The organism is Flavobacterium plurextorum, assembly GCF_002217395.1.
GTDB lineage: Bacteria > Bacteroidota > Bacteroidia > Flavobacteriales > Flavobacteriaceae > Flavobacterium > Flavobacterium plurextorum.
This window is the reverse complement of sequence record NZ_MUHD01000001.1, coordinates 1-57,671: the sequence shown is the minus strand read 5'-3', so window position 1 is coordinate 57,671 and position 57,671 is coordinate 1. Positions and strand designations below refer to the sequence as shown.

Sequence of the window (57,671 nt, the reverse complement as noted above, 5' to 3'; positions counted from 1 at the left end):
TATTTTTAGTATTTTAAATCGGTAAAATAAATAAGAGCATGATTATAAATGTAAAGCGTTTACTGTCTTATTCGTTGTTGTTTCTGATAGTATTGTTAAAACCAAATACTGGAACAGCCCAGTTGTTAGGTACGAGCAAAGCAGCAACTGAAGAACCAGCGAAAATTCCAGAAGATTCACTTGGAAGAAGGACGCCGCAAGGAACTGTTAACGGATTTATTAAGGCTCTTGGTGATCAAAATTATTTACGTGCCAGTCAATATTTGGTGCTAAGTAAACGTTCCTATCGCAAAACTGCCGAAAGAATACGTATAGCAAAAACTTTCCAGCAGTTGTTAGATCAGGGTGGAACTTTCTCGCCATCTTCAATCATCAGCAGTAAAGAAATTGGACGTATAGACGATGATTTGGCAACTGGTGTTGATCTCGTGGGAAGTATATCTACAGACAGAACAGCAATACAGCTTTATTTAGAAAACCAATCCGATGACAGTCAGCCGTCATTATGGCTTTTTTCTGCAGAAACGGTTGAAGCAATTGCTTCAGCTGATATTTCTGGAGAAAAAACTTTTTTAGACAGGGTATTACCTGATGTTTTAAAAGAGCGAAAACTAGGAAATGTTCCCGTTGGTCATTGGGCGGTTGTGGTAATCATGACTTTAGTATGTTATTTGCTTGCCAGGCTGCTGGTTTTTGTAATTGGTTTTCTAGTGCAAAAATTTTGGAAAAAAGCTGCAAGCGAGAAGGGCGACGCCGTTATAGAAGCTTTTTCACTGCCAATACATATGTATCTTACGGTGATTTTATTTGTCGCATTTACACAGCGCATGGGAATTTCTATAGTAGTTCGTCAGCGCTTTAGTATTATTATATTGACAATTGGAATTCTAGCTTTCTTGATTTTGCTTTGGAGAATGACTGACTTTGTGAGTATGTATACACGCAGCAGAATGAATAGAAGCGGTCGTATTTCTGCCGTTTCTGCTGTTTTGTTTTTAAGTCGTACCACAAAAGTAGCCATCGTTATAATTGGTATTATTGCAATACTTGGTATTATTGGCGTAGATGTTACCGCTGGACTTGCAGCATTAGGAATTGGAGGTATCGCGTTGGCATTAGGAGCGCAAAAAACAATAGAAAATTTTGTAGGCAGTGTCAGCCTTATTGCAGATCAGCCATTGAGAGTTGGAGATTATTGCCGAGTTGATGATATTAAAGGCACTGTAGAATCAATCGGAATGCGTTCGACTACGCTTCGTACTTCTGCACGTACAATTGTAACGATTCCAAACGGGCAGTTATCAGCGAGTAAAATAGAAAATTATGCTCATCGTGATCGTTTTATCTTCAATCCGATATTTACTTTTAGAATGGAAACAACGCCTGATCAAATGCGATATTTATTGGTAGAACTTAGATCTTTATTGTATGCTCATCCTGCGGTGCTAAATTCTCCGCCTATCGTACGCTTTACAGGTATTACTGCTGACGCTTTGAAAGTTGAGATTACCGCATACATAGAAGCCGTAACTTTTGAAATATCGCAGGAAGTGCAGGAAGATATATTATTACGAATGATGGATATAATAGAACAAAGCGGAACATCTTTGGCTTATCCATCGCAAACACTTTATATGGCTCGCGATACACCGATGTCAAGCGAAAAGGCTGCAGCAATTTCGGAAACCGTTAAAAAATGGAAAGAGAATAATGAATTACAGCTGCCTAAATTTGATCCTAAACGTGTCGAAGAAATAAAAGACAGTCTCAAATATCCAGACGATGGCAGTTTTAGGCCAAAAGAAGAATAAAAATACTATTATAATAATCTTAAATAAAATAAAACGTAAGATTATTGTTCTAATTGATTAAATGGGTTGATTATCAGTATGTAGTAGTTTGATTGTTAAAGAAAAAGAGGGATTAATTGGTGATAAAAAAAAGTTAAAAGCATTCTATATTTTAAAATGGCACAATTCATGCCTGCAGAAAAAACATGAATAATCAGAATGCATAATCAGTATTCTAAAAATTAAAACAATGAAAAGATTAAAAAGTATGTATGTTTTTGTGGTAGTATTATTATCAACATTTACATATGGTCAGGAAAGTTTAAAAATGTTTGTGAAAGAAAGTAAAGTGCCATGTCAAGGTGTTGGTCCTATGGAATGTCTTCAGGTAAGATATGACAATGATAAAGAATGGCAGCTTTTTTATAATCATATTGAAGGTTTTAATTTTGAAAAAGGAAATCGATATGAGTTATTGGTAAAAAGAACAAAAAGGCAAGAACCTATTCCTGCTGATGCTTCTTCATACCTTTATAAATTAGAAAAGATTATTTCGAAAACTCCTGTAAACAAGGAAAAAGGAATTTATGATACCAAAATGATTTTAACGCAGTTGAATGGTAAAAAGATAAACAACGGAAAAGCATTTATTACCATCAATAATGAAACTGGTACAATCAGCGGTAAAAATGGATGTAATAACTTCAATGTAAAGTATACAAAGCTTTCTTCAAAAAATCAGATCAAAACAGCTGCTCCTGTTGGAACTTTAATGGCTTGTGATCCTGAAAGCATGAAATTAGAACAAGATTTTAGTGCGGCGATAACAAATAAAAAGTTCAAAATTGTAAAGAAAAACAATAAAGTACAGTTCAAAAATTCAAAGAATAAGATTGTTATGGAATTTTCTATTCCAACTCAAAACGAACTTTGGAGTTTTATTGGTAAAAACAATTGGAAACTAATCGCACTTGAAAATGTTGGACAGGATTACGGTAAAGCTTCTATTAAATTTAATCCAGCTGAAAAGAAAGTAAGTGGAAATACAGGCTGTAATAATTTCGCTGGAACTTATGAAAGTAATGACGATCGTATTTCTTTTAATAATGTTGCCGTTACAGCAATGGCTTGTATTGGTGAAGAAGGCAATAAAACAGAACAAAAAATACTATCTTACCTAAACAGTAAAGACCTGCGTTTTGATGTAGCAGATCAAACTTTGAACTTTTATCTTAATGATAGATTAGTTATGATGTTTGGAATTACAAAATAAACTAATGCAGCAAAATCATCTTAAAATAGATTAAAGATTTACAAAGAATATTTAGAAAACCAGTGAAGTTAATTTACTGGTTTTTTTATTGATAATTTATTAATTTTATAGTAAATCTTTTTACTATGAAAGTTATTCAACACGTGTACTCTCTTGATACCAAATGGATTGATGTAGTAGCAGAAGCCATGGGAGGAACTGTTCATGGGGACTTTATAAAAGGAGATAATGAAACCTATACCGGTACACATTTCGTTTTAATATTAGAGGAAAGAATTTCGGCAATGCTCATTGATACTACATATAAGGAACAGGTATTAGTAAAGTATAAAAATGATTTAAAAAGATTTGTAGGCTTGAATTTTTATATGACTAATTATAATATCGATTTTATTGCAGATGATGAAACTTCTGTAGTAGGTAAATTTGATTATAATTTGGCGATAATGGATAGTTCTTTAGAAACAGATTATGTGGTAAACGAGGGAACGAGAACATATGTTATCTGTGTTTTTATCGATAAAACGGCATTAAAAGAATATATGGATAAGATGCCAAAACTTAGATTGGTAACTAAAGATATTTTTAATACCAAAAAAAATACAATTATCAGTATGGGAAGAATGAGTACTGAGAGTTCTATTTTATTAAATGATTTTAGAAAAATACCCTATGACAACTTCTTATTTGAGTTTTATTTTAGAGGACTTGTTTATAATTTAATTGGCGATTATCTAGAGCAATTATTAGAGAAAAAAATCATTATTAGTAAAGTAATAGGCGATGACATAAAGGGCATTATTGCTTCAAAAGCTTTATTGCTAAAGATTATTGAAGAAATTTTTCCTGGTATAGAATTTTTGGCTGAGCAAGTACATATGTCACCATCTAAATATAAAAAGCTGTTTACAAAAATTACTGGATTCAGTCCGGGAACTTTTTTTTCGGACAGTAAGTTAGAACGTGCCAAAGAGTTATTAGAAACGGGACAATATACTGTAAGTGAAGTTTCTGATAAATTGAATTATGCTAATATTTCCTATTTTGCCAAACGATTTAATAGCAAGTATGGCGTTTTCCCAAAAGAGTATCAAAGTTTATTGTAAAAAAAGGTTATGAGCGAAGTACTTCCAGAATTTAAGCATACGTATTACTTAACTCCTGAATGGCGGCAAAAATTTGTTGATGATTTAGGATGTACAATTGTTAATGAAAACATGTATTTCCCAGAAGAAGTTGCAAGCGGTTCAAGCTGTTTCTTAGAAATTAACCCAAATTTTTCAGTGGTTATTGTCGATTCAATTATGAATACACCACTTCGATTTACACGTATACCTTCTGAGGATGATTTCTGGATCGTTTATTATGATTTGAGCGACAGTGTTAGTAAGCATGTAATAGACGATGTAAATCATAAAATAGGATATAAATCCAAATTAAGTTTCGCGATTGTAGATAATAAAATCAAAAGTAGTTATCTCTCAACAGTGGGAGAACGATTCTATACCTTAAGATTGTTTATTAGAAAATCTTATTTAAAAACATTTTTTAAAGATACCGAATTTGAAAAGGATTTTAAAGATGTTTTTGATGATAAAAAAAAGAAAATGTTCTTTTACGGTCACATAGACAGCAGAAGCAAAGTAGTATTAAATGCTTTAAAACAGCGGGAAATTGATAATCCTAATTATGAATTTTTGCTAAAAGGAGCTGCATACAATTTACTTGGATATTTAATAGAAAGATTAAACACTAAAATGCCCGGTATGGCAACTCATTTAGAGAAAGATATTGAAGCAGTTATGTTAAGTCAGCAGCATTTATTATCCAATCTTTTAATTCCGTTTCCAGGGATCGAATTCCTAGCCAATATTGCCAATATGTCGCCCACAAAATATAGAGCTTTATACAACAGTATATTTGGAATGAGTCCGCCGTTATTTTTTAAGATTGAAAAACTGCTCCTCGCAAAAGAACTATTAGAAAGCGGCAGTTTTAAATTAATCAGCGATGTTGCTTATGAGTTAGGATATAATAAAACCACTTATTTCTCTTCTATTTATAGAGATTACTTTGGAGTGCTGCCTAATACAGTGCGTAAATAGAGCCATAAAACTAGATATTTTAAACCTTACTTTTTCCCGATTACAGGCTGTAATCGGGATTTTTTTTGCTTTAAAAACAGCAAAGAATATAGTATATGTAGCTTATAATGTTGATTTTATAATTATGTGTGGTAGTTCAAAAAGCTGAGGTCACATTATTTTTGCCATCTATTTTCAGTAGAACTGTTACTTAACAATTTTAAGAAAGTGCTGTTTTTATAAAGAGTTATGATAAAAGCTGTGCTGCTTTTTAAATCTAAAAGATGAGCGTAAAAATAATACCACTTACAGATCATAAACAATACATGGTTAATGGACATTTGGTTTACAAGGATGTATTAGAAAACTGGACTTGTCACGATGATTTGTCTGCAAAAGAGCATGAAGCTTTTGGGGTTTATGAAACACTGTTTATCAAGGATTCTGTTTTAAAGAAAAACAGAAGTTACGTACTTGAATGTTCGAATCTGGAATTTACTTTTAAGTATAAAGAGGATAAATCAGCAGCATTTGAAAACATTTAAAGTCTCGTTTTTATTTTGAAAACAATTACACATCATTACAGTACATCGCAAAGTTGGATAGAAGTTCTTGCGAAAGCAATGGGAGGTTCTATAGAAGGAAATTTCATTAAAGGAAACAATGAAATTTACCAAGGAACACATTTTATTCTGCCTATAGAAGAAGGTATTAAAGCAATGCTGGTCGATACAACTTATAAAGAAACTACGCGATTAAAATATCGTAATAAAAACACCAATTTTATAGGGCTGTATTTTTACCTTACTGATGCAGATGTTGATTTTATGCTTAATGAAGAAGCAGCTTCGATTGGAAAATTAAAGCATAATTTATCTATTATTGACTCTAAAGTTGATACTGATTATACGGTCCAAAAAGGAACCCGAATATATGTGATTTGTATTTTGTTTGATAAAGATAATATAAAGGAGTATTTCTCTAAAATAAGTAAAGCAGCATCGACGGTGATTGACAACATTCTTGATAATAAAAGAAATGCAACATTTCGTTTAGATCGAATGAATACAGAAAGTTTAATTTTAATTAATGATTTTAGAAAAATTGCCTACGACAATTCTTTGTATGAAATATATTTTAAAGGACTTGTGTACGGATTAACCGCTAGTTATTTAAAACAGCTTCAAACTAAAAAGAGCATTATTGAAAAAACATTTAATGTTGATGTAAAGAATATTATTGCTTCTAAAGCATTGATGCAAAATAATATCGACGGACCTTTTCCGGGGATTAATTTTCTGGCAGAGCAAATAGGAATGTCTCCCTCAAAATATAAAAAGCTGTTTGTGAAAATCTCGGGTGTAAATCCTGGAACCTATTTCTATAATAATAAATTGAATAAAGCCAAAGAACTATTAGAAACAGGAAAGTTTACCGTTAATGAAGTGGCGCATAAATTAAATTATGCAAATGTTTCTTATTTGTCAAAACGATTTCATCAGATGTATGGAGTTTTTCCAAAAGAATATCAAAGTTTACTGTAATAGAAATTATGGATTTAACAATACCAGAATTTAAACATACCGCATCGTTAACATTAAAAGGCAAGCAAGATTTTATTGACGGTTTAGGATGTAAAATAATCGACAATAAAATAATTCATTTTCCGAAGAAAAAGGTAAATGGTTTTGGGTATTTCATTGAACTTTCTACAGATGTTTCTGTACTTATTGTTGATTTAACATTAAACGAGCCGATGCGTTTGACAAGAATGCCTTCTGAGGAAGATTTTTGGATTGTTTATTATGATATGAGCGACAATTTGAATAAACATTTTATAGATAATGTTAAACATAATACAGGATATAAATCAAAATTGGGTTTTGCTATTATTGACAGTCATCTTCAAAGTTCTTATGTCTCAGAAGTTGGAGAAAGAGCGTATTCATTACGATTGTATATTCGAAAAACATATATTAAAAATTATTTTCACGGTGCAGTTTTAGAAAAAGATTTCAAGAACATTTTTGATAACAAAAAAAGAGAAATGTTTTACTACGGACATATAGACAGCCGAAGTAAAGTAGAACTTCATAATTTAAAGCAGCAAAGCATGAGTGATTCAAATTATGAATTTTTGCTAAAAAGTACTGCGTTTAAACTTTTTGGTTATTTTCTAGAACGGTTAAAAATTGATATGTCTAATACTGGATTGTTTTTAGAAAAAGATTTAAAAGCAATAATGAAAACACAAGATTTTTTAATGTCCAATCTTTTATCACCTTTTCCTGGAGTAAAGATTCTTTCGGAGATTGCTAATATGTCTATTTCAAAATACAGAATCTTATATGAAAATGTATTTGGCATGAGTGCCGTATCTTTTTTCAAGAAAGAAAAATTAGTGCTTGCAAATAAATTATTAAAAAGCGGCGAGTTTAAAACGATTAGTGATATCGCTTTTGAACTTGGCTATCATAAAACAGCATACTTTTCATCACTTTATAAAAAACACTATGGAGACATACCCAGCTCTGTTTTTAAAAGTAAAACATGGTAATATATTTGATTGCTTTTTTTTTAGATTTCCCGATTGCGTAAAGTGATCGGGTTTTTTATTTTAAAATAAACAGTCACTTAGATTTTAGAATAAAAACGAACCCAATAGAAACTTCCATTTCGTTTTGATGTGTCTGGTTTATAATTGTTTATGCGGTAAACCTTTTCATGATGATTTTATGAATTTATGTGGCAGTACCAAAAAACTATGTTGCTATAATTTTGCCCATATTTCTAAAAATAAGAGTAAAATGAAAAAAATAAATTTATTTATAGTAACTATATTATGTTGTTATTCGAGCCTTATGTTTGGGCAGCAAGACGCTCAATATACCCAATATATGTACAACACTATTAATATCAATCCTGCTTATGCAGGTTCAAGAGGTACAATAAGTGTTTTTGGATTGCATAGAACACAATGGGCGGGATTGGAAGGCGCTCCAGTTACTAATACACTATCTGTTAATTCACCTATTAATGAGAATATGGGATTGGGATTATCAGTAATCAATGATCGAATTGGGCCAATGACAGAAAACAACATCTCAGTAGATCTTTCCTATTCTATAGATACCTCACCCTTTTATAAATTATCATTTGGATTAAAAGGAACAGCAAACTTATTAGATGTTGATTTTACAAAATTGAATATTTACGATCCTTCAGACCCAAGATTTCAGAATAACGTCGATAATAAATTCTCTCCCAATGTTGGAGTAGGAGTGTATTTTCATTCAGACAGATCATACATAGGACTTTCAATTCCTAATATGTTAGAAAACAGTCATTACGATAAATCTGCTAAAAACGAATCGCAGAGTTTTGTTGTAAAAGAGCGTATGCATTATTATTTAATGGCAGGATACGTTTTTGATTTAGATTATAATCTAAAATTTAAGCCATCCTTATTAACTAAAGCGGTGCAAGGAGCTCCATTACAAACAGATATTTCTGCGAACTTTTTATTCAATGAAAAATTTACGGCAGGACTTGCTTATCGTTGGAGTGCATCATTAAGTGCACTAGCAGGATTCCAGATTTCAGATTCTTGGTTTATAGGATATTCCTATGATGCCGAAACAACCAAATTGGCAAATTATAATTCAGGATCACATGAAATCTTTTTAAGATTTGAAGTATTAGGCGGCTCAAAATCTAGAATGATGTCGCCAAGATTTTTCTAACCAAAACTAATTAAAATTAATTATGAGAATAAAAATACATAAAGTATTTGTGTTGCTTTTTTGTTTGAGTAATACAGTTTGTTTTTCGCAGAAACAGCAAACGCAAGATAAAAAGCTAGCAAAAGCAAATGCAGAATACGAAAATTTTTCATTTGTAAAAGCAGGAAAACTATACGAGCAATTAGTGAGTAAAGGATATGATTCTAAAGAAATATATGCTCGTTTAGGAGATACCTATTTTTTTAATGCAGATTATTACAATGCATTGCAATGGTACACCAAAATGATGGAAGATGTTGCATCTGCTCCGCCAGAATATTATTATAGATATTCTGTATGTTTGAGAGCAAATGAGCAGCATAAAGAAGGATTGGCGGTAATGAATGCCTATTATAAGAAAGCAGGAAAAGAAGATGAAGCAAAAAAATGGGATCCAGCTATTTATTTAAAAGCCATTGCAGCACAATCAGATCGATACGATAATTTGAGCGAAGCAGGAATAAATTCGCCATTTTCAGACTTTGGAGCGGCATTAATTCCAAATGAAGAAGCAATTAAACAAAACCTTGAAATTGTTCAAGCAGAAAAGTCTGATAAAGATAGAATAATTAGAGAAAATGCTGAAAAAAGACGAAGTGACGATGGTAATAAACTTGGAGCCAAAGGAGAGTTTTTAATTCAGGAGAAAAAGAAAGAAAACCAAGGAAAATTCATTGTAAATAGTAAGGAAAGTGATTCTAAGAATACTGATCTTCTAATCATATCTTCAGAAAAACTGCCAAAGTATAAAGAAGTGATTTATGCTACTGCCAAAGATTCTGGTATTTTTAAACGCAAACACAATTGGAGCGAAAAAGCTTTTCTTAAATTATATGCAGCGCAAATCGACGAAGACGGAAATTTGCATAATGCTAAGAAGTTGTCAGGAGATGTTAATTCGAAATACCATCAAAGTACACCAGTAATTACAAATGATGGTTTAACGATGTATTTTACCCGCTTGGTAGTTTATGACAAAATAAAAAACAAAGCAAAAAATAAGAAAGCAATTTCTAACCTGAAAATCTTTCAAGCTCAAAAAATAAACAATAAATGGGGCGATGTTAAGGAACTTCCTTATCCGATAAATGTCGAAGGAACCTCTTCGGCACATCCTGCTTTGAGCGCGAATAATGATGACTTGTATTTTGTGTCGAACAGAAAAAAGAAAACAAACGACACTGATTTATATGTCGTAAGCAGAAAAAAAGGCGGCGGTTTTGCGAATAAAGCAGAACCTTTAGGAGAAGAAATAAATACCTACGGTCGAGAAACTTTTCCTTTTGTAGATAACAGCGGTGTATTGTACTTCTCATCAGATGGGCATCCTGGTTTAGGAGGCTTAGATATTTTTGCGGCCGTAAAAGATAAAGATGATAAGTATGTAGTTGCAAATGTTGGCGAGCCTGTAAATTCTACAAGTGATGATTTTGCATACAGCATCGACAGTGATTCGAAAAAAGGGTTTTTCTCTTCTAATAGAAAAGGTGGAACCGGTGATGATGATTTGTACACATTTTTAGAAACAAAATCAATAATATTTCCTTTTAAATTGAACCCAGTTTATTCTGGAACCATAAAAGACAGTATATCTGGTAAAGCATTACGTGAAGTTGAGGTAACTATTTTTAATGATTTAAAAGAGAAAATAAAAACAATATACAGCGATGAATCAGGAAAGTTTTCCGTTGATCTCGAGCCGCTTAAAAATTACACTTTCGAGTTTAAAAAGAAAGGTTATACAGCTGAAAAAATAGCTGCGAAGGGAATTAAAATTGGTGAAAAGAAAGAAATACAAGCTGTATTATTTAATGAACTGGAAGTTGTTGTCGACAATCAAGTATTGATTCTTAAAGAAGGTGATAATCTGACAGAGAAATTAAAATTAAGACCTATTTACTTTGATTATGGAGGATATACACTTCGAAAATCATCAAAATTAGAATTAGATAAAGTTATCAATGTATTAAAAACTCGTCCAAGTATTTCTATTCTCGTAAAATCGCATACAGACAGCAGAGGAAAAGATGACTACAATATGAGACTTTCTAAAAACAGAGCAAAAACAACAGTGGATTATATTGTTTTGGAAGGCGGAATTGCACAAGATAGAGTATGGGGAGATGGATATGGAGAATCGCAGTTGATTAATAAATGCAGTAATGATGTACAATGTTCAGAAGCAGAACATGAGCTTAACAGACGTTCGGAATTTATTATTGTAATAAAAGAATAGAACGTATAAATTTAGATTTGGTAGTTTGTAAGTTGGTAAGAAAAAGAGTTTGACTTTTAAGTAAGTTCAAGCTCTTTTTTGTTGGATATATTTTCGTTTTTATGGGAGGTTTTAGAGGTTTTTTGTGGTGATAACTATTTGAAGTGTAATTATTTATGATGTTTTGGTGATTTGTAACTTTTTGTATTGATTTTAAAAGTTTATGTGGTAGTTCTGAAAAATACTTAGGACATAATTTTGCCCCGAATTTAAAATTTAACAGTTAGAGAAAAAGTCAGCTGGTTTAAATTTTAGAATAAAGGTTACAAATAAAAAGATAACTCATAATTATTAAATCTTATGAAGAATAAATTACTTCCATTATTTTTTATCCTAGCTAGTTATTCAGCTTATTCCCAGGTGGGTATTGGAACTACGATGCCAAATCCTTCTACTCAATTAGAAGTTGTGGCAAATGATAAAGGTATATTGATTCCTAGAATTCCACTAAAGAATTCAACAGATGCTAGTACAATTGCAAATGGCAATGTAAATAGTTTATTAGTATTTAATACTGCCACAGCTGCAGATATTAAACCAGGATATTACTATTGGTATGATAACAAATGGAATAGAATTGTTATTGCCGGTGAAGTTGAATCTAACAAAGGAACTGTTATTTATAATGCAGTAACAAAAGAGTTTGTGTTTGTAGATGATTCAGGCGCTAATCAACCGTTGGATTTTGGAAGTTCCGTAAAAAAACACGAAACAATTACAACTTTAACCAACAATAATGATGGTACATATACTTACCTAAATGAGACAGGAGAAAATCCAGTAACCATTAATGTAGTAGGCGATGTTGCAAGTAATTTTGAAACAATCATAAACAATCCTGCGGTAACGAATGTTTTGAACACTTTTGTTACTAAGTCTGAAGGTACAGTATCGTTTAATTCTACAACTAACGAATTTACATTTACAGATGCATCAGGAGTTACACAAACAGTGAACATCAGTGAAATTGTAAAAGGAAACGAAACGATTACAACATTAGTAAAAAATGCGGCTAATGACGGAAAGTATGTTTATAAAAATGAAGATAGTGCAGAGACAGCAATCGATGTTGTAGCCGATGTAATCAATAACTCTAGCACAATCTTAAGCGATCCTAAGTTTGTAACTGAGCTGACTCAATTTGTAGATGCAAAAGAAACTGTTACTACAATAACAAACAATAATAACGGAAGCTATACTTATGCAAATGAGGCAGGAGACAATGTTACTATTAATGTAGTAGGTGATGTTGCAAGTAATTTTGAAACCATCATAAACAATCCGGCAGTAACGAATGTTCTAAACAATTTTGTTACTAAGTCTGAAGGTACAGTGTCGTTCAATTCTACGACTAACGAATTTACGTATACAGATGCATCAGGAGTTACACAAACAGTGAACATCAGTGAAATCGTAAAAGGAAACGAAACGATTACAACATTAGTAAAAAATGCTGCTAATGATGGAAAGTATGTTTATAAAAATGAAGATAGTGCAGAGACAGCAATCGATGTTGTAGCCGATGTAATCAATAACTCTAGCACAATCTTAAGCGATCCTAAGTTTGTAACTGAGCTGACTCAATTTGTAGATGCAAAAGAAACTGTTACTACAATAACAAACAATAATAACGGAAGCTATACTTATGCAAATGAGGCAGGAGACAATGTTACTATTAATGTACTAGGTGATGTTGCAAGTAATTTTGAAACCATCATAAACAATCCAGCAGTAACGAATGTTTTGAACAATTTTGTTACTAAGTCTGAAGGTACAGTGTCGTTTAATTCTACAACCAACGAATTTACATATACAGATGCATCAGGAGTTACACAAACAGTGAACATCAGTGAAATTGTAAAAGGAAACGAAACGATTACAACATTAGTAAAAAATGCTGCTAATGACGGAAAGTATGTTTATAAAAATGAAGATAGTGCAGAGACAGCAATTGATGTTGTAGCGGATGTAATCAACAATGCAAGCACAATCTTAAGCGATCCTAAATTTGTAACTGAGCTGACTCAATTTGTAGATGCAAAAGAAACTGTTACTACAATAACAAATAATAATAACGGAAGTTATACTTATGCAAATGAGGCAGGAGACAATGTTACTATTAATGTACTAGGTGATGTTGCAAGTAATTTTGAAACCATCATAAACAATCCGGCAGTAACGAATGTTCTAAACAATTTTGTTACTAAGTCAGAAGGTACAGTATCGTTCAATTCTACAACTAATGAATTTACATATACAGATGGATCAGGAGTTACACAAACAGTGAACATCAGTGAAATTGTAAAAGGAAACGAAACTTTGACATCACTTGCTTATGATGCTACAGGAAAAACATTAACCTATCAGCCGGAAAGCGGAGCTGCAACAGTAATTAAACTTGTTGATATGGTTGGAGATGCAGAAACGCTAACAACATTAGATAAAAATGCTGCAAACGACGGAAAGTATGTTTATAAGAGCGAAAATGATACACAAACTACAATTGATGTAGTAGCAGATGTAATCAACAATGCAAGTACAATCTTAAGCGATCCTAAGTTTGTAACTGAGCTGACTCAATTTGTAGATGCAAAAGAAACTGTTACTACAATAACAAACAATAATAACGGAAGTTATACTTATGCAAATGAGGCAGGTGACAATGTTACTATTAATGTAGTAGGTGATGTTGCAAGTAATTTTGAAACCATCATAAACAATCCAGCAGTAACGAATGTTTTGAACAATTTTGTTACTAAGTCTGAAGGTACAGTATCGTTTAATTCTACAACCAACGAATTTACATATACAGATGCATCAGGAGTTACACAAACAGTGAACATCAGTGAAATTGTAAAAGGAAACGAAACGATTACAACATTAGTAAAAAATGCTGCTAATGACGGAAAGTATGTTTATAAAAATGAAGATAGTGCAGAGACAGCAATCGATGTTGTAGCAGATGTAATCAATAACTCAAGCACAATCTTAAGCGATCCTAAGTTTGTAACTGAGCTGACTCAATTTGTAGATGCAAAAGAAACTGTTACTACAATAACAAACAATAATAACGGAAGTTATACTTATGCAAATGAGGCAGGAGACAATGTTACTATTAATGTAGTAGGCGATGTTGCAAGTAATTTTGAAACCATCATAAACAATCCAGCAGTAACGAATGTTCTAAATAATTTTGTTACTAAGTCAGAAGGTACAGTATCGTTTAATTCTACAACTAACGAATTTACATATGCAGATGCATCGGGAGTTACACAAACAGTGAACATCAGTGAAATTGTAAAAGGAAACGAAACATTGACATCACTTGCTTATGATGCGACAGGAAAAACATTAACCTATCAGCCGGAAAGCGGAGCTGCAACCGTAATTAAACTTGTTGATATGGTTGGAGATGCAGAAACGCTGACAACATTAGATAAAAATGCTGCCAACGACGGTAAATATGTTTATAAGAGTGAAAATGATACACAAACTACAATCGATGTTGTAGCAGATGTAATCAACAATGCAAGCACAATTATAAACGATTCTAAGTTCGCAACAGAACTTACACAATTCGTAGGTTCAAACGAAACATTGACATCACTTGCGTATGATGCAACAGGAAAAACATTAACCTATCAGCCGGAAAGCGGAGCTGCAACAGTGATTAAACTTGTTGATTTAGTAGGAGATGCAGAAACGCTGACAACATTAGATAAAAATGCTGCCAACGACGGTAAATATGTTTATAAGAGTGAAAATGATACACAAACTACAATCGATGTTGTAGCGGATGTAATCAACAATGCAAGCACAATTATAAACGATTCTAAGTTCGCAACAGAACTTACACAATTTGTAGGTTCAAACGAAACATTGACATCACTTGCTTATGATGCAACAGGAAAAACATTAACCTTTCAGCCAGAAAGCGGAGCTGCAACCGTAATTAAACTTGTTGATATGGTTGGAGATGCAGAAACACTGACAACATTAGATAAAAATGCTGCCAACGACGGTAAATATGTTTATAAGAGTGAAAATGATACACAAACTACAATCGATGTTGTAGCGGATGTAATCAACAATGCAAGCACAATTATAAACGATTCTAAGTTCGCAACAGAACTTACACAATTCGTAGGATCAAACGAAACATTGACATCACTTGCTTATGATGCTGCAGGAAAAAAATTAAGCTACCAAGCCGAAAGTGGTCCAGCAACAGTAATTAATCTTGTTGATATGGTAGGAGATGCGCAAACTCTGACGTCACTTGCTGTAAATGGTACAACTGGTACATTAGATTATAAAGATGAGAATAATTTTGTAACATCAGTTAATTTGAGCGCTGCCGTAAAAGAGCCTTGGTTTAGTTCAACTACAAAAGCGGGAGCAACTACAAATACAGAGAATATTTATACACAAGGCTGGGTAGGTATCGGGTTTGATACTCCATCTGGTAAAGCGGGTGAAAAACTGAGAATAAATGGTTCTATTACAACAGTTAATAGTACATATGCCGATTACGTTTTTGAAGATTACTTCCAAGGATACTCTGATATTAAAGCAGATTATAAATTTAAAGGATTAGCAGAAATCGAGCAGTATATTAAAACTCATAAGCACCTTCCTGGGATTACGCCGATCAACGAATTGGAAAGAACTTCTGAAGGATATTCATTCAATATGTCTGAATTATCAATCCAATTATTGGAAAAAACAGAAGAGATCTACTTGCATATAATTGAGCAAAACAATGCAATTATTGCAAAAGACAAAGAGATTGCAAAAATGAACGAGCGTTTGGAAAGATTAGAAAAATTAATCGAAGAAAACACAACTTCAAGCAATCCAGCTCCTGTGAGTTCAAACTAAAACAAAGAATAAACACCTCTTTTATGAATAGAATAACTGAGGTGTTTTATATCGTTTTTAGTATAATTTGTCACATTTAAGATTAACACTTTAAATTAAAAAGTATGACCAAAGTTATTTTTAAAATAGCTGCTACAGTATTATTTTTTATTATTGGTAAACTTAGCGCACAAACCACAAATATAGGAGAAATGTCAATTTTGCCGGGAACTGAGCTTGCTACAGTGGCAGATTTTGATAACAAACCAACAGGAGATTTTATCAATGATGGACAATTTACGATTTATTCAAGCTATAATAATGACGGATTAGTAACCTTTAATCCAAAAGAAACTTCTGGATTAACTTATTTTAAAGGTTCGGCTGGAGCTCAGGTCATTTCGGGCAGTGAGTTAAGTGAATTCAATAATGTTAGGTTTGAAAATCGAATGGTTCAGCCTGCGTTTTTATTGTCGACAGAAATTAGTATTCATGGCGTTTCTGATTTTTACAAAGGAGTAGTTTCTAATAAAGATTCTGGAGGGATAGTCATTTTTGAAGCAAATGCAGTTCATAAAAACACAAATGATGATAGTTATGTTGATGGTTATGTGGACTATATTGGGAAAAATGAATTTCAATTTCCCATAGGAGATGGAGGTTATTTCAGGCCATCTGCTTTCAGTCAAAACAGCATTTCCAAAGACTTCTTTAAAAGTAAATATGTTTTCGAAAATTCAAACGAATTGCGTCCTCGTATGCAAAAAGAGGAGTTGATAACTTTGATTAATCCCAATGAATATTGGAAGGTTGAAAGTAATCAAGCTGTAATAGATTTAGCTTTAACATTAAAATGGAGCAATAATACAACACCAAACGAATTAACCAGAGAAGATTCTGGATATACGCTGGCTATTGTAAACTGGGATGAAGCACAAGCAAAATGGGTGCACTATACATCTGCCGTTGATAATCAAAACGAAACTGTTACCGCAGCCATAAATAAAACAGGAATTTTTACACTTGGAAAAGTAAAAACCACAGTTGCAACAACTGATGTAATTGTTTATAACGCAATATCGCCTAATGGAGACGGAAAAAATGATTATTTCAACATTGAAGGACTGGAAAATTTCCCTGATAACTCTGTACAAATCTTTAATCGTTATGGAGTAAAAGTATTCGAAACTACAAATTACGGCGCCAATGGCAATTGGTTTAGAGGAATATCTGAAGGAAGAGTTACCACAGCTAAAAATGAAGGGCTGCCAACAGGAACTTATTTTTATGTCCTTAAATATAAAACCAACAATGGTGACTACAAAGACAAAGCAGGATATTTATATATCAACAACAATTAATCATTGTTGGTTTTAATACTTTAAAAATATAAATACGCCTTTGATTTATAAAGGGTTGTGTCTTTATGTATTGATTTTATGATTTTAAATGGCAGTTTCAAAGAACACAGCCACAGTAAATTTGCCCATATTTAAATCCGTATTAAGCTAGAGAACTATAAGATAATTCTAGATAGGATTAAATAGAATGAGCAAAGTATGAATTATTTAAATATTTTTATATGATACAAAATGTTAACAAAAGCAATGCAATTGGATTTTGTTTTTTTATACTCTTTACTCTTTTGTTATCGTTTCCTGCAAAGATTACAGCTCAGGAACAGCAAATGGCACGTATAACAAGTGATTTAACAATGCAGGCTGAAAACAGTGTATTTGTGCCATTAGTTGGAGGTACGAAAGTAGTTGCTGTTAATGCTGATGAAGGTGTGAGTACAGCATTGCCTATAGGTTTTACGTTCAATACTGGTCGTGAGGATCATACAACCTTTTATGCTAGTTCAAACGGTCATATTACGTTTAAGGCTGGTGTTACAAAGGCATTTACCGTTGCACCAACAGGAAATGCGCTTGTTTTAGCTCCCTTAGCAGCGGATTTAAGCGGGGTGGGAGGAACTTTTTCCTATCAAACGAGTGGTGCTGCACCTAATCGAGTGCTTACGGCAGAATGGAAAAGCTGGAAATGGAGTTACAATAGTAACCCTAATGTAATAAGCTTTCAAGTAAAATTGTACGAAGGGACTAATAATATTGAGTATATATATGAGCAAGGTGCAAATCTTCCTAATCTTCCTGTTGCTGCTATTGGACTTTATTTTGGTAAAGAAGATATATATGGCGAAACAGCGGCACAATTATGGCTCACAGATCCGGGAACAAATCCAGGAACATCACAAACCTTTGTAAAGCCTATTATTTCTCGTCCAGCAAGCGGACAGTTGTATCGTTTTATAAATAAAAGTACCATTATAGGTTATTATGGACAAACAGTTATTAATGCTCCTGGAGGCAAAAATGCCAGCGATGGTATTAGACTTAATATTTCTGGAGCAGGGAATATGCAGATCATGAGAAAGAATACTTACCAAATTTATAGTTCTGCTAAAAGTTTAATAGAAGGTACAACAAAACCATTTGATATACCTGGAAGTACACATGGTTTGGCGCTTTCTATTGGCAGGGATATTTTCAAAAGTGGTACTTTGAGTCCTACAGGATCTGTAGGGGATAAAAGCCTTGTTCCTATTACAAGTACACAGCAGTCGCTTATAGAATCACCTCCCGGACATTTTGAGAATACCATTAAAATGAAGGCAGAAAAAAATGGATTGACCTATTTACTGGATGTAAAATATACTTATAATTATCCTGAACCATCTGTTACTATTGATTACATAGTTACCATACCACCTGGTAACACTGATAAAGTGCAATTGGCGCACGGATGGGATACCTATTTAAGTGGTGGAGATAATGGGCCAGGATTTGTTAGAGGAACGGCTCCGAATTATGTAATGGGTGTGTTTAAACAAGCATCGTCTTCGTATGAAGCCTTTCAATACAAAAGCGGTGTAGCATGGTCAGGATATTTTTCCGCAGCTTATACTCTTCTTAATGGCAATTTGAATAGATCGACAGCTGCTTATATGGCTTTTGGTAATTTGATTAATCCTGCTGCTGGTACTGATAATGGTATTGGTATTTCGATAGATTTTGGTACAACTCCTGGTACTTTTAATAGTGAAAATGCTCTAATTTTTGCCTGTGAAGCAGGGGACGATGCACCAGTTTTGAGCACTGCAACCGCTAAACCCTGTTTAGGAACTACATTTGATTTAAACAGTTATTTAACTTCGCAGCCTCCTTTGGGCGTAGAGATACAATGGAAAAATGGGTCAGGAGTATTAGTTGCAGATCCTACAAATGTGAGTACAGCGGGATTATATACAGTATCATTTTATTCAGAGCTTTACGGTTGTTCTTCTCCAAGTGCAAGTCTTACCGTTTCGTTTGATGCATCTTGCGCCGTTTGTTATAAACCTGCCGTTACTACAGGAACAGTACTTCCTATTAAAACAATTATATCAACATTGGACAGAGTTGATACGCCTCGTAATTATGCCGATTCAAGAACAGGAAGTTTAATATTAGAATCAAAAGAAAAAGGTTTAGTATTAACGAGAATAGCCTCTCCAGAAACTGCAATTACATCTCCTGTAGAAGGAATGATTGTTTACGATACCGTAAACAAAGTTATTAAACTATACAATGGCACATCTTGGAAAGCAATGTCACAACAAACTTGTCCAGATTAAAAAATAGATTTTGATTCTTAAGAATAATAAAGAAAAATAATTATGAAAAAAATCAAGTATATAATCGGTGCGTTTTTGATAGGATTAACCGTAAATGCGCAGGCCGTTATTGGAAAAACAACGCCGCAAGGTTCAGGAATAGTTGATTTCAATGTGGGCGATAAAGCAGGTATTGTATTGCCATGGGTAACAACATTACCAACTGGTAAAGCCTTAACAGGCGGTGTAATGTTGTTTGATGCCAACCTAAAAAAAGTCGTTTATTATAATGATACAGCATGGGTTGATTTATCAAAACGCGCAGGAGCAGTCGATTTGTCTATACAAGCGTCAGTGCCCGAAGCAGCAACAAAAGGAACCGTTATTGGAGCAGAAAGCAGCAGTGTTGACGGAGTTCTAGTTTTAGAATCGGCAGATAAAGCTTTGATTCTGCCTAGAATAGTTTCGCCGCATCTTAATATTGTAAAACCAATGACGGGCACTATTTGTTATGATACCGTAAAAAAGATGGTTTGCATCTATAATGGAACCGAATGGACATTCTGGAAATAGAAAAGAATAAAATTATATAGCACTTGTTGTAATTTTTGCACTATAATTTTATCCATAAAAAAGTCAATTTAAATAGTAAAAATTCCCCTAATCTTAGGGGAATTTTTTGTTATATGAATTCTGAATATACAAGTGAATTTCAGTAATTTAATGAAGATTAAAGCACAATCTTCTTTTTTGTTTTATCTAAAGTAACCTAATACAGTATTGTCTTGTAAGACAATACTTTTTTTTTGGAAAAATGCGGCATCTTTATATTTTCCATTTCTTCATCAACTAACATTTAGAATATCAAATGTTAATACAATGTTTTATAATCAGGTTGTTTTATTAATATAACCGTAACCTTGTCGACCTACCCTCGTTTCTAATTTTACAGACATATTATAAAACAAAATACTGTAGTATATGTCATTTTTAAAAATTGGAATACTTCTCCAAAAAACAATTCAGTTTAGCGTCTGTAGAAACCATTTTTATTTGGCTGATAATGCAAAAACGAATGGTTATGTATAAAAAGTTTACTGATGAAGAACTTGTTGATTTATTGAAACAAGGAAAAGACAAAGCGTTTGATGAATTGTATTTTCGATATCGCGATTTACTGGTTCGGTTTGTTTATATCAGAATGAAATCAATCCCTATTTCAGAAGAAATCGTTCAAGAAGTTTTTACCACTATTTGGGAGCGTCGCAAAACCTTATTGATTCAAAAGAAATTTGCAGCATATATCTATACTTCAGTTCGATACATGACTTTAGATTATATAAAATCGCATACTATAACAGATCAATATATAAAAGAAGTTGTAGACAGCAGTGCCAATTTGTACAACAGTAACAATACAACTGAAGATTCGATTTACTACGACGAATTACAGCAAGCAGTAGATAAAGCCGCAGCACTGCTTCCAAAAAAATCTAAAGAAGTTTTTATTCTAAGCCGAATAAAAAACTATTCCAACAAAGAAATTGCCGACGAACTCAACGTGTCGATTGATACCGTAAAATATCATATTACGTATGCATTGAAATTCATGCGTTCCTATTTAGGAGAGTTCAACTGAAGATTTTCTAACCATTAACAAACTTAGATTTTCTTAACAGAAGCGTAACCTAAAGCGCCTACCCGAAATTTCTATTTCAAAGACATACTATTAAAGAGACAAAGACATTATAATGCCTGAAAAATTACATCAAGATATAAAACAGTTTTTAAAAGGAAAACCATCTATAAAAGGAGAGGAATTATGGAACAATTGGTACGACCATCCAGAGAATTTATCTGAAGAAAATGAACTTATTGTATCAGATCGTTCTAAGTTAAAAAGAGAATTAAGACAAATTAAGAAAACGCCAAAAGTAATTTCACTTCAAAATAGAAACTGGGCAATTGCAGCGTCATTAACCTTATTAATAAGTATATCTAGTTTTTTTTATTACACCTCAAAATCAAACGGAGAAACCAAACAATATGCTACAAAGTTGGGTGAACGTGCTAAAATAACTTTGGCAGACGGAACTCAAATATGGCTGAATGCAGGAAGTCTCTTAAAATATCCAACAGAATTTAATGGAGACACACGTGAAGTTTACTTAACAGGCGAAGCTTTTTTTGATGTAGCAAAAGACAAAGAACATCCATTTATAATTCATACTAATAAAATGGATACAAAAGTACTCGGAACCAGTTTCAATGTTCAAGCATATCCAGATCACACTACGCAGGAAGTTGCAGTTTTAACCGGAAGAGTAAATGTGAAATCGACCATTACAGATGAAAATGTTTATGTAACTCCAGGACAAAAAGGGATTTTTAAATCAAAAAGCAACAAACTGCAAGCTTTTAAAGATGTGCCCGTAAATACGATTTCGTTATGGCGAAAAAACATAATGGTTTTTGAAGAAACGCCTTTACCTGAAGTTATTGCAACCATAAATAGGAATTATAATATTCCGATAGAAGTTAAAAACAAGAATCTAAATACACTTAAGATAAACGGTTATTTCAAAGAGCTTTCAGCAAATGAAGTAATGGCATTAGTGTGCAATATTATAAATGCCGAATACAAAGTAGAATCTGGAGTATATAAGATCGAATAAAAAGAAAATGTCTGACTAATAATCAGATTTAAAAATAAACTACGTAGAAACAAAAAATCCAAAAACAACTAAAACAACAAGTCATGAATGAAAAACGAATGCGATGCGTCGTAAAGTTTCAAAGTATTATAAAAACCGCTTGGTTAAAAGCAATCCTGCTTATTGCCTTGTTTTTTGCAGGTTTTACAGCAAATGCAGACAATAACAATACAAATAAAAGAGTAACATTAAAGGTAGAAAATGAAAGTATAAAAAATGTTTTTCAAAAAATTGAAAATCAAGTCGATGTACATTTTATGTACGAAAGCAATCAAATTAATACCAATCAAAAAATTAGTTTAAAACTTTCTAATGTTACACTAGAGCAAGCATTAGATAAAATCTGCAGTAATTTTTTACTTAGATATGAAATTGTAAACAACAATATTGTTATCAAGAAAACACAAAAAACGGCAGCTGTAGATCAAAATAAAATTATTGTTTCTGGAACAGTTTTCAGCGGAGACGATAATATGCCATTACCGGGTGTGGGAATTAAAGATAAAAATTCAAGTGCAGCAGCAACAACAGATTTTGACGGAACTTTTAAAATGGAAATTAATGCAGCTGAAGCTTTATTAGTCTTTTCATACGTTGGTTACATCAATAAAGAAGTTAAAGTAACCAAAAGTGAAACCATTATAGTAAAATTAGCGGCTGATGTAAAACAGCTTCAGGAAGTAGTTGTAATGGGATATGGAAGTGTTAAAAAGAAAGAAGTTCTTGGAGCAGTAGGCTCAGTTTCGATGAAAGAAACTTCAAGCAGAACGTACAATAATGCTGCTGAATTATTACAAGGAACTGTTGCCGGTGTTACCGTTATTAATGATGGAGGTGATCCAACAGCTTCACCAACAATTAATATTCGTGGAATTGGTTCTTTGAACGCTGAAACTCCTTTAATTGTTTTGGACGGAATTATTTACAGCGGATCATTAAATACGTTAAATCCAAATGATATTGCTTCGATCAGTGTTTTGAAAGATGCCGCTTCGGCAGCGATTTATGGTGCAAGAGCATCTGGAGGTGTAATCTTAATTACCTCTAAAAAAGGAATTTCAGATCGTATTAATGTGAATGTAAATTATCAGGGAGGTTTTCAGAATGTGGCTAAAAAACTGGACGTTTTAAATGCTGCAGAATATGCAGATGCTATGAATACTGCTAGAGATAATGCTGGTTTACCTAGAATTCCTGCTTTTGATCCTGCTTTTGAACCAACAGCAAGGACGACAAAAACAAACTGGATGGACGAAATTTTCCGTACAGGAGAAATTCAAGATCTGTCACTTTCTATCAATGGAAAAACAGAAAAATCAAATTTCTTTCTTTCAGGAAGTTATAGAAAAAATGAAGGTGTTTTACTAAATACCTACGGAGAACGTTATACTGTTAGAGCAAATACATCTTTTAAACTGGCGGATAATTTTACAATTGGAGAAAATTTATCCTATTCATTAACAGATGGGCAAACGGCTAATACAGCAAATGCTTATACAGGAGCTATTTTGGCAGCAGTATTTTATCCGCCAAATGCAACGATTTATAGGGAAGACGGTTCTGGACAATTTGGAGGAGTTCCAGAAAAATATATTGGTTCTTACGGAGACGTTATAAACCCTGTAGCTTATTTAAAAAGACTAGACAACAGAAATCCTGTTTCTACAATTTTGATAAATCCTTATGCAGAATGGGAAATTGTACCAGGTTTAAAAGTTAAATCGAATTGGGGTTATACTAGAATTCAAGATAACGCAACTGATTTTTCGACAAAAATTACAGAACCAGGAAAGATCTTCGACTTTAACCGTTTGACAAAAAAAGCAGCTACGACAACTGATTTACTAAGTGAGCAAACTGTTTCTTACGAAAAATCATTTGGAAAACACAATCTTAAAGCTTTAGCAGGATATACGTATCAAGAAACAAAAAGAGATTTTTATACCGTTGAAGGAACAGGTTTTGACAGCGAAGATCCATCACAACGTTATTTGCTAAATGCAAAATTAATTCAACAAACGGGAGCAGGTTTATCTGATGAAATTATCTCATCTTATGTGGGAAGGATTAATTACGACTTCAATCAAAAATACTTAATCTCAGGAATCGTTCGTCGTGACGGAACTTCAAAACTATTATCAGAAAACCGTTGGAAAGTATATCCGTCAGTTTCTGCAGGATGGTTAATATCTGAAGAAGGATTTATGAAAGGTATCAGTTCAACTGTGAGCAACTTAAAATTACGTGCAAGCTGGGGACAAATTGGAAATTTAGGAAACCTTGGACCATATCAGTTTAGTGTGCCTTTAACGCAGACTCAAGCTTTAATAGGAGCAACTCCAACTATTAATTACGGTTATGCCGAAAGCGAATTATCAAACCCAAATTTAAGATGGGAAAGCTCAGAGCAAACCAACTTAGGTTTAGATTTCACCATGTTCAATAATACCTTATTAGGATCTGTTGATGCTTACGTAAAAACAAACAAAGACATGTTAGTTCGCGATCAGCTGCCGGGTGTTTCAGGAACTCCGTTAGGAAGAATTGTAAACTCTGGAGATGTTGAAAACAAAGGTATCGAAGCAAGTTTGACTTATCAAAAAACAAGAGGAGAATTTAAATTTGATATTACAGCAAATGCAGCATTTTTAAGTAATAAAATTGTTTCTATTAAAGATGATTTAACTTCTCTGGAACCTTTAAACTTAAGCCGAGTTCGTAGTTTGCCTTTGGCGAATATTTATCAAGTAGGAAGTCCGGTTGGTGCATTTTACGGATATGCTACGGACGGATTATTTCAAAGTAATGCCGAAGCAAAAGCGTATGTAAATTCTAACAATGTTGCTTATCAGCCAAATGCTGTTGCCGGCGATATGAAATTTAAAGATGTAAACGGCGACGGAGTAATTAATAACAGCGATAGAGTAGTGCTTGGAAGTCCGTTTCCTAAAACTACTTTCAGTTTAAACACCAACTTTAGATATAAAGGTTTCGATATGAATATCTTTTTAAGCGGAGCTGCCGGAAATAGTGTTTTCAATGCTGTAAAACATACAGGTTTAAACGGTTCTTTCCCAGGTTACAATTTATTAGCGGAATCTAAAAATGCTTGGTCACCAACTAATACAGACACCAATATACCAGTATTGTCATCGACAGACAATAACAATAATTTCGGTCGTATTTCTGATTTTTATGTTGAAGATGCTTCTTTCTTAAGACTAAGAAACCTTTCTATTGGTTATACAATCAAAGAAAATTGGTTAAACGGAAAAGCTAAACTAAGATTCTTTGTTTCAGGACAAAACTTATTTACAATTACAAACTATTCAGGAATGGATCCAGAAGTTGGACTTAGAAATTTCGGAATGGACTTAGGGAAATATCCACTTTCTCGAATTTACATGACTGGTCTAAACGCTACTTTTTAAAAAAAATAAAAATAACAAAATGAAAAATTTAAGTCTTTTATTATTAAGTTTTGTGCTGCTAGTAAGCACTTCAGCTTGCGAAAGCGAACTTGATCTTGTACCGCAAGGAGCACCGTCAAGCGGAAATTTTTGGAAAACTCCGGCAGATGCAAAAGCGGGTGTAAATGCGATTTACGATTTGTATTCTAATGATAATATGTACGGTCGTGGTTTTTTCTGGCTTAACAATGCCAGTGATGATATAGGAACAAAACCAAGACAAAACGCAGAACGTATAAAAAACTTTATTGTTGATGGAGCGGAATCTGACACAAAAGATATCTGGAGACTGCATTATGAAGTTATGAAACGTTGTAACGATGTAATTCGTAATATTCCGAATATTGCTTTGGATGAGAAAACAAAAAACGGAATGTTGGGTGAAGCTTATTTCAATCATGCCGTAATGCATTTAGAATTGGCTTATCATTACGGAGATGATCGTGCAGGAATACCAATTCAGGACCGAGAAAATCCAACGAACGTATATGTGCCGCGCGCTAAAAATGTAGCCGAAAACTACGCTTACATTGCAGCAGATCTTATAAAAGCGGCAGATTTATTGCCTTATTTTAATGAATTAACACCAGACAATTATGGGCGTGCACACAAAACAGCAGCTTGGGGTTATTTAGTTCGTACGTATTTGTATGCAAAAGATTGGGATAACGCTATAAAATATGCCAATATGATTGTTGCAAGCGGTAAACACAAACTGCTTGATAATTTTGAAGATGTATTTAAAATTAAAAATAACTGGTCTACAGAATATATTTGGTCAGTGACTTCAAGTTCTGAAAATACTTCTTTAGGTTCTATTTTTCCAGGCGTTTGTTTGGAAGATAAAGGATGGGGAGTTTACAATGGATGGGGAAATTTTTATCCAACAAAAGAATTGTTTGATACTTATGTTCCAACAGATAAAAGACGCAGTGCAACTATTTTACAAAAAGGAGATAAATTCACTTATTTTGGAGAAGTAGTTACTTTTAATGAAGGAAAAAACATTGTAAGTTCTAGTAACAGAACTGGTTATCAGTTTAAAAAATATATGGAGCCGTTTAGTTATCCAAAAACGACATCGGGCGGAATTGATATTCGTTATGTAAATGCAAATGGAGATAAACCTTCAACGGCACTTAACGTTCCGCTTTTACGATATGCAGATGTACTTTTAATGCTTGCAGAAGCCAAATTAATGAAAGGTCAAAATGCAGATACAGAAATCAATTTGATTCGTCATCGTGCGGGACTTGGAGATATCGCTGGAGCTACAATGGTTGACTTAAAAAGGGAAAGACGTTGTGAATTAGCCGGAGAATGGACAGATCGTCATTTCGATTTAGTACGTTGGGGCGATGCAAAAGAAACTTATGCAAAACCGCTGCACCATTATAACGGAAGTGTAATTTATCCTGCACGTAATTTTAATCCTGCGATACACCATGTTTGGCCAATACCGCCAGATGAAATCGCAGTAAGTAAAGGAGCACTGACCCAAAATCAAGGCTGGTAATTAGTAGTTTCATTTTGATTAGTTTTTTTTTACACTGCAGGCTTGTTGTGTAGTCTGCAGTTTGTAAAAAAGTACAATCAAATTTTAAATAGTGTAAACCAGTCTTTTCCCAAAGAGACTGGTTTGTATTTAAGTAAAACTTGTTATTCCCAGGAGATATAAAAAATGCGCTTTCAAATTACAACAACTTAATTTCTAATAAAGTTACCTACGACTTTAAAGGAATAAAAACATTTTCAATGAAAAAAATATTCACCCTTTTTTGCCTTTCCTTTTTCCTCTTTGCTCAAGCACAGGAATACAGTTCATCAAACATACATTCGCATAATGATTATGCCGGCGCACTGCCATTTTATGGAGCGTATTCTAACGAAACCGGTGTTATTGAAGCCGATGTTTTTTTAGTAAACAATGAACTCTTTGTATCGCATACTTCAAAAGAAATTGTGATGCACAATACCCTTAAAAGTTTATATCTAGAACCGTTATCTTCAAAATTAAAAAGTTTAGAAGGGAAAGTTTATCAAAGCGGTATGCCATTAATTTTAATGATCGATATAAAATCTGATGCCGATTCGACTTTAAAATTAATCGTGCAGCAATTAAAGGCTTTTCCAGAAATCATTTCAAATAAAAATATAAAAGTCGTAATTTCAGGAAACCGACCGCTGCCATCACAATATGCCAATTATCCAGAGTTTATTTATTTTGACGGTAGACTGAATGAAAATTATACTGCCGAACAATTGGCACGTGTAGAAATGATCAGTGAAGATTTGAAAGAGTTCACAGTTTGGAATGGAAAAGGTGTTTTGACACAAGATGATTTAGAAAAAATTCAGTCAACAATAAAAAAAGTACACAGCCAAAATAAAAAAATAAGATTCTGGGGAACACAGGACAATGTAAATACTTGGATGACTTTAATGAATTTAAAAGTTGATTTTATTGGTACAGATAATGTTTCAGAATTGACGCATTTTATCAATAACATTAAATCAACATTTTATCAAAATACGGAATTTCACCAAGCTTACGTTCCTAAAAACACTTCGGCTTTTACTAAAAAGAAACCCAAAAACGTGATTCTTTTAATTGGTGACGGAATGGGTTTGACGCAAATTTATGCAGGTTATACAGCGAATAAAGGGCAGTTAAGTCTTTTTAATATTCCAATACAAGGGCTTTCTATCACCAAAGCTTCAAATAGTTACATTACAGATTCGGCTGCAGGAGCAACTGCAATGGCAACGGGACATAAAACCAATAATAGATTTATAAGTGTTGATGAAAACGGAAAACCATTAGAATTAATCACACAGCAATTAGCAGCGAGAAATTATAAAACGGCTGTTATCTCTGCAGGAAATATTACAGATGCAACGCCGGCAGCATTTTATGCACATCAGCCAGAAAGAAGTTACAACGAACCTATTGCAAATGATTTCTTAGCAAATCCTTCAGATATTTTAATTGGAGGCGGCAAAAATGAATTTAAATCTAGAAAGGATGGAAAAGATTTATCTAAAATATTGACTGAAAGAGGATATACTTTTTTAGATAAATTCAACAGTTTAGATACAATTAAAAACAGCAAATTTATTGTTTTAGATGATGCTGCAGTAGTTTCTATGAAAGACGGACGTGGAGATTTCCTGACTAAATCTTTTGCAAAAGCTACAAGTACGTTATTAAAATCAAAAAATCCATTTTTTATAATGGCAGAAGGTGCACAGATTGATTACGGTGGACACAGAAACAATGTAGAATATGTAGTTCGCGAAATGCTTGATTTTGATAAATTAGTAGGGCAGGCAATGGAATTTGTAGATAATAATCCCGAAACATTATTAATTGTAACAGCTGATCATGAAACCGGCGGACTTTCGTTAATCGACGGAAGTATTGAGAAAGGTTATGTGCATGGAAGTTTCAGTACAAATGATCATACAGCAGTTCCGGTTCCAGTTTTTGCATACGGTGCAGGAGCACAAAATTTTATGGGTGTTTATCAAAATACCGAAATTTACAGCCGAATTATAAAAGCGCTAAGTATCAAATAGATGTTGCTAACTTCGTTTTGAATAGTTTAATAAAAAATAAAACCAGTGAATTTTACGTCACTGGTTTTTGTTTTTTTATTGATAGAGATAAGGTCAATTTTATCTTCAAATAATATCTAATTAGTATTGAATTAAAAAATAACTGGTTTCCATTCCAAATTCGTCATTTTGTTTAAAAACTTCCTTGAATCCGCTTTTTAATAATACTTTTTCTGACGCTGTGTTTGCCGGATCTATAGATGCGTAAATTGTTTTAAGTTTTAAAGTTTCAAAGCCATATTTAATAATCGCATCTGCCAGTTCTGTAGCTAAACCAAGTCCCCAATATTCTTTCATTAAAGCGTAAACCAGTTCATTATCATTTACATCTTCTGAATGGACTAAGCCACAGTAGCCAATAAATTGATTATTATCCTTAAAAAAGACACCATACATACCAAAACCTTTCGATTTATAATTTGAAATAGATACATCAATCCATTTTTGTGTCTGCTCTATTGACAAAGGTTTGCTGTCTCCTACAAACTTCATTAATTCATTATTACCGCAAATAGAATACAAAGCTTCTAGATCATTTTGCTCAATTTGTTTTATGCAGGTTCTTTTGGTCTCAACAACTATCATTATCTATTTTACTTTAAACTCAATTACTATTTTTAGAGATTGTATATATGTGATTATGGAAAGAAAAACGAAAGTATAAATTTAAAATAAATCTTCAAACATAAGAGGAAGCAGTATTATCCTGTTTTTCTTCCCATAAAATGTTTTCCAAATTAATATTCGAACTAAATAAATCATTTCGATCGTTGAGGTTTTGAAATTGAAATTCTTTCGCCTGCATTTTGGTTTTTATTGCTTCAATATTATTTGGTTCTTTTGTTTCTAATCGTATAAATACAGATTGTGTTTCATAGTTCTCTTTTTGAACAAATTGAAAATGTGTAATTTCATCGTCAGGACCAAGGATGTTACTTATAAAATCCTTCAATATTTCGCTTCGCTGTGGAGATTGAATCATAAAATAATGTACCAAACCGTCATATAATAAAGAGCGTTCTTTTATCTCGGCCTCTTTTTCTATATTTTTTAAACCGCCGTTTATTATACAAACCACGTTTTTTCCTTTTATTTTGTCAGCATAAAAATCTAACGCAGCAATACTTAATACACCTTCATGTTCTATATTCGTATCTTTATTATTGGCTAATTTTAAAATTGTAGAACAGATTTTTCCTTCTGAAATTTTTATCACATCGTCTAGGTTTTCTTTACAGATGTTAGAAGTCAGATCGTCTTGTTTTTTAATAGATGCATTATTTAAATAGGATTTTGGAGCATCAAAAGAAGGATCGTTTTCATTTGTAATTTCAAGTGATGGATTTTCTTGAGTTGTGACTCCAATAATTTTAGTATTCGGACTTAACATTTTAAATGCTGATGAAATTCCTGCTGCTAAACCACTTCCTTCTAAAGGAACAAAAACATAATCAATAGGATTTTGATATTCCTCAAGAATTTCTAGTCCCGCAGTTGCTTGACCAGCGATTACTTTTAAATCGTCAAAAGGATGTATAAAGGCTTTGCGATGTATCGAAGCATCTCCCAAAGCAATCGAATAAGCTTCTTCAAAATAATCGCCGGTTAGGATTATTTTGATGTACTCTTTTCCAAATTTCTGAATTTGTTCTAGTTTTTGTTTAGAGGTATTTTTGGGCAGATATATTTTCCCCATTATTTTTAATAACTCACAGCAATAGGCAACTCCCTGTGCATGATTTCCGTCGCTGGCACAAACAATTCCGCGCTCTTTCTCTGTAATAGATAAAGAATTAATTTTATTATAAACTCCTCTAATTTTAAAAGAACAACCTGCCTGAAGATCTTCACGTTTTAATATAACAACGGCATTATAATGCTTCGAGAGACTTAAGTTTTCTAATAAAGGAGTAGGAACAATTACAGCAGCTAATTGTTTCTGAGCGAGCTGTATTTCTTTAAATAAATTCATCTTGGCGTAGTGTTGTTTTTTCAACTTAGTAGTTTTCCAGCTCCGATAATTCCTTTGCAAATCCTTCGCTGCCTTTAATCAAAGCAATTTTTGAACTTTTTACAAATTCGACAAGTTCATATTGATTAAGAATAGTCGTTAAATTATCTATTTCATTTTCCTGTGCCGTAACTTCAAATACAGTGTATTTTTTTTCGATAGATAAAAAAGCGGCATTATATTTTTTAAATAAAAGCTCAAGACTTTCATTGTTTATCATCATATCTGTTGGCAGTTTGTACAATGCAGTTTGTGCAGAAAAAATTTCCTCTTCAGTATTACAGTAACATCTAAATACATCGATGATTTTTTCTATTTGATGTACCAAGTTTTGCACGATTTCCGAGGTTGCACGAATAACAATTGTAAACCGATGCATTTTATCAATTTCACATTCTGAGATATTCAGGTTCACCAAATTAATTTTCTTTCTTAAAAACATTATGGCAATTTTGTTGATTAGCTCTAGTTGATTTTCGGTATAAACTGTCAAGGTATATTTCTCTTCCATTTTGTTTGTGCTGCTGTTTTATTTAGTTGAATTTTTATTTGGTAGTTTTTTATAAGATCTTCGGAATTGTTTCTTTTCAGCGCAAAAAAAAACCTTTCTCGTTTGACGGAGAAAGGTTTCGTATTACACAATATAATCCTAACTCGTCATGAGAGACAAATAATGATAATTGCGATAATAATTATTGCTGTTAAATTTTTCATGTTTGTTTTAAATAAAAAAACCTCCCGGTTTAGGGAGGTTTTAAAATTGTATTATGATATACTTCTTTATATAAAATCCCTTTACTACGATCAAATGATAATAATAGAATTGATAATAATAAAGATGTTAGTTTGCGTGCTCATTTTTTATTTGTAAAGCGCAAATGTAGTATAAAAAAATATACGGGTTTTACTTTTTTTATTTTTTTTAAAAATTTCTAAAGATTAAAAAACAGTAAACGAAACAATTATAGAACTTTCTTTTCATTGTAAAAAAGGAACTTTGCAATATTTATTTTTAGCATGATTCGTTATTTTATTTGAAATAAGAAAGGAAATGCTAAATTAATTCTGAATTACTTCCATTGAAACTCTTCTGTTTTTAATTCTATTTTCTTCAGAAGTGTTAGGTACTAATGGATCTGTTTGTCCTTTCGATTTTAAATGTATTCGATTGTTTTCAATGCCTTTTCCTTGAAGATAATCTGCAACAGATTTAGCTCTTAACATTCCTATTTCTTGATTTCTTTCATTGCTTCCAATGTTACAAGTGTAGCCCGTTACTTCTAATACAGCGGTTTTATCTTTTTTCAGAATTACTGCTATCTCGTCAAGACGAGGTATTACATCAGGAGACAAATCGGTATTTCCAACGGTCGTAAAACCTACAGGCTGTTCAATTAAAATTATATTTTCGGCAGTAATTACTTCTTTCTTTTCTGGAGCAGTTTCAACTACGGCAGCTTCTGTTTTTTGCTCTACTTTTGCAGGTTCTGTTGTTTGTACTGCTGACGGCGTATTTTGAACTGGTGCTGGTAATTGATTTTTCTTTTTAATTGAAAAACCTAATTTAACTTGAATTCCTGCAGCTAAATAATTGCTTTTTTGCACTACTTTTTCATTCTTAATGACACCATTCGGTTCAATCATATTCACATCCTTAGCACTATAAGTTACCAAGTTAGAATCTGAATTACTTTTAGCCAACTCGTTTAATCCGTAATCGAAGTAAACTCCAGTATAAAGGTTCAAGTTGTCTTTTAATTTGAAGCTTAAGCCGCTCTCAGCACTCAATAAAATAGAGTTTGCAAGACTTGTACGAGTACTGCCTTTCCAATTAGCTATTTTTCCAAAACCGTGTGACGGTAAATTGTCGATAACAAGATCTAAATCTGGATAATATCCTGAAATCTGAATCTCGGAAGCACTAACGTTGGATTTTAGTTTTCCTGGAAACAAAGCTTTTGCTCCAACTCCTAAATAGAAGCCTGTTTTAGTTGATATATCCGTTCTGTACTGCAAAAGTATAGGTACGACAATAGAGAAGAAATTTTGATCTTCGGCATAATTCTTTGGACTTACTCGGTATTCAAAAGCCGATCCTTGATCATCTACTTCATACGAAGTAAATGTTGTTCCTTCGTTTAATTTAAACGAATTCTGACTGTATTGTCCTTCTAGACCTGTTGTAATTCCCCAATGTTTGCTTATGTAATATGTGTAACCTAAACCTATTCCAAATCCAGTTTTAAGTTTTGCGTCGCCCAACGTGCTTTCGTAAAGAATTCCAGATGGACCGCCATTAATTTTAATATTGAATTCTTGTGCTCTAATAGCAGAACTAAATAAGGTTAAAAATAGTATTGCTAGTTTATATTGAATTTTCATTTTCTAAGTTTTTGATTTTTAACGTACCAATAAATTAATTGTTTTATGCTGACCGTTTGCCAATGACAAAACGACTACATAAATTCCCGATGATGAAGGTGCCGTCACAATCACCTTTGGACTAACATTATTTATTGTAGTTACTAATTTTCCAGATAAGTCAAAAATATTAATACGTGAGTCTTTTAATTCTTCTGCTGAATAGTCAGATTCAATAGTTAATTCTCTTAAGCTTTGAACTGGATTAGGATAAAGTTTGATAGCTTTTGAAAAAGTTTGCCCATCAATTGTCAATGGACAAAATTTGATAACATTTCCATCTTTATCTTTAGCTTGTATTGAATAGGTGCCTTTTAGAGTTTTTTCGCTATAATACTGACTGTTTGCTCCTGGAATAAGTACTCCGTTTTTATACCATTGAAATGCTGAATAGTTTTTATCTGAATTATCAAATAACAAAGTATCTTCCCAATATTGGCTTATATTTCCAGACTGACCTACTTCGATCAGTTTTGTAATTTGTGCAGCTGGATTGTGATTTTGATCTCCTTCTTGAGAAACTTTGATTGATGTTGTTCCAGCACGATTAATTTTTAAGACATCACCTTGAATATTGGCAATTGATGAATTTTCGATCGCGTAAGATACTGGAAGTCCACTATCTGAAGAAGCCGTTAGTTGTACTTGGTCTGTCGTGTTGCATCCAAAATCCAATTCTTGATTCCACTCAATTACCTGATTTGCTTTAGTAATTTTAAAATCAGAAGTTTTAAAATCAATTGTATAGTTCGATCCTGCACTTAAACTTCCAATTGTTATAGGATAGTTTCCGGTGTTTTCACCTGCAGTTCTAGAAAGTAAACCTGTAATAATTGAGTTGTTATCTCCATTAGCAAATCCAGTTGCCACGTAAGTTAATTTCGGTTCTGCGCTTCCATATACTTTTGTTTGATCTGGGGCAGCTACAACTTTTAGAATATTTTTTTGAGTGGTAAAACTTATTTCATTTCCGTAGTTTACATAGCCAAATTTACCAACAGCGTAGGCTCGAACATAATATACTGTGTTTACTAACAAGCCTTCTACAGTTTTTGTAAATGTTCCAGGATTACTGCCTAAAATAATTTTAGAATCAGTGATTTTAGGATTAGAAGCAGCAGCGAATACAATTCCTATTTCTGAAGTGCATTCTCCTAGATCACCATCAATTCCATTTTGACTGGCATTTACGGTTAGAGTAACACTAGAAGCAGTAAACTCAGTTGGGATAGAGGTAATTAAACCTATTGGATTTGAAGGCTGTGTAATTGTAAAATTCTGATTTACACTGCAATTATTACTATCTGTTATGGTACAAACATAATCACCTTTTACAAGATTTTGTGCCGTTTGATTCGTATTGTCAGAGTTACTCCATTTATAAGAATAGGGAGCAATTCCTCCTGAAATCGTAACACTTGCCTCTCCATTATCACCATTATAACAAGTAACATTTTTTTGAGTACTTGTAATTTTTAATGCTGCAGGTTCTGTAATTGTAAAATTCTGATTTATACTGCAATTATTACTATCTGTTATGGTACAAACATAATCACCTTTTACAAGATTTTGTGCCGTTTTAGTCGTACTGTCAGAGTTACTCCATTTATAAGAATAGGGAGCAATTCCTCCAGAAATCGTAACACTTGCCTCTCCGTTATTACCGCTATAACAAGTAACATTTTGTTGAGTACTTGTAACTTTTAATGCTGTAGGTTCGCCAATTGTAAAACTTTGTTTTGCGGTACAATTGTTTGCATCCGTTACTGTTGCTGTATAAGTTCCCGGACTAAGACCTGTTGCTGTTGCTGCAGTACCTCCAGATGGTGACCATGAGTATGTATAGGTGCCAAAACCTCCTGATACGGCTACAGTTGCCGATCCGTTGTTAGATCCATTGCAAGAAGCGTCAATTTGAGCTCCAATAGAAGCAGTTAATGTATTTGGTTCTGTTATTAAGACACTTTCAGTTGTTGTACAATTATTAGCATCAGTAACCGTAACGCTATAATTTCCTGGACTAAGTCCTGATGCAGTTGCTGCAGTACCGCCAGATGGTGACCATGCATAAGTATATGTGCCGGTTCCTCCAATTACGGCTGCCGTTGCAGATCCGTTAGATTCTCCATTACAACTAACATTTTTAGAATTAATAGTTATCTTAATAGGGTTAGGTTCTGTAATTGTAAATGATTGTGTGGTTTCACATAAATTACCATCAGTAATAGTTACCGTATAGGTACCAGCAGTAAGTCTTGTTGCTGTTTTGGCAGTGCCTCCAGCAGGAGCCCAACTATATGTATAAGAACCCGTTCCGCCTGTAACATCTACAGAGGCAGATCCTGTAGCTGCACCATGGCATATTAAATTAGTTTGAGATGGTGTAACTACTAAAGCAGAAGGTTCTGTAATAGTAAAGGTTTTTACAATAGAACAACCATTTACAGCAGTTATTGTTACAGAATAATTACCTGCTGTAAGTTTGTTTGCAGTAGCGTTATTTCCGCCAGATGGCGCCCAAACGTAAGTAAAAGGACCTGGTGCTCCAGATGGAATTACCGAAGCAGAACCTGTGTTAGCGCCATTACATAAAATATTACTTTGACTTGTTACAGCAGTTAATGTGTTGGTTGTAGTAATATTAAAGACTTTAGTTATTTTACATCCATTTGCATCTGTAACTACAGCACTGTGATTTCCTGCTGCTAAACCAGTTACAATTTGTGTAGTGGCACCATTTGACCATGAGTAAGAATATGGAAGAGTACCACCGTTAGGAGACACAGCAGCCTGACCGCCTGTTGAACAAGTTGCATTTATTTGGCTTGTTGTAGCCGATAAAGCTGCGGCGGGCTCAGTGATATTAAAAGTTTTTGTAACAGAACAACCGTTACCATCTGTAATTAAACAGCTGTAGTTTCCAGTAGCAAGTCCAGTAGCTGTAGCGGCAGTCCCACCAGTTGGAGACCATATATAAGTATATGAGTTTGGTTTTCCTCCTGAAGCTGTTACTGTTGCTGTACCAGTTGCGCCTCCATTACAAAGAACATTAGTTTGTGATGTAGTTGCGTCTAAAAGATCTGGCTGATCTATTGTTACAGTAATAGTAGTAGAACATAAATTAGCGTCTGTAATTGTAACAGTATAAGTTCCCTGAGCAAGCCCTGATGCTGTACGAGCACTTCCACCAGTAGGTGACCAAGAGTATTTATATCCTCCAACTCCTCCAGTTGCAGTTACAGTTGCAAAACCATTTGTTCCTCCGTTGCACGAAACATCAGTTTTTGTATATGTCCCAGATAATGCTGCAGGGCCTTTAATTTCAACAGTTTTAACTAAAGTACAACCATTAGCATCTGTAATTGTACACGTATAATCTCCAGCAGGTCTGCCCGAAATAGATTGTGTTACACCACCTAATGGCGCCCATGAATACGAGTATCCAGGGCTTCCACCTGATACATTTACACTTGCAGTACCATTAGATCCGCCAAAACAACTTACTCCAGTTGATGCTGTAGTGGCTGAAAGACTAGTAAGCGGCTGTGTTATTGTAATAGTTTCTTTGGTTTGACAGTCGTTATCATCTGTAACTGTTACAGTATAAGTTCCAGCAGCTAATCCAGATGCTGTATCAGCAGTTCCTCCCGAAGGTGACCAAGAATAGGTATAGGATCCAGTTCCATTAGTTGCAGTTGCCGTTGCTTGTCCAGTTAAATCTCCGTAACATTTTACATCAACTTTTGTTAGCGCTACATTAATATGATTAACAGCTAATATAACATTATTTGAAACAGCAGCAAGATTACATGTTCCTACTGCCACAGCTCTGTAAGTATATCCATTCATTTCGGCTGTTGTGCCAGTGATAGTTAGAGTAGACGTATTAGCGCCAGAATACGGTGCAGTATTTGTGACGTCGGTAAACCCAAAACCAGTATCTACCTGCCATTGATAGAATATTACATTTGATGCAGAGACTGAATAAGTAGTATTGGTTCCTGCACAAATACCTCCTTGACTAGAAGTTGGTTGTGTTATAATACTAGGATTAGGGATAACAGTCAGTTTAGCATTACTTGAAACGGCATTAGGAGTACATAATCCTGTTACCACAGCTCTATAAATGTATCCATTCATTGCGGTTGTTGCGCCAGTAATAGTTAGAGTAGCTGTAGTAGCACCAGAATAAGGTGCGCCATTAGAGACGTTGGTAAATCCAGCTCCTTGATCTACCTGCCATTGATATGCTGTTGCATTTGATGCAGAGACTGTAAAAGTAGTATTGGTTCCTGTGCAAATTGCACTATTGCCTGGTTGTGCTGTTATTGCAGGAGCAGAATTAAAATATAATACAGCAGCATTAGAAGTAGCATTGGGGCTGCATATGCCTGTTGCCACAGCTCTATAAATATATCCATTCATTGCGGCTGTTGCGCCAGTAATAGTTAGAGTAGCCGTAGTAGCACCAGAATAAGGTGCATCATTTGAGACGTTGGTAAATCCAGCTCCTTGATCTACCTGCCATTGATATGCTGTTGCATTTAATGCAGAGACTGAAAAAGTAGTATTGGCTCCTGCACAAATACCTCCATTAATAGAAGTTGGCTGTGTTATAATACTAGGATTAGGGTTAACAGTCAGTTTAGCATTACTTGAAACTGCATTAGGAGTACATATTCCTGTTACGACAGCTCTATAAACATATCCATTCATTGCGGCTGTTGCGCCAGTAATAGTTAGAGTAGCCGTAGTAGCACCAGAATAAGGTCCACCATTTGAGACGTTGATAAATCCAGCTCCTTGATCTAGCTGCCATTGATATGCTGCTGCATTTGATGCAGAGACTGAAAAAGTAGTATTGGATCCTATGCAAATTGTACTCAAGTTTGGTTGTGCCGTTATTGCAGGAGCAGAATAAAAAGTTAATGGAGCAGGACTAGAAGTAGCAGCGGGGCTGCATAATCCTGTTGCCACAACTCTATAAACATATCCATTCATTGCGGCTGTTGCGCCAGTAATAGTTAGAGTAGCCGTAGTAGCACCAGAATAAGGTGCACCATTTGAGACGTTGGTAAATCCAGCTCCTTGATCTACCTGCCATTGATATGCTGTTGCATTTGATGCAGAGACTGAAAAAGTAGTATTGGCTCCTGTGCAAATTGTACTCACGTTTGGTTGTGCCGTTATTGCAGGAGCAGAATCAACATTTAAAGCTGCTGTACTCGATGTTGCACTTGGTCCGCATGATCCCGATGCAACCACCCGATATTGATATCCGTTCATTTCAGGAATTGCACCACTTATGATAAGTGTTTGTGTTGCAGCACCAGAATAAGGTCCACCATTTGAGACGTTGGTAAATCCAGATCCTGTATTTACCTGCCATTGATAGCTGCTGGCATCACTTGCTGAAGCAGAAAAAGTAGTATTAGAACCAGCACAAATTCTACTGTTAGAAGGCTGACCTGAAAAGGTCAAACATGGTAATATAATACCACTATCTTTTACCCAGGTAAAAGCATCAAGTGCAGCATAAGTATATGCTCCTCCAGTTGTAATTTGAAGCTCATCTATTATAATATTAGAATAGTTTTGACCATTTAAATTGGTTAAATCTATTAAAGTATTGCCATTATCAGTACCAAAACTAGTATTAAAACCAGTGGTTTTAGTCTGTGTAAATTTAGTTACACCGCTCAATTTTCCAGTTATTGTTAAAGTGCCTGAGACTGTTAGATTTACTGAATTATTAGCTAGAAGAATCCAAAATCGATTGGCTTTAAATAAATTTGAAGTTGTTTTAATGCTAAAAGAGGCGTTTGTCCCCACAGATGCAGTATTGTCTATGTATTGGTTGTCGCTTGCTGTTCCATTCCAGCCTGCACCAGCGAAATTTGCTATTGCAAATTTGCTACTATGAGAAATAATGTTAAAAATAACTCCATTATCTGTAAAGCTGGTAGAACCAACTGATTCCGTTTCAAATGCTTCTATTGATGTTTGTGCAAAAAGCAGCTTCGTAAATAATAATAAAAAGAGTAGAAAGTAATTTTTTTTCATATTATAACGGTGTTTGAGGTTTTCATGTTTTATTATTAAAATCAGTTTGTGTTAATGATTAAAGATTTAGTTTAAATTAAAAATGAGGTTTAGTTTTAATGATAAGCTAAATTATTGTAAATAAATTCTTAAATATCGGGTAGTTCTACGTGTTTTTATTGTGGCAGTAAATTTTTATAATCAATAAAATAGTAAGATGAACAGAAATAAAAAGACTTTACAACTCCATTTATATATTCTATAATAATTCAGGAACCTTTATGGTTTTTATGCCTATAACAAGATCACAAAACTAGTCTTAAATAGGTTTTTTAAGAAAAATAAAGGGGGGACAAATGGGGGACATTTTTATGTGTAACTGATAGTATATTAATGTTTTATTTGAAAACAGGATTTAATAGTAAAACTATCAAGGAAAAATGAGGGTAAAGTTTTTATACTTTGGTCTATAAGGAAAGTCTATTCTTTTAATTTTATCGTTTTCTAGAATGTTTTGTAAAAGTGCTGTAATAGATTTGAAATCTTGCATTCACAATGGAGCTTTCTCTTTAAAAATAAATAGGAATAAAAAATCTTCTAATATCTTACTAGGAGAAACAAATATTTCTATATCTAAAGTAATTGTAAGATAAATAGAGCTGTTTCATTCTAATCAATATTAATCAATGTCTTCACTTGATATGATTACGCTATTTAATTAGGAAATATTAAATTAAATTTATTTAATTTGCCTAATTATAATCAATTATTGAAGAATAAGCATTGGTTACGGAAGAAAATAATACCAGCGAACTTTATATTAGGAAAATATTTGATCAATACTATAGATCACTTGTTCAGTTTGCAAATCGCTTTCTGAGCATTGATGAATGTGAGGATTTGGTTCAGGATATTTTTATAGGTATATGGGAAAAAGAGAATGCATTTCAAGATGAGCTGCATTTAAAAGTTTTTCTATACAAGGCCGTTCGTAATAAATGTTATAATGTTATTAAGCATAATCTTGTAAAAAATAAATATGCTGAAAATACTATTAAGTCTTTGGAAGATGATGATTTGTTCTTAAAGCAAATTCTTGAAGAAGATATAGTGTGTCAACTGTATAAGGCAATTGAGATTTTACCTGATAGAAAAAAAGAAATTATAAAGCTAAGTCTTAAAGGACTCAAGAATGCTGAAATTGCAGAAGAATTAGGAATACAACTTCAAACGGTTAAAACATTAAAAAGCCAATCGTATAAAATACTAAGAGATCAGTTTAGAGATTTAGAATCAATAATTTATTTTTTATTGGTTTAATGTTTTTTAAAACTACTTATTTCAAAAGTTTTTTTAGGTCTTAATTAGTTTACTAAGAAGGATTTAATCTCTTAATTAAAGGATACAAATGAATCAGAATATTAAATGAAAATTATTTTTTTTAAAATTTTTGAAAAAAAAATAATTTTTCAATACTACCTTTTGGGATATCAGTTGTTCTATAATAAATCAACAATAGGATGATAGATATTTTTCAAATTTCCAAACTGCTAATCAAGAAAAAATTAAAGGTCTTAACCGATTCTGAGAGACTAGAATTAAAAGGTTTTGCAAAAGAGAATTCGGTCGTAAAAGAAATTAAGATTAAAAAATTAGTAGATAAAATTGACTCCTATTCAGAAATTGATACAGAAAAAGCATGGGAAAAATTAGAAGCTAAGTATCAAGAAAAGAATAAAAAACCTGTTTTTAGATTAAGTAAAAAACCTTTGTTTAAATACGCCGCCGCCGCTGTGGTGACAAGTTTGCTGGCTGTAACTTTTTTATACAAGGACAAAATATTTAGTACGCCAACTGAAATTCCTGCAGTTGTTGTAAAGAATGATATTGAAAATATTAAACCAGGAACGGATAAAGCAACTTTGACTTTAGGTGATGGTTCGAAGATAGCATTAGAAAAAGGAACTCCAATTAAAACTCAAAATGCGCACATTAATGGCGGCGAGATTATTTACAAAGACAGTAAACAAAATCCATCAAAACTGGTTTACAATTACTTGACAATTCCTAGAGGCGGTCAATTTGTTATAAAATTATCAGATGGCACAAAAGTGTGGTTGAATTCGGCCTCTCAATTAAAATTCCCTGTAGCATTTATCGAAGGAGCATCAAGAGATGTAGAATTGGTGTATGGTGAAGCCTATTTTGAGGTGTCAAAAAGTACCGAACATAAAGGAGCTCATTTCCAGGTTTATAACAAAAATCAGAAAGTTGAGGTTGTTGGAACTGAATTTAATATAAAAGCGTATAACGACGAATCAAATGTTTATACGACGCTGGTAAATGGAAAAGTGAATGTTGAAACAGGGAATAAAAAAATACGATTAATTCCGAATCAGCAACTAAATCTAGATCTTAAAAACAACACTTCGATAATTAAAACGGTGGATGCCAATAATGAAATATCTTGGAAAGACGGTGTCTTTAGTTTTAAAGGAAAACCGCTGAAAGAAATTATGAAAGTAATATCAAGATGGTATGATGTCGACGTGGTTTTTGTAAATAAAAATCTTGAAAATGTGCAGTTTAAAGGAAGTCTTGATAAAAAACAATCTCTTGAAGAGATTCTTTCGATCATGAAATCGACTACAATTGACAGTTATGAAATTAAAAACAAAACTTTAATGATCAAATAAAACCTTTAGATACGAGTATTAATTATCTAAAAAAAGAGCATGTTTTTGAATAGAATAAAGAAGAAAATAATAAAATCAAATTACTAACTAATTATAACCAAAATAAAAATATCGCCTATGAAGTAAAAAAAGAAGGATAGAGTTTAACCGACCAAAGTACTAACTCTATCCCCTTATCAAATTATCAATTAATTAAATTTTTTAACTAAAAAATAATGACAAATTTATGAAAATTAATTTTAAGCATCCCCATTTTTACTTTAGAAAGGGGCTATTAATGAATATTATGCGAACATTCATCTTCTTATTTTGCACAACACTTTTTGCCCTGACTCCCGAAAATGTTTTGTCACAACAATCAAAAATTGAGGTGAAAGAGAATAAAAAAATGTCTATCGATGAAGTTTTCGACTTGATTATGGATCAAACAGATTATAAGTTTTTTTATGAAGAGGGTATTTTTAAAGGACTTCCTTTGGTAACTTTAAAAAAAGGCACTATAAAAACTAATGATCTTTTAAAACAGAGTCTTGCAAATGCAAACATAGATATTGTAATAGGTAAAAATAACACCGTAATTATTAAAGAAAAGCCTAAAAGTGTTGTTTCGGTTTTACAAAAAGTTAAGATAACAGGAACAGTGACTGACTTTGCGGGAATACCTATACCTGGGGCAAATGTTACTGAAAAAGGAACTAAGAACAGCACTCAAACTGACTTCAATGGTAAATTTGTTATAGAAGTAACAAATAATAATGCCATACTAGAATTTAGTTATATCGGAATGGTATCGCAAGAAAAACCAGCGAGCTCAGTAGTTGTAAATGTACAATTAAAGGAGAATACTACTGAACTCGATAATATTGTGGTAACGGCTTTAGGCATAAAGAGAGAGAAAAAAGCACTAGGTTATGCTTCGCAAGAAGTTAAAGGAACCGATTTAACGGCAGGAATTGCAAGCGGGAACTTTCTTAATGATCTTTCTGGAAAAGCTGCAGGGGTGTACATTAGAAAAAATACAAACTTCGGAGGTTCTACAAATGTAATTTCAAGAGGAGTAAAAAGTCTTACAGGAAACAATCAAATGCTTATTGTAATTGATGGTATTCCTATTAATAATTCAACAGTAAATTCAAGTACAGCTTCGCAAGGAGCAAGAAATACTTATGACTATGGTAATGCGGCTATGGATATTAATCCTGATGATATCGAGTCGATAAACGTGTTAAAAGGAGCTGCGGCTTCTGCTTTATATGGATGGCAGGCAGGTAATGGTGTAATCATGATCAGCACCAAAAAAGGTAAAGCTACGAAAGGTATGGGGATTACTATTTCAAGTGAATTTAGTGTGGGTTCTGTTGACAAGAAAACTTTTCCTGTTTACCAAAATAAATACGGACAAGGTTACGGTCCAAGTTATGATGCAGCAGGTAATCCAAAAGGAGTTCCAGTAGGACCAACAGGAGCCTTTTTTACGATAGATAAAAATGGTAATCAAGTTGTAACTACAACTGATGACGCTTCTTATGGTGTGGCTTTTGATCCAAATCTTTCTGTTTATACATGGGAATCATACAGCCCATATTCTTCAAAATACGGACAAAAATCACCATGGCAGGCAGCTAAAAATGGTCCAATTTCGTTTTTTCAAACCGCTACAACATTCAATAATTCAGTATCTCTTGAAGACGCTAATGACAAAACCAACTTTATTTTAAATTACAATAATTTTAAAGAGACTGGTATTTTGCCAAATAGTGAATTAAAGAAAAACAATGCAAGTATAAAGTTAAATCACAAGTTTACAGATAAATTATCTACAAGTGTTTTTGCAAATTATATGACACAAAGTACAATTGGTAGAAATAGTTCTGGATACACAGGAGATAACATTACAGGTTGGTTTCGTCAATGGTGGGGTACAAATGCTGACCTTAAATCACAAAAAGAGGTTTTTGAAAATTCAGGAGGACAAAATATATCTTGGCTTATGGGAGATCCTGCTAATGGAAATACGGCTCCTAAAACTATGGATAATCCATACTTTACGCGATATAAAAATTACCAATCTGATGAAAGAAACCGTTTTATTGGTTATGGACAATTGGATTACAAATTTACAGATTGGTTATCAGCTTCTGGAAAAGCAAGTATTGATAGTTACTCAGAGTTACGTGAAGAAAGAAAAGCTACAGGATCTATCAATGGATCATTTGGTTTAAGCAGAGCAAATGTTCCTTCAGGATACCAAAAATATGTTGGTTCGTTTTCTGAGCAAAACTATCAGTTTATCCTAACTTTTAATAAAAAAATTGGAGATGACTTTTCTGTTAATGCTTTGGCAGGGGTAAATACTTTGAGAACAAAAAGTAATTCAACTCTTGCTTCAACTGATGGAGGATTAATTATTCCAGATATTTTTGCATTATCAAATTCAGTAAACCCTTCACCGTTTCCGTTAGAAACAGAGAATAATTCGGCCGTAAACAGTTCTTACGCTTCTGTTTCTTTAGGATATAAAGATTTCTTGTATTTAGAAGGAACCGTTCGAAATGATGCATTTTCTACTTTACCAAAAGGGAATAACTCATTAAATACATTCTCTACTTCTGCGAGTTATGTTTTTACAAATCATGTTAAAGCAGATTGGTTGTCTTTTGGAAAGTTAAGAGCAAGTTATGCAGAGAATCCGCAAGGAAATATTGATTTGTATTCATTAAATGATGTTTATGATAAAAGTAATCCATTTGGTTCAAATCAAATTTATTCAATTCCAAATAGAAGTAATAATCCTGATTTGCGCCCTGTTAAAACTACCTCTCAAGAGCTTGGTTTAGAAATGCAGTTTTTACGCAAAAGAGTTGGATTTGACGTGAGTGTTTACAAAAGTTTAAGTAATGATCAGATATTTCCTGTAGATTATTCTACTGCAACTGGTAACTCTTCAAGATATGTAAATGCAGGGTCAGTTGAAAACAAAGGTATCGAGGTGCAGTTTAATGTGACTCCAATACAAACAAAGGATTTTAATTGGGATATTTTTGTAAACTGGTCTAAAAATGAGAATACACTTGTGTCATTAGCATCAGGAATTGAAACTCTTTCAATAGGTGGATTTCAAGGAATTGGTATAGTTGCAAAAGTTGGTCATCCTTATGGAGATATAGTTGGTAAAGACTATGTGTATGCCGCAGACGGACAAAAAGTTACAGAGAATGGTCTTTATGTAATGACAACTACAACAAACAATGTTATTGGAAACATTACTCCTGATTGGATTGGTGGACTTCGTAATAAATTTACCTACAAACAAGTTTCGTTTGGCTTTTTAATCGATGTGCAGCATGGTGGTGATCTTTACTCTCTAGATCAGGCATATGGTCAGCATACAGGTTTATATGAATCTACAGCAGGATATAATGAATTAGGAAATCCAATAAGAAATACACTTGCAAATGGCGGTGGACTTATACTTCCTGGAGTGAATAAAGATGGTACACCAAATACGACTAGAACACCGCGTCCAGAAGTTGCAGGAAGTATTTACGGCTATAAAGCCAATCCAGAAAGCGCCTATATTTATGATGCAAGCTATGTTAAATTGAGAGAAGTAAGTCTTGGCTATACATTCCCGTCGCAGTTTGTGTCTAAGATGAAATTGACTGATTTAAGAGTTTCTTTAATTGGATCTAATTTATGGATAATCAGTAAAAATCTTCCTGATGCAGATCCAGAGAGTGGAGTTAGTGCAGGTAATTTATCTTCAGGTTATTCTGGAGGTTCACTTCCTTCAACTAGAAACATTGGTTTTAACCTTACTTTAAAATTTTAATGATGAAAAAAATACTTTTATTAATATCTATTGTAAGCATATCTTTTTCATGCAGTTCAGATATTACAGATATGAATACTGATCCTAAAAAACCAAGCAGTACACAACCTGAATATTTATTTACGGGCGCTCAGAAAGCACTAGTTGATCAGGTTGTTACAACTAGTCAGGTTTTTAGATTATTTTCACAGCAATGGGCATCAACTACGATTCCTTCTACAAGTCAATATGTTATTCCAGATATTCCAGATGCACGTTTCACAGTGTTTTACAGAGATGTGTTAAGAGACTTTTCTGCTGCAAAAACAATGATTAAGAACACACCCACTTCAAGCGCTGCGGCTGATATTGCAGTTAAGCAGAATAAACTTGCGCTTATCGATATCTTAGAAGTTTATAGTTACAGCATGTTGGTAGATACTTTTGGAAATGTGCCTTATTCTCAAGCTCTTGATATTAAGAAATTTCCTTTGCCAGCCTACGATGACGCTAAAACTATTTACATGGATCTTATCGCAAGATTAATTGAAGATTCTGCTATACTGAAAGCAAACTCTGCTAATGCTAACTTTGGGAGCGCAGATATTGTTTATGGCGGAAATGCTGCAAGTACTGCAAAATGGGCAAAATTTGCTAATTCATTAATCATCAAATTAGCCGTAAATATTTCAGATGTTGATCCTGCGTTTGCTGCGACTACTGTTCAGGCAGCACTTGCTGCTGGTCCATTGGCAAGTAATGCCGATAATACCAAGTTGAATTATTTAACTACTACCGGCAATCAAAATCCATTATACAATACTTTAGTAACCAGCAATAGAAACGATTTTATTCCGGCTGAACCGTTTGTTGCCGCAATGGATGCTGTAGTTCCTGGAGGAGACCCAAGAATGACAAAGTATTTTGTAAATGCAACAGCGCCAGCTCCGGCGCTTCCAGCAGGACGTACTTTTATAGGAGGAACTTATGGAGAAGCCAATGTTTTTTCAACTTATTCACACATAACGGCAACATTAAACAATCCAGTGTTTCCAGGTACTTTATTTGACTATTCTGAATTGCAATTTTTATTGGCTGAAGCAGCTGAGAAAAATTTAATTCCAGGTGGTTCTGTGAAAGCTAAAACATACTATGATGCGGCAATAACTGCATCAATGTTAGATTGGGGAGTAACAGCGACCGCTATCACAACATATCTTGCAAGTCCTAAAGTTGCTTACACAAATGTTCAAAGTGGAGCAACTTATAAAGAAAAAATTGGTAATCAATCGTGGTTTGCACTTTATAACAGAGGATTTGAAGCTTGGACATCTTATCGAAGATTAGATTTTCCAATTTTAAAATCACCTAAAGCAGCTGTAAACAGAGGTATTTTGACTGTTCCCGTACGTTATCTTTATCCTAGTGCTGAGCAGACAAAAAATGAAACCAATTATAGTAAAGCTGCCAGCGATATTGGTGGTGACTTGATGAACACTAAAATATTTTGGGATAAATTTTAATCCTGATAAGAGTATGTTTTCTTAGTTAATTTGATAATCGAAGATTGAATACTAATTCAAATTGAGATTATAAAAGATAAAAATTTTGGTTTTTGTCTAAAAAAAATAGCCCCATTTATTTTTTGTAATTGGGGTTATTCTTTTTTGCCTTATAAAACCATTTCGGGAAAACAATTCAAATAAAACAATATTAATTCAAACCCGTTGGGTGTAATTGCAAAAAATAATTCAACACATAGAAACATAGATTTTATACTTAAAAAAGGAGACAAAAAGAAACACGTTTCTTTCGCATAGTCAGTCCCGATCGCGAAACTTCGGGACGGGATGTGTTTAAAAAAAATGAAACGCCTAATTTTCGACTATAAAAGCTATATTTCTATGTGTTGGAAGTAATTGTACCCAACAGGTTAATTCAAATAAAACAGTATGAAAAACATACTTTTCGCGGCTCTGTTTTTTATTATAGGATTCCAAATTACTAATTCACAACAGTTGAAATCTCCTAACGGAAATTTTAGTATGGAGTTTGCATTACAAAATGATGGAACTCCAACTTATAATTTAATATATAAAGGAAAAACAGTTGTAAAGCCTAGTAAACTCGGAATTGAACTTAAAGAAGATAAAAATATTAAAAAATCGTTATTGAATGATTTTACAATACTGGATAAAAAGACTTCTTCATTTGATGAAACTTGGCAGCCTGTTTGGGGAGAAGTATCATCAATTCGAAATCAATATAATGAACTTGCGGTAACATTAATTCAAAAGGAAACTGATAGGCAGATTGTCATTCGTTTTCGATTGTTTAATGATGGATTAGGTTTTCGTTATGAATTTCCAGTCCAAAAGAATCTTACCTATTTTGTTATAAAAGAAGAAAGAACGCAATTTGCAATGACAGGAGATCATACCGCTTTTTGGATGCCAGGCGATTATGATACTCAAGAATACGATTATACCACTTCGAAGTTATCTGAAATCAGAGAACTTTTTGTAAAAGCAAAAAATAGAAATTTATCTCAGCCTCCCTTTTCTTTAACAGGAGTACAAACGTCGTTGATGTTAAAAACTAAAGAGGGTTTGTATATCAACCTACATGAAGCTGCATTAATTAATTATTCTTGCATGCATTTGAATTTGGATGACAAAAATATGGTATTTGAATCTTGGCTGACTCCAGATGCAAACGGCGATAAAGGATACATGCAAGCTCCTGCAAATTCACCTTGGCGTACCATTATTGCGAGTGATGATGCCAGAGAAATTTTAGCATCTAAGATGACTTTGAATTTAAATGAACCTTGTAAAATAGAAGATACTTCGTGGATTAAACCTATTAAATATATTGGTGTTTGGTGGGAAATGATTACTGGAAAAAGTTCATGGAGATATACCGATGAATTACCATCCGTACAACTAGGTATTACAGATTATTCGAAAGTAAAACCAAATGGGAAACACGCAGCTAATAATGAGAATGTCAAGAAATATATTGATTTTGCTGCAACAAATGGTTTCGATGCTGTTTTAGTTGAAGGCTGGAATGAAGGTTGGGAAGACTGGCTTGGCCGCTCCAAAGATTACGTTTTTGATTTTGTAACTCCATATCCTGATTTTGACGTAAAAGGAATACACGAATACGCAAAATCAAAAGGAATAAAAATGATGATGCATCATGAAACATCTGGATCTGTTCGTAACTATGAACGTCACATGGACAAAGCTTATCAGTTTATGAAAGATAATGGGTATGACGCTGTAAAGAGCGGTTATGTAGGCAGTATTCTTCCAAGAGGAGAAAATCATTATAATCAATGGATTGTGAATCATTATCAATATGCTGTAGAAAAAGCGGCCGAATATAAAATTATGGTGAATGCGCATGAAGCGGTGAGACCAACGGGTATTTGCAGAACTTATCCTAATCTAATTGGAAACGAGTCTGCAAGAGGAGGAGAGTGTGAGGCTTTTGGCGGATCAAAACCAAATCATGTAACAATAATACCTTTTACTCGATTAATTGGCGGACCAATGGATTATACTCCAGGGATTTTTGAAATGGATATAAGCAAAATTAATCCACGCAATAAGTCACACGCTAACTGTACACTCTCAAATCAACTTGCATTATTTGTAACTATTTACAGTCCCTTGCAAATGGCTGCCGATTTACCTGAAAATTATAATAGATTTTCAGATGCTTTCCAGTTCATTAAAGATGTTGCAGTAGATTGGAGTGAAAGTAATTACTTAGAAGCTGAACCGGGTCAATATATAACAGTTGCCCGTAAAGCAAAAGGAACTAATAACTGGTTTATAGGAAATGTAAATGGAATTGAACCTCGAACTTCCAATATTAATTTTGCTTTTTTAGAAAAAGGAAAAAAATACACCGCTACTATTTATGCTGATGGAAAAGAGGCGAATTACAAAACAAATCCGCAAGCTTACACTATTCGAAAAATAGCAGTCACAAATAAATCAAAACTTTCTCAATTAAGTGCATCTGGAGGTGGTTATGCGATAAGTATACTTGAAGACAAAAAGTAAAAAGCAGTTTAGGATTTTATAAGTTCTTTTAGCGATGAATAAGAACTTAAATCTGAAACTTAAATAGAAGTAATTATTAAGTTACATTTAATGAACTAGGTTAACTATAAATTAAAAATCAAGAATATGAATTTGAATATAAAATTTTTGACGGTATTATTATTTGTGAATTTTGCTGCTTTTGCACAAACAAAAGGAGACGAATGGAACTTGACTGCTAACTCGAGGGAGAATTATTTTGGAGTTGCAATGGCAAATGGTAAGATTGGAATTGTCACAGATGATACACCTTTAAAAACAAAAGAAATCATCCTAAATGGCGTTTACGAGCCTAATCCTAAAAACGGAATTAGTAAAGTTGTAAGAGGAATTGAGTTTTTAAATCTGCACTTGTCAATTGATAATCAAATGGTCGATGGTACTAATATTGATCACTGGAGTCAACAAGTTTCTATGAAAGAAGGAACAAGTACCACTTCGTTTCAATTTAAAGATTTAGCCCAAATTAAGTATACCATTTTGGCTAATCGAGTATTACCTTATTCAGCAATGGCCGTTGTTGAGATTGTACCGATGCGAGATATTGAAATAAGCGCATCTAATTATATGAATGTTCCAGAGGAATTGAAGGTAGTCAAAAGTGAGTTTAGAGTGATGAAGAAAAAGAACTATGGAATACCTCTTTTTAGAACTATTGCTCAGACAAATACGGGTAAATGGACTGTTTCAGCTTCTACTACTTTTCTTTTTGATGGTACTGCAGAAGTAGTGTCACAAAAAGGATCAGAAGCGGGCTTTTCAAAAAAAATAGAGAAAGGGAAGAAATATCGTTTTGTAATTGCGGGAGGAATTTGTAATTCTAAAGATATTTTAGACCCAGTAAATGAGTCCGAACGTCAGGCTATCTACGCTTTTTCAGATGGAATTGATAACTTACTTTCTAAACATAAAAAAGCATGGGCTGATTTGTGGGAGACAGGTGATATTCAAATAGAAGGTGATTTAGACGCACAGCAAAGAGTTAGATTCGCCTTGTATAACTTATATTCTTTTATACGCGAAGGAAGCAGACAAAGTATTTCGCCTATGGGATTATCATCTCAAGGATACAACGGACATATTTTTTGGGACACAGAACTTTGGATGTATCCATCGCTTTTAGCATTACAGCCAGAATTGGCAAAATCATGTTTAGACTACAGATCTGATAGATTGCAGAAAGCAAAACTGAAAGCATTTATTTATGGTTATAAGGGAGCAATGTATCCTTGGGAATCTGATGATACTGGAGAAGAAGCTACACCAACAAGTGCTTCAATGGGTATTTTTGAACAACATATTACCGCTGATGTTTCTATTGCTTTTTGGAATTATTATGCCTTGACTCAAGATAAAAAATGGTTACGTGAAGAATGGAATGTAATGAAAGAAACTGCTGATTTTTGGATTAGCAGAGTGGTTAAAAATGCAGATGATAGTTATTCTATTTTAAATGTGGTTGGAGCAGATGAATATGCTTTGAACGTTGATGATAATGCTTTTACAAATGGAGCTGCGATCGAATCACTAAAAAATACGATAAAAGCTGCAGAGATATTGAATGAGCCGATTAATCCAAAATGGATTGAAGTTTCAAATAAATTGAAAATTCATAATGAAAATGGAATTACTCAAAATTATAAAGGATACAAAGGTCAAGCGACAAAACAAGCCGATGTGAATTTGTTAGCATATCCTTTGCACGTCGTAAATGATGACAAACAAATTAAAGCAGATTTAGATTACTACGCTGCAAAAGTTGATTTGAAAGACGGACCGGCAATGACTTTTGGTGTGTTCTCCGTTTTGTATTCGCGCTTAGGAGATAGAAAAAAAGCATATGAATATTTTGTAAAATCGTATTTGCCTAACAGTCGTCCGCCATTCGGAGTATTCTCAGAATCTGCGAATAGTAACAATCCGTATTTTGCTACCGGAGCAGGAGCAATGCTGCAAGCTGTTATTTATGGTTTTGGAGGTGTAGAACAAACAGATAATGGATTGAAATTCAACAAAGGTTTACTTCCTGAAAAATGGAAATCTTTAAAGATAATTGGTGTTGGAACTGAGAATAAAACGATCATAATAAAATAAGTAAGATTAAGATTGGTGTCGCAATTTCCTTTGATTTAGCGGCATCAAGATTTAGTTTTGTTTTTGTTTTTTGGAAGAAGAAAGGGATAACGGATGTATTAAATTAGTACATCTATTATCCCTTTCTTAATTTGATTGAATGGCTTATTTTATAAAGTTTACGATTTAGTCTTTAACTTATTGTTTTACAAGCTTAATTGTTTTGGCATTACTTCCATTACGTATTTCTACAAGATATGTTCCCGGGCTTAGATTACTTCTTAACGCTATGACTGATGCGTAACTTGATTTCAATGTATCTATTTTTCTTCCTAAAAGATCAAATACATTAATAACAATGGCTTGTTTGTCGTCTCCTCCCGTGATGTTTATTTGGAATTCGGTTTTTGTTGGATTTGGAGATCCGCTAACTATAAAATCATCGATTTGTTGTTTTGCAATTTTAAAAGAAGAATTACTTAAAGTTGGTGTGTTTTCGCATGAACCAAGAGAACAGCCATGTGCTAAATGAGCCGCAACAGCATTAGTCGAAATACAAAGACTTTTATTATTGGTATGACATACTGTTACTTTTTTGTCGGCACAACGAACATCAGTTACTATTATTTGTTTTGTTATAGTGACTTGGCAGGCTAGTGCATCAGTGATGGTTAAACTGTAATCGTGATTTCCTGCTGTTGAAGGATTTACTGAAATACTGTTTGTTGTTGCTCCATTACTCCATAAATAAGTAAAAGGTGCAGTTCCGTTTGAAGTTGCAGCGGTCAGTGTTAATGAAGAAGCACCATATCCTAAATAAATTGTATTAGCATTTCCACCAGGATTTACAGCATAAACATCAGGAATATTAGCGGAGAGTGCGCTATTAATGGTTACAGTTGTCGTGTTTGTGCTGCTATTTCCTGCGTTATCAGTAACTGTCCATGTTATATGAGATGTTCCCACGTTAAAGTTTCCGCTTGCATCCAATCCGCTTCCGGTTCTTGTGGTCGCATCAGTAATTTCGTAAGTAACAGTATTAATAGTACAATTATCGAATGCCGCTGCTGATGGAATAGTATAGTTGCCGTTTGATTCGTAACAAAGAACAACAGAAGCAATTGAATTTACTGTTGGAGCTTTTGTGTCAATTAAAGTAACGGTTTGTGTAGTCGAAGCCGTATTGCCATTTTCATCGACAGCAGTCCAAACTACAGTTGTTGTGCCTTGAGGAAATATTGCTGGTGCATTATTGGTAATACTTGCTACAGAACAATTATCAGTAACCACTGGCTGCGGTAATACTAATGCCGCACCACATTGATTTTCATCATTGCTGATCGTTATTGCTGTTGGTAGCGTGAAGATTGGCTTTTCTGTATCATTAACAGTAATTATAAAAGAAGCAGAACTACTGCTGCATCCATCAGTTGCTGTCCAGGTAACAGTGGTATTACCTTTATTAAAAACTTTATTTGCTAATGAACCGCTGCCACTAGCCGAAGTTGCTCCAGTAAGTAAATAGCTGTAAGTAGTCGTATCGCAATTGTTCAATGCAGTTATATCAAACTCATTGGTTTGGGCTGTGTACGTAGATAAACCTGCATTGGTACTTGTGATAATATTAGACTTCGCAGGAAGATAAAATGTTGGTTTAACTTGACCATTGAACGAAAAATCATCGATACCAACTAAAGAATTTCCAGAGGTTTTGTTAGATCCGTACCAGTATAAACGAAATGTGATTGGAGTTTTAATATTAGATAAAGGACTTAAGTCATAGGTTAGCAGTGTAGCAGCAGTTCCAGTAAAGGTTTGAGGTGCTGTGATGTCGCTTGTAAAATCATCTGCACTGGATCTCATAACATATGTGCTCGGATCAGCTGCATTTCCTTTTCTCGCTGTAAATTTAAGGTTAGAAAAATCTATTTTGTAGCCGCTATTAGGCTGCAGTTTGAACTCAAAATATTGATTAAGATTGAGAGCAGTAGCAGGATCTGAAGCAGTAGTTTTATTAGCCCATCCATTTAGTAAAACACGACCGCCAATTTGACCTGCGGTATTAAGTCCGTCACTAGTGCCATAATAAAAATTGGGTGTTGCATTTCCATCGCTGGTGATATTAGGATTTGTTGTATTTCCTGTGGTAATAGGTGAGGTAAAGTCAACAGGAGTACTGGTAAAAGTATTACCCCAAATTTGTATCGGTGCACTGTTATTATTAAGTTCAAAAATCTTTATATTATCATGATAAATAATACGTGTTGCTACATTGGGAGGATCAGTAGTAATAGACTGTCCAGGGCGGTACAATCCCCATTTTAAGTATCCAGAAGGGTTAGTTTCGGGAACATCCTGATTAAAAGTTCTGAAATTACTTATCTGCCAAGCCAAAGTATAATCAGTTTGTCCCGGTAACCTGTAATAAACCTTATAATATCCAGTCGCATCAGTTGTCATTTTTGCGTCAATCCTGAAATCGATCCACTGATTGATATATGGACGAAAATCTCCTATAATAGATGGCTCAATATTATCATTGGGTATACGGAAAGTAATACTATTGCGTTTCGCACTAAGATACCAAGCAGGGTTTTCACCTCCACTTTGTTTGCCTTGAAAAATAATATCCCCGCTTTGAGCCATACCCGCTGTATAAGGTTCCCAATCTTTCAGTTGAAGACTAACTTCAAAACGACGTTCATCTCCAGGGTAGTATTTTCCGTCAGCAAACATTTGAGCAGTAGCTGCTTCACTGCGCCAATGGTTATCAGAAAAATAACCTTCGTCTCCTATCGTTACGCGGTGAGCAATAGCATAGTTGCCAGTACGACCAGGACTTACGATATATTCTGCATCATCGGCGGTGGCATGCGTTGTCGTTAAATTTGAAACACCAGAATTTTCTGTTCCACTTTCGTAATCAATACTAACCAGCGTATTGGTAATCGTTGCAGGAGGTGTTGGAGGCGCAGCGGTTAAAAAATTAGAATAACTGATATCATCAATATACAATATAGGAGCCGATGATCCTGCGCCCACATTCAACAAATTCATTCCGCTGATGTTAGTTCCCTGCGGGAGTAAACCTGTTCCGGGGTCTGCATTAGTAAGTACTTTTATAGTATCAATCCAAATATCATAAGTACCCGCCAAAAGATTATGCGTTGTCATGCTTGCACCGCTTCCAGTTACGTATGATGCAGTGCTATTACTGTTGTTCATAAAAAACTTCAGAATATAAACTTGGTTTTTGTTAATTGTTGTTTGAGAAAGTCCGTTTATTGTATAGTTTGGACTTGCAGCCGACGAGAGCCAATCGAGGTTGACAGTAGTGGCCGCAGGCGATAATCTCAAGGCAGCAAATGTTTGCGGTAAACTTATTCCGCTGCTATTGTTGAAATTACTGCCATTACCAAAATATAATAAGAACCTGCCATTAGTTCCTGAGCTGATATTGATTTTGCATTCAAAAGCAGCGACATTCGAAGCTGTAAAAGGAGCTAGAGCAAATTTAGCACCCGTTACAGTAGTACCTCCATTCATTTTAAGCTCGGCTCCCGCACCTCCCGCAAAATTAGATGAGGTAAGTTCAACAGCGCCTTCAGTAGCCGACGAAGCTTTTACGCTGGCATTGCCGCCGCCAGCCATTGGTGCGGGCAAATAAGTAGAACTATAAGTTGTAGATGTATATTGACCTGAGGCGGTAACCCCAAAGTTATATACCCAACTAGAATCTTGTGCTTTTGTTTCTAGTAAAGAAAAGACACAAAGTAAAGCAAGTAAACTTTTTTTCATAATTAAACGGTTTTTGGTTGAGTTAGTAAATCAGCAGTTTTTTTAATTAGACTTTAGCAGCCAGCTTAGAAAAAAAGCTTGTGGTTTTTAATTAATGTGTTTTAATGTTCATTTTTAATTTAGTGGGTTACAATTTATTTTAGGCGCAGTTATTTAATTTTAGAATTGTTTAAATAAGCAAAACGGGATATTCTAAGAAAGAACAATTTTGTCTCTAAGTTTCATTAAGCAGGAATAGTAAGAAAGAGTTATAAGTTTTCTTTCATAGAGTAAATGTTTATACCATTATTTAGTTTTGATGAGATTTTTATAAAGCTAAGTTAGAGGTGAGGATGAAAATCGTATTTCAAATTCTTCTATAAATGTTTCGATTTTGTGTAAATGTTTATTTTTATGAAGTTTTACAAGGAGAATTTACTGTTACAAGTATTCTGTAATGGAGTTTTTAATCAGCGAACTTTATATTGAAAGACCTAATTTTATTCAAGTAAGATTGATAAGGTATTTAATGAAGTTTTAAAAATAAACTATGAAGAGAGCTTTTTATACTATTATTAAAAATGTCAATGATTATTCTTGATATTGTTTTCTTCCCTCTATCTAAAAAATGCATCGAAGACATTTAGTTTTAAAGACTGCAACTTTATGAGGTATTCGTTTTAAATCGCGTATTTGTAAATTGGCGCAAAGTCACTCCCGAAAGCTTTCAGGATTGCGAAGTGGTTTTGAGAAACACTTTGTATAATTCAAATAAAAGAGAGTATTATTATTTCTTTGCTGTACTTATATATATGATGATTACTCAAAGTATAATGTGAATCTTATAAGATCGATACGTTTGGCGGTTTGTTTTTTGCTTTAAAATAATAATTTAAAGAATAATCCTACGCTAATTAGTAATTGTTTTTGTTTTTAAGTTTTGTATTATCAGTAAGTTAAGTAAAACTTGCTAAAAAAAGTGAAAAAAAATGAAGAAAAAGTATTGTAAATGCGGATAAACTATCTACTTTTGCACCCGCTTTGCAACACAAGCGAAATAAAATTGAAATACACGTTCGTAGACATATTGAATTGACAGCCGTTTTAAGAGAGATTTTAAAACAAAAGAATAAGAGTAATAGAATCGTAAGATTCGAAAAGAACCGATAGATAATTCATCGCAATATAATATTAAAATATA

General features: G+C 33.6%; 30 protein-coding genes. 24 read left to right on the top strand and 6 right to left on the bottom strand.

Going from position 1 to position 57,671, the window contains the following annotated elements:
• The first annotated feature begins 38 nt into the window (after positions 1–38).
• The 18 genes from B0A81_RS00150 to B0A81_RS00065 all read left to right on the top strand — a co-directional run bounded on the left by B0A81_RS00150 (position 39) and on the right by B0A81_RS00065 (position 29,482).
• On the top strand, positions 39–1,811 hold the full coding sequence (locus B0A81_RS00150) for a mechanosensitive ion channel family protein (protein ID WP_089056118.1): 1,773 nt from the start codon (positions 39–41) through the stop codon (positions 1,809–1,811).
• 229 nt (positions 1,812–2,040) lie between these two features.
• Complete coding sequence (locus tag B0A81_RS00145; protein WP_089056117.1) at positions 2,041–3,063, top strand: META domain-containing protein; 1,023 nt, start codon at positions 2,041–2,043, stop codon at positions 3,061–3,063.
• Positions 3,064–3,188: 125 nt separating this feature from the next.
• On the top strand, positions 3,189–4,169 hold the full coding sequence (locus B0A81_RS00140) for a helix-turn-helix transcriptional regulator (RefSeq protein ID WP_089056116.1): 981 nt from the start codon (positions 3,189–3,191) through the stop codon (positions 4,167–4,169).
• Between the two features lie 9 nt (positions 4,170–4,178).
• Positions 4,179–5,168 carry a helix-turn-helix domain-containing protein gene (locus B0A81_RS00135; RefSeq protein WP_089056115.1) on the top strand — a complete coding sequence of 330 codons (990 nt, stop codon included), beginning with the start codon at positions 4,179–4,181 and terminating at the stop codon, positions 5,166–5,168.
• A gap of 263 nt (positions 5,169–5,431) precedes the next feature.
• Positions 5,432–5,692, top strand: coding sequence for a hypothetical protein (locus tag B0A81_RS00130; RefSeq protein ID WP_089056114.1), 261 nt, complete (start codon positions 5,432–5,434; stop codon positions 5,690–5,692).
• 15 nt (positions 5,693–5,707) lie between these two features.
• Positions 5,708–6,691, top strand: a complete 984-nt coding sequence (locus B0A81_RS00125) for a helix-turn-helix transcriptional regulator (RefSeq protein WP_089056113.1) — start codon at positions 5,708–5,710, stop codon at positions 6,689–6,691.
• A gap of 8 nt (positions 6,692–6,699) precedes the next feature.
• Positions 6,700–7,704 (top strand): helix-turn-helix domain-containing protein, encoded by a 1,005-nt coding sequence (locus B0A81_RS00120; RefSeq protein ID WP_089056112.1) that lies wholly within the window; start codon positions 6,700–6,702, stop codon positions 7,702–7,704.
• A gap of 250 nt (positions 7,705–7,954) precedes the next feature.
• The gene (locus B0A81_RS00115) at positions 7,955–8,890 is read left to right on the top strand and encodes a PorP/SprF family type IX secretion system membrane protein (RefSeq protein WP_089056111.1); all 936 of its coding nucleotides are present in this window, start codon (positions 7,955–7,957) and stop codon (positions 8,888–8,890) included.
• A gap of 22 nt (positions 8,891–8,912) precedes the next feature.
• Positions 8,913–11,165, top strand: a complete 2,253-nt coding sequence (locus tag B0A81_RS00110) for an OmpA family protein (RefSeq protein ID WP_089056110.1) — start codon at positions 8,913–8,915, stop codon at positions 11,163–11,165.
• Positions 11,166–11,504: 339 nt separating this feature from the next.
• Positions 11,505–16,085 carry a beta strand repeat-containing protein gene (locus tag B0A81_RS00105; protein ID WP_123922142.1) on the top strand — a complete coding sequence of 1,527 codons (4,581 nt, stop codon included), beginning with the start codon at positions 11,505–11,507 and terminating at the stop codon, positions 16,083–16,085.
• Positions 16,086–16,189: 104 nt separating this feature from the next.
• A complete protein-coding gene (locus tag B0A81_RS00100; RefSeq protein ID WP_089056108.1) occupies positions 16,190–17,425 on the top strand; it encodes a gliding motility-associated C-terminal domain-containing protein in 1,236 nt (411 codons plus the stop codon).
• 221 nt (positions 17,426–17,646) lie between these two features.
• A complete protein-coding gene (locus B0A81_RS00095; protein ID WP_089056107.1) occupies positions 17,647–19,740 on the top strand; it encodes a hypothetical protein in 2,094 nt (697 codons plus the stop codon).
• Positions 19,741–19,782: 42 nt separating this feature from the next.
• On the top strand, positions 19,783–20,292 hold the full coding sequence (locus tag B0A81_RS00090) for a hypothetical protein (protein ID WP_089056106.1): 510 nt from the start codon (positions 19,783–19,785) through the stop codon (positions 20,290–20,292).
• Positions 20,293–20,800: 508 nt separating this feature from the next.
• Positions 20,801–21,358: an RNA polymerase sigma-70 factor gene (locus B0A81_RS00085; protein ID WP_089056159.1), complete on the top strand. Its 558-nt coding sequence runs from the start codon at positions 20,801–20,803 to the stop codon at positions 21,356–21,358.
• Between the two features lie 112 nt (positions 21,359–21,470).
• Entirely contained in the window at positions 21,471–22,394 is a 924-nt protein-coding gene (locus tag B0A81_RS00080) for a FecR family protein (protein WP_089056105.1), read from the top strand.
• 83 nt (positions 22,395–22,477) lie between these two features.
• On the top strand, positions 22,478–25,864 hold the full coding sequence (locus B0A81_RS00075; RefSeq protein ID WP_089056104.1) for a SusC/RagA family TonB-linked outer membrane protein: 3,387 nt from the start codon (positions 22,478–22,480) through the stop codon (positions 25,862–25,864).
• Between the two features lie 19 nt (positions 25,865–25,883).
• A complete protein-coding gene (locus B0A81_RS00070; protein ID WP_089056103.1) occupies positions 25,884–27,419 on the top strand; it encodes a RagB/SusD family nutrient uptake outer membrane protein in 1,536 nt (511 codons plus the stop codon).
• A gap of 239 nt (positions 27,420–27,658) precedes the next feature.
• The gene (locus B0A81_RS00065; protein ID WP_089056158.1) at positions 27,659–29,482 is read left to right on the top strand and encodes an alkaline phosphatase; all 1,824 of its coding nucleotides are present in this window, start codon (positions 27,659–27,661) and stop codon (positions 29,480–29,482) included.
• A gap of 120 nt (positions 29,483–29,602) precedes the next feature.
• On the opposite strand, the gene B0A81_RS00060 is transcribed toward B0A81_RS00065, so the two are convergent.
• From B0A81_RS00060 to B0A81_RS00040, 5 genes are all read right to left on the bottom strand, one after another.
• Positions 29,603–30,106, bottom strand: coding sequence for a GNAT family N-acetyltransferase (locus B0A81_RS00060; RefSeq protein WP_089056102.1), 504 nt, complete (start codon positions 30,104–30,106; stop codon positions 29,603–29,605).
• 94 nt (positions 30,107–30,200) lie between these two features.
• The gene (gene ilvA, locus B0A81_RS00055; protein WP_089056157.1) at positions 30,201–31,493 is read right to left on the bottom strand and encodes a threonine ammonia-lyase IlvA; all 1,293 of its coding nucleotides are present in this window, start codon (positions 31,491–31,493) and stop codon (positions 30,201–30,203) included.
• A 25-nt stretch (positions 31,494–31,518) separates the two neighbouring features.
• Positions 31,519–32,043 carry an acetolactate synthase small subunit gene (gene ilvN / locus B0A81_RS00050; protein ID WP_089056101.1) on the bottom strand — a complete coding sequence of 175 codons (525 nt, stop codon included), beginning with the start codon at positions 32,041–32,043 and terminating at the stop codon, positions 31,519–31,521.
• 548 nt (positions 32,044–32,591) lie between these two features.
• Entirely contained in the window at positions 32,592–33,914 is a 1,323-nt protein-coding gene (locus B0A81_RS00045) for an OmpA family protein (protein WP_089056100.1), read from the bottom strand.
• A gap of 18 nt (positions 33,915–33,932) precedes the next feature.
• On the bottom strand, positions 33,933–40,016 hold the full coding sequence (locus tag B0A81_RS00040; RefSeq protein ID WP_089056099.1) for an MBG domain-containing protein: 6,084 nt from the start codon (positions 40,014–40,016) through the stop codon (positions 33,933–33,935).
• A gap of 762 nt (positions 40,017–40,778) precedes the next feature.
• Here B0A81_RS00040 and B0A81_RS00035 point away from each other — a divergent pair.
• From B0A81_RS00035 to B0A81_RS00010, 6 genes are all read left to right on the top strand, one after another.
• A complete protein-coding gene (locus tag B0A81_RS00035; RefSeq protein ID WP_089056098.1) occupies positions 40,779–41,315 on the top strand; it encodes a sigma-70 family RNA polymerase sigma factor in 537 nt (178 codons plus the stop codon).
• 200 nt (positions 41,316–41,515) lie between these two features.
• Positions 41,516–42,691: a FecR family protein gene (locus B0A81_RS00030; RefSeq protein ID WP_089056097.1), complete on the top strand. Its 1,176-nt coding sequence runs from the start codon at positions 41,516–41,518 to the stop codon at positions 42,689–42,691.
• A gap of 277 nt (positions 42,692–42,968) precedes the next feature.
• Positions 42,969–46,523, top strand: coding sequence for a SusC/RagA family TonB-linked outer membrane protein (locus B0A81_RS00025; protein ID WP_244281184.1), 3,555 nt, complete (start codon positions 42,969–42,971; stop codon positions 46,521–46,523).
• A complete protein-coding gene (locus tag B0A81_RS00020) occupies positions 46,523–48,025 on the top strand; it encodes a SusD/RagB family nutrient-binding outer membrane lipoprotein (RefSeq protein WP_089056096.1) in 1,503 nt (500 codons plus the stop codon). Before B0A81_RS00025 ends, B0A81_RS00020 begins: the two co-directional genes overlap by 1 nt.
• A 429-nt stretch (positions 48,026–48,454) precedes the next feature.
• On the top strand, positions 48,455–50,581 hold the full coding sequence (locus B0A81_RS00015) for a glycoside hydrolase family 97 protein (RefSeq protein ID WP_089056095.1): 2,127 nt from the start codon (positions 48,455–48,457) through the stop codon (positions 50,579–50,581).
• Positions 50,582–50,707: 126 nt separating this feature from the next.
• Positions 50,708–52,714, top strand: coding sequence for a glycosyl hydrolase family 95 catalytic domain-containing protein (locus B0A81_RS00010; protein WP_089056094.1), 2,007 nt, complete (start codon positions 50,708–50,710; stop codon positions 52,712–52,714).
• A 177-nt stretch (positions 52,715–52,891) separates the two neighbouring features.
• Here B0A81_RS00010 and B0A81_RS00005 read toward each other — a convergent pair whose 3' ends face one another.
• Positions 52,892–56,491 carry a heparin lyase I family protein gene (locus B0A81_RS00005; RefSeq protein ID WP_089056093.1) on the bottom strand — a complete coding sequence of 1,200 codons (3,600 nt, stop codon included), beginning with the start codon at positions 56,489–56,491 and terminating at the stop codon, positions 52,892–52,894.
• Positions 56,492–57,671: the final 1,180 nt, after the last annotated feature.

Excerpts from the sequence above, each read along its gene's own strand:
- B0A81_RS00140 (WP_089056116.1), top strand. The coding sequence starts at position 3,189 with ATGAAAGTTATTCAACACGTGTACTCTCTTGATACCAAATGGATTGAT.
- B0A81_RS00085 (WP_089056159.1), top strand. The coding sequence starts at position 20,801 with ATGTATAAAAAGTTTACTGATGAAGAACTTGTTGATTTATTGAAACAA.
- B0A81_RS00045 (WP_089056100.1), bottom strand. The coding sequence starts at position 33,914 with ATGAAAATTCAATATAAACTAGCAATACTATTTTTAACCTTATTTAGT.
- B0A81_RS00025 (WP_244281184.1), top strand. The coding sequence starts at position 42,969 with ATGAATATTATGCGAACATTCATCTTCTTATTTTGCACAACACTTTTT.
- B0A81_RS00015 (WP_089056095.1), top strand. The coding sequence starts at position 48,455 with ATGAAAAACATACTTTTCGCGGCTCTGTTTTTTATTATAGGATTCCAA.
- B0A81_RS00110 (WP_089056110.1), top strand. The coding sequence starts at position 8,913 with ATGAGAATAAAAATACATAAAGTATTTGTGTTGCTTTTTTGTTTGAGT.
- B0A81_RS00135 (WP_089056115.1), top strand. The coding sequence starts at position 4,179 with ATGAGCGAAGTACTTCCAGAATTTAAGCATACGTATTACTTAACTCCT.
- B0A81_RS00130 (WP_089056114.1), top strand. The coding sequence starts at position 5,432 with ATGAGCGTAAAAATAATACCACTTACAGATCATAAACAATACATGGTT.
- B0A81_RS00115 (WP_089056111.1), top strand. The coding sequence starts at position 7,955 with ATGAAAAAAATAAATTTATTTATAGTAACTATATTATGTTGTTATTCG.
- B0A81_RS00080 (WP_089056105.1), top strand. The coding sequence starts at position 21,471 with ATGCCTGAAAAATTACATCAAGATATAAAACAGTTTTTAAAAGGAAAA.
- B0A81_RS00005 (WP_089056093.1), bottom strand. The coding sequence starts at position 56,491 with ATGAAAAAAAGTTTACTTGCTTTACTTTGTGTCTTTTCTTTACTAGAA.
- B0A81_RS00095 (WP_089056107.1), top strand. The coding sequence starts at position 17,647 with ATGATACAAAATGTTAACAAAAGCAATGCAATTGGATTTTGTTTTTTT.
- B0A81_RS00105 (WP_123922142.1), top strand. The coding sequence starts at position 11,505 with ATGAAGAATAAATTACTTCCATTATTTTTTATCCTAGCTAGTTATTCA.
- B0A81_RS00010 (WP_089056094.1), top strand. The coding sequence starts at position 50,708 with ATGAATTTGAATATAAAATTTTTGACGGTATTATTATTTGTGAATTTT.
- B0A81_RS00145 (WP_089056117.1), top strand. The coding sequence starts at position 2,041 with ATGAAAAGATTAAAAAGTATGTATGTTTTTGTGGTAGTATTATTATCA.
- B0A81_RS00030 (WP_089056097.1), top strand. The coding sequence starts at position 41,516 with ATGATAGATATTTTTCAAATTTCCAAACTGCTAATCAAGAAAAAATTA.
- B0A81_RS00075 (WP_089056104.1), top strand. The coding sequence starts at position 22,478 with ATGAATGAAAAACGAATGCGATGCGTCGTAAAGTTTCAAAGTATTATA.
- B0A81_RS00020 (WP_089056096.1), top strand. The coding sequence starts at position 46,523 with ATGATGAAAAAAATACTTTTATTAATATCTATTGTAAGCATATCTTTT.
- B0A81_RS00065 (WP_089056158.1), top strand. The coding sequence starts at position 27,659 with ATGAAAAAAATATTCACCCTTTTTTGCCTTTCCTTTTTCCTCTTTGCT.
- ilvA (WP_089056157.1), bottom strand. The coding sequence starts at position 31,493 with ATGAATTTATTTAAAGAAATACAGCTCGCTCAGAAACAATTAGCTGCT.
- B0A81_RS00150 (WP_089056118.1), top strand. The coding sequence starts at position 39 with ATGATTATAAATGTAAAGCGTTTACTGTCTTATTCGTTGTTGTTTCTG.
- ilvN (WP_089056101.1), bottom strand. The coding sequence starts at position 32,043 with ATGGAAGAGAAATATACCTTGACAGTTTATACCGAAAATCAACTAGAG.
- B0A81_RS00090 (WP_089056106.1), top strand. The coding sequence starts at position 19,783 with ATGAAAAAAATCAAGTATATAATCGGTGCGTTTTTGATAGGATTAACC.
- B0A81_RS00100 (WP_089056108.1), top strand. The coding sequence starts at position 16,190 with ATGACCAAAGTTATTTTTAAAATAGCTGCTACAGTATTATTTTTTATT.
- B0A81_RS00060 (WP_089056102.1), bottom strand. The coding sequence starts at position 30,106 with ATGATAGTTGTTGAGACCAAAAGAACCTGCATAAAACAAATTGAGCAA.
- B0A81_RS00120 (WP_089056112.1), top strand. The coding sequence starts at position 6,700 with ATGGATTTAACAATACCAGAATTTAAACATACCGCATCGTTAACATTA.
- B0A81_RS00040 (WP_089056099.1), bottom strand. The coding sequence starts at position 40,016 with ATGAAAAAAAATTACTTTCTACTCTTTTTATTATTATTTACGAAGCTG.
- B0A81_RS00070 (WP_089056103.1), top strand. The coding sequence starts at position 25,884 with ATGAAAAATTTAAGTCTTTTATTATTAAGTTTTGTGCTGCTAGTAAGC.